The organism is Micromonospora sp. DT53 (genome assembly GCF_049841535.1).
Taxonomy (GTDB): Bacteria; Actinomycetota; Actinomycetes; order Mycobacteriales; family Micromonosporaceae; genus Micromonospora.
In genome coordinates this window covers 420160-477077 of the sequence record NZ_JBNCKM010000004.1, presented here as the reverse complement: position 1 = coordinate 477077, position 56918 = coordinate 420160, and the positions used below count along the sequence as shown (strand labels likewise).

49 protein-coding genes and 2 pseudogenes (2 of these 51 only partly in view) are annotated in these 56918 nt (G+C 72.0%); 16 read left to right on the top strand and 35 right to left on the bottom strand.

Annotated elements, in window-relative coordinates; translation table 11 throughout:
- Together ACLQ3B_RS16425 and ACLQ3B_RS16420 are read right to left on the bottom strand one after the other, a co-directional pair.
- Positions 1-313: the 5' portion of a NuoI/complex I 23 kDa subunit family protein gene (locus ACLQ3B_RS16425; protein ID WP_425781575.1), read on the bottom strand. 293 nt of this gene lie to the left of the window's left edge; the window shows 313 of its 606 coding nt (coding positions 1-313); the start codon lies at positions 311-313; the stop codon falls past the left edge of the window.
- Positions 314-383: 70 nt separating this feature from the next.
- Positions 384-812, bottom strand: a complete 429-nt coding sequence (locus ACLQ3B_RS16420; protein ID WP_425781573.1) for an ester cyclase — start codon at positions 810-812, stop codon at positions 384-386.
- 81 nt (positions 813-893) lie between these two features.
- On the opposite strand from ACLQ3B_RS16420, the gene ACLQ3B_RS16415 reads away from it, so the two are divergent.
- Complete coding sequence (locus ACLQ3B_RS16415) at positions 894-1913, top strand: glutathione S-transferase family protein (protein WP_425781572.1); 1020 nt, start codon at positions 894-896, stop codon at positions 1911-1913.
- A 136-nt stretch (positions 1914-2049) separates the two neighbouring features.
- Here the strand turns inward: ACLQ3B_RS16415 and ACLQ3B_RS16410 are convergent, their stop codons facing one another.
- Both ACLQ3B_RS16410 and ACLQ3B_RS16405 read right to left on the bottom strand, forming a co-directional pair.
- A complete protein-coding gene (locus tag ACLQ3B_RS16410) occupies positions 2050-3012 on the bottom strand; it encodes a complex I subunit 1/NuoH family protein (RefSeq protein WP_425781570.1) in 963 nt (320 codons plus the stop codon).
- A 476-nt stretch (positions 3013-3488) separates the two neighbouring features.
- Positions 3489-4085, bottom strand: a pseudogene (locus ACLQ3B_RS16405) (NADH-quinone oxidoreductase subunit C); the annotation flags it as partial.
- A 105-nt stretch (positions 4086-4190) separates the two neighbouring features.
- Between ACLQ3B_RS16405 and ACLQ3B_RS16400 the strand changes: the two are divergent.
- Positions 4191-5237 carry a glucose 1-dehydrogenase gene (locus tag ACLQ3B_RS16400; protein ID WP_425781568.1) on the top strand — a complete coding sequence of 349 codons (1047 nt, stop codon included), beginning with the start codon at positions 4191-4193 and terminating at the stop codon, positions 5235-5237.
- Positions 5238-5253: 16 nt separating this feature from the next.
- Here the strand turns inward: ACLQ3B_RS16400 and ACLQ3B_RS16395 are convergent, their stop codons facing one another.
- Both ACLQ3B_RS16395 and ACLQ3B_RS16390 read right to left on the bottom strand, forming a co-directional pair.
- Positions 5254-6570, bottom strand: coding sequence for a DUF2252 domain-containing protein (locus ACLQ3B_RS16395; protein ID WP_425781566.1), 1317 nt, complete (start codon positions 6568-6570; stop codon positions 5254-5256).
- A 51-nt stretch (positions 6571-6621) separates the two neighbouring features.
- Positions 6622-7203, bottom strand: a complete 582-nt coding sequence (locus ACLQ3B_RS16390; RefSeq protein ID WP_196929437.1) for an NADH-quinone oxidoreductase subunit B — start codon at positions 7201-7203, stop codon at positions 6622-6624.
- 560 nt (positions 7204-7763) lie between these two features.
- Between ACLQ3B_RS16390 and ACLQ3B_RS16385 the strand changes: the two genes are divergently transcribed.
- The 3 genes from ACLQ3B_RS16385 to ACLQ3B_RS16375 all read left to right on the top strand — a co-directional run bounded on the left by ACLQ3B_RS16385 (position 7764) and on the right by ACLQ3B_RS16375 (position 9990).
- Positions 7764-8048 carry a hypothetical protein gene (locus ACLQ3B_RS16385; RefSeq protein ID WP_425781565.1) on the top strand — a complete coding sequence of 95 codons (285 nt, stop codon included), beginning with the start codon at positions 7764-7766 and terminating at the stop codon, positions 8046-8048.
- A 186-nt stretch (positions 8049-8234) separates the two neighbouring features.
- A complete protein-coding gene (locus ACLQ3B_RS16380; RefSeq protein WP_425781563.1) occupies positions 8235-8795 on the top strand; it encodes an RNA polymerase sigma factor in 561 nt (186 codons plus the stop codon).
- Complete coding sequence (locus tag ACLQ3B_RS16375) at positions 8788-9990, top strand: hypothetical protein (protein ID WP_425781561.1); 1203 nt, start codon at positions 8788-8790, stop codon at positions 9988-9990. The genes ACLQ3B_RS16380 and ACLQ3B_RS16375 overlap by 8 nt, the downstream gene beginning before the upstream one ends.
- 60 nt (positions 9991-10050) lie before the next feature.
- On the opposite strand, the gene ACLQ3B_RS16370 is transcribed toward ACLQ3B_RS16375, so the two are convergent.
- From ACLQ3B_RS16370 to ACLQ3B_RS16360, 3 genes are read right to left on the bottom strand one after another with little or no spacing between them, the layout of a single operon-like run.
- Positions 10051-11544, bottom strand: a complete 1494-nt coding sequence (locus ACLQ3B_RS16370) for a pyridoxal phosphate-dependent decarboxylase family protein (RefSeq protein WP_425781559.1) — start codon at positions 11542-11544, stop codon at positions 10051-10053.
- 27 nt (positions 11545-11571) lie between these two features.
- A complete protein-coding gene (locus tag ACLQ3B_RS16365; RefSeq protein ID WP_425781557.1) occupies positions 11572-12957 on the bottom strand; it encodes an MFS transporter in 1386 nt (461 codons plus the stop codon).
- 32 nt (positions 12958-12989) lie between these two features.
- Complete coding sequence (locus ACLQ3B_RS16360; RefSeq protein ID WP_425781555.1) at positions 12990-13304, bottom strand: MGMT family protein; 315 nt, start codon at positions 13302-13304, stop codon at positions 12990-12992.
- Positions 13305-13317: 13 nt separating this feature from the next.
- Between ACLQ3B_RS16360 and proB the strand changes: the two genes are divergently transcribed.
- Together proB and ACLQ3B_RS16350 are read left to right on the top strand one after the other, a co-directional pair.
- Complete coding sequence (gene proB / locus ACLQ3B_RS16355; protein ID WP_425781553.1) at positions 13318-14475, top strand: glutamate 5-kinase; 1158 nt, start codon at positions 13318-13320, stop codon at positions 14473-14475.
- Positions 14476-14485: 10 nt separating this feature from the next.
- A complete protein-coding gene (locus ACLQ3B_RS16350; RefSeq protein ID WP_425781551.1) occupies positions 14486-15727 on the top strand; it encodes a glutamate-5-semialdehyde dehydrogenase in 1242 nt (413 codons plus the stop codon).
- Here ACLQ3B_RS16350 and ACLQ3B_RS16345 read toward each other — a convergent pair.
- The 6 genes and pseudogenes from ACLQ3B_RS16345 to ACLQ3B_RS16320 form a co-directional block, all read right to left on the bottom strand.
- Entirely contained in the window at positions 15724-16560 is an 837-nt protein-coding gene (locus tag ACLQ3B_RS16345; RefSeq protein ID WP_425781549.1) for a squalene--hopene cyclase, read from the bottom strand. The genes ACLQ3B_RS16350 and ACLQ3B_RS16345 overlap by 4 nt on opposite strands.
- Positions 16561-16706: 146 nt before the next feature.
- Entirely contained in the window at positions 16707-17888 is a 1182-nt protein-coding gene (gene moeZ / locus ACLQ3B_RS16340; protein WP_425781547.1) for an adenylyltransferase/sulfurtransferase MoeZ, read from the bottom strand.
- 123 nt (positions 17889-18011) lie between these two features.
- Positions 18012-18749: a DUF3152 domain-containing protein gene (locus tag ACLQ3B_RS16335; RefSeq protein WP_425781546.1), complete on the bottom strand. Its 738-nt coding sequence runs from the start codon at positions 18747-18749 to the stop codon at positions 18012-18014.
- 189 nt (positions 18750-18938) lie between these two features.
- On the bottom strand, positions 18939-19793 hold the full coding sequence (locus ACLQ3B_RS16330; RefSeq protein ID WP_425781544.1) for a DUF3152 domain-containing protein: 855 nt from the start codon (positions 19791-19793) through the stop codon (positions 18939-18941).
- Between the two features lie 5 nt (positions 19794-19798).
- Entirely contained in the window at positions 19799-20773 is a 975-nt protein-coding gene (locus ACLQ3B_RS16325; protein ID WP_425781542.1) for an alpha/beta fold hydrolase, read from the bottom strand.
- Positions 20774-20796: 23 nt separating this feature from the next.
- Positions 20797-22419 (bottom strand): annotated as a pseudogene (locus tag ACLQ3B_RS16320) (hypothetical protein); the annotation flags it as partial.
- A gap of 1988 nt (positions 22420-24407) precedes the next feature.
- Here ACLQ3B_RS16320 and ACLQ3B_RS16315 point away from each other — a divergent pair.
- Positions 24408-25046, top strand: coding sequence for a TetR/AcrR family transcriptional regulator (locus ACLQ3B_RS16315; protein ID WP_110563158.1), 639 nt, complete (start codon positions 24408-24410; stop codon positions 25044-25046).
- A 64-nt stretch (positions 25047-25110) separates the two neighbouring features.
- Positions 25111-25338 (top strand): DUF3107 domain-containing protein, encoded by a 228-nt coding sequence (locus ACLQ3B_RS16310; RefSeq protein WP_088950288.1) that lies wholly within the window; start codon positions 25111-25113, stop codon positions 25336-25338.
- A 75-nt stretch (positions 25339-25413) separates the two neighbouring features.
- On the opposite strand, the gene ACLQ3B_RS16305 is transcribed toward ACLQ3B_RS16310, so the two are convergent.
- On the bottom strand, positions 25414-26049 hold the full coding sequence (locus ACLQ3B_RS16305; protein ID WP_425781540.1) for a ferritin-like fold-containing protein: 636 nt from the start codon (positions 26047-26049) through the stop codon (positions 25414-25416).
- Between the two features lie 528 nt (positions 26050-26577).
- Between ACLQ3B_RS16305 and ACLQ3B_RS16300 the strand changes: the two genes are divergently transcribed.
- Together ACLQ3B_RS16300 and ACLQ3B_RS16295 are read left to right on the top strand one after the other, a co-directional pair.
- Entirely contained in the window at positions 26578-28278 is a 1701-nt protein-coding gene (locus tag ACLQ3B_RS16300) for a DEAD/DEAH box helicase (protein ID WP_425781538.1), read from the top strand.
- Positions 28279-28366: 88 nt separating this feature from the next.
- Entirely contained in the window at positions 28367-29527 is a 1161-nt protein-coding gene (locus ACLQ3B_RS16295) for a class I SAM-dependent methyltransferase (protein ID WP_425781536.1), read from the top strand.
- A gap of 23 nt (positions 29528-29550) precedes the next feature.
- On the opposite strand, the gene ACLQ3B_RS16290 is transcribed toward ACLQ3B_RS16295, so the two are convergent.
- Entirely contained in the window at positions 29551-29991 is a 441-nt protein-coding gene (locus ACLQ3B_RS16290; RefSeq protein WP_425781534.1) for a hypothetical protein, read from the bottom strand.
- 247 nt (positions 29992-30238) lie between these two features.
- Here ACLQ3B_RS16290 and ACLQ3B_RS16285 point away from each other — a divergent pair, with 247 nt between their 5' ends.
- Positions 30239-30655 (top strand): helix-turn-helix domain-containing protein, encoded by a 417-nt coding sequence (locus tag ACLQ3B_RS16285; RefSeq protein ID WP_425781533.1) that lies wholly within the window; start codon positions 30239-30241, stop codon positions 30653-30655.
- A gap of 161 nt (positions 30656-30816) precedes the next feature.
- On the opposite strand, the gene ACLQ3B_RS16280 is transcribed toward ACLQ3B_RS16285, so the two are convergent.
- From ACLQ3B_RS16280 to ACLQ3B_RS16270, 3 genes are all read right to left on the bottom strand, one after another.
- Entirely contained in the window at positions 30817-31743 is a 927-nt protein-coding gene (locus ACLQ3B_RS16280; protein ID WP_425781531.1) for a hypothetical protein, read from the bottom strand.
- Between the two features lie 389 nt (positions 31744-32132).
- Entirely contained in the window at positions 32133-34265 is a 2133-nt protein-coding gene (locus tag ACLQ3B_RS16275; protein WP_425781529.1) for a DEAD/DEAH box helicase, read from the bottom strand.
- A gap of 56 nt (positions 34266-34321) precedes the next feature.
- Positions 34322-36157 carry a BTAD domain-containing putative transcriptional regulator gene (locus ACLQ3B_RS16270; RefSeq protein WP_425781527.1) on the bottom strand — a complete coding sequence of 612 codons (1836 nt, stop codon included), beginning with the start codon at positions 36155-36157 and terminating at the stop codon, positions 34322-34324.
- 147 nt (positions 36158-36304) lie between these two features.
- Between ACLQ3B_RS16270 and ACLQ3B_RS16265 the strand changes: the two genes are divergently transcribed.
- Positions 36305-37126, top strand: coding sequence for a hypothetical protein (locus ACLQ3B_RS16265; RefSeq protein ID WP_425781525.1), 822 nt, complete (start codon positions 36305-36307; stop codon positions 37124-37126).
- A 156-nt stretch (positions 37127-37282) separates the two neighbouring features.
- Here the strand turns inward: ACLQ3B_RS16265 and ACLQ3B_RS16260 are convergent, their stop codons facing one another.
- From ACLQ3B_RS16260 to ACLQ3B_RS16235, 6 genes are all read right to left on the bottom strand, one after another.
- On the bottom strand, positions 37283-38386 hold the full coding sequence (locus ACLQ3B_RS16260) for a branched-chain amino acid ABC transporter permease (protein WP_425781523.1): 1104 nt from the start codon (positions 38384-38386) through the stop codon (positions 37283-37285).
- Complete coding sequence (locus ACLQ3B_RS16255) at positions 38383-39273, bottom strand: branched-chain amino acid ABC transporter permease (RefSeq protein WP_425781521.1); 891 nt, start codon at positions 39271-39273, stop codon at positions 38383-38385. The genes ACLQ3B_RS16260 and ACLQ3B_RS16255 overlap by 4 nt, the downstream gene beginning before the upstream one ends.
- Positions 39273-40001 carry an ABC transporter ATP-binding protein gene (locus ACLQ3B_RS16250; RefSeq protein WP_425781519.1) on the bottom strand — a complete coding sequence of 243 codons (729 nt, stop codon included), beginning with the start codon at positions 39999-40001 and terminating at the stop codon, positions 39273-39275. Before ACLQ3B_RS16250 ends, ACLQ3B_RS16255 begins: the two co-directional genes overlap by 1 nt.
- Complete coding sequence (locus ACLQ3B_RS16245; RefSeq protein WP_425781517.1) at positions 39998-40741, bottom strand: ABC transporter ATP-binding protein; 744 nt, start codon at positions 40739-40741, stop codon at positions 39998-40000. Before ACLQ3B_RS16245 ends, ACLQ3B_RS16250 begins: the two co-directional genes overlap by 4 nt.
- A gap of 2 nt (positions 40742-40743) precedes the next feature.
- Complete coding sequence (locus ACLQ3B_RS16240) at positions 40744-41943, bottom strand: substrate-binding domain-containing protein (RefSeq protein ID WP_425781515.1); 1200 nt, start codon at positions 41941-41943, stop codon at positions 40744-40746.
- A gap of 219 nt (positions 41944-42162) precedes the next feature.
- Entirely contained in the window at positions 42163-42393 is a 231-nt protein-coding gene (locus ACLQ3B_RS16235) for a hypothetical protein (RefSeq protein ID WP_425781513.1), read from the bottom strand.
- Between the two features lie 292 nt (positions 42394-42685).
- On the opposite strand from ACLQ3B_RS16235, the gene tcmP reads away from it, so the two are divergent.
- A complete protein-coding gene (gene tcmP, locus ACLQ3B_RS16230; protein ID WP_425781511.1) occupies positions 42686-43861 on the top strand; it encodes a three-Cys-motif partner protein TcmP in 1176 nt (391 codons plus the stop codon).
- Between the two features lie 25 nt (positions 43862-43886).
- Here the strand turns inward: tcmP and ACLQ3B_RS16225 are convergent, their stop codons facing one another.
- Both ACLQ3B_RS16225 and ACLQ3B_RS16220 read right to left on the bottom strand, forming a co-directional pair.
- The gene (locus ACLQ3B_RS16225) at positions 43887-44642 is read right to left on the bottom strand and encodes a DUF5131 family protein (protein WP_425781510.1); all 756 of its coding nucleotides are present in this window, start codon (positions 44640-44642) and stop codon (positions 43887-43889) included.
- Positions 44643-45209: 567 nt separating this feature from the next.
- Entirely contained in the window at positions 45210-46331 is a 1122-nt protein-coding gene (locus ACLQ3B_RS16220; RefSeq protein ID WP_425781508.1) for a glycerophosphodiester phosphodiesterase, read from the bottom strand.
- Between the two features lie 139 nt (positions 46332-46470).
- On the opposite strand from ACLQ3B_RS16220, the gene ACLQ3B_RS16215 reads away from it, so the two are divergent.
- Entirely contained in the window at positions 46471-47805 is a 1335-nt protein-coding gene (locus tag ACLQ3B_RS16215; RefSeq protein WP_425781506.1) for a TrkH family potassium uptake protein, read from the top strand.
- A 68-nt stretch (positions 47806-47873) separates the two neighbouring features.
- Positions 47874-48542, top strand: a complete 669-nt coding sequence (locus ACLQ3B_RS16210) for a potassium channel family protein (RefSeq protein WP_425781504.1) — start codon at positions 47874-47876, stop codon at positions 48540-48542.
- Between the two features lie 73 nt (positions 48543-48615).
- On the opposite strand, the gene ACLQ3B_RS16205 is transcribed toward ACLQ3B_RS16210, so the two are convergent.
- The 7 genes from ACLQ3B_RS16205 to ACLQ3B_RS16175 all read right to left on the bottom strand — a co-directional run.
- Positions 48616-50268 (bottom strand): protein kinase domain-containing protein, encoded by a 1653-nt coding sequence (locus ACLQ3B_RS16205; RefSeq protein ID WP_425781502.1) that lies wholly within the window; start codon positions 50266-50268, stop codon positions 48616-48618.
- Positions 50269-50339: 71 nt separating this feature from the next.
- Positions 50340-51902, bottom strand: coding sequence for a fused MFS/spermidine synthase (locus ACLQ3B_RS16200; protein ID WP_425781500.1), 1563 nt, complete (start codon positions 51900-51902; stop codon positions 50340-50342).
- Between the two features lie 36 nt (positions 51903-51938).
- Positions 51939-52955, bottom strand: a complete 1017-nt coding sequence (locus ACLQ3B_RS16195) for a coiled-coil domain-containing protein (protein ID WP_425781498.1) — start codon at positions 52953-52955, stop codon at positions 51939-51941.
- A 181-nt stretch (positions 52956-53136) separates the two neighbouring features.
- The gene (locus tag ACLQ3B_RS16190; RefSeq protein ID WP_425781496.1) at positions 53137-53946 is read right to left on the bottom strand and encodes an inositol monophosphatase family protein; all 810 of its coding nucleotides are present in this window, start codon (positions 53944-53946) and stop codon (positions 53137-53139) included.
- Positions 53939-54391, bottom strand: a complete 453-nt coding sequence (locus ACLQ3B_RS16185) for a response regulator (RefSeq protein ID WP_357305351.1) — start codon at positions 54389-54391, stop codon at positions 53939-53941. The genes ACLQ3B_RS16190 and ACLQ3B_RS16185 overlap by 8 nt, the downstream gene beginning before the upstream one ends.
- Positions 54388-56121 carry a sensor histidine kinase gene (locus ACLQ3B_RS16180; protein ID WP_425781494.1) on the bottom strand — a complete coding sequence of 578 codons (1734 nt, stop codon included), beginning with the start codon at positions 56119-56121 and terminating at the stop codon, positions 54388-54390. Before ACLQ3B_RS16180 ends, ACLQ3B_RS16185 begins: the two co-directional genes overlap by 4 nt.
- A protein-coding gene (locus tag ACLQ3B_RS16175) for a PP2C family protein-serine/threonine phosphatase (protein WP_425781710.1) crosses the window boundary here: on the bottom strand, positions 56118-56918 show its 3' portion. Its footprint extends 399 nt past the window's final position; only the last 801 of its 1200 coding nucleotides appear in the window; its start codon lies beyond the right edge, outside the window — the gene reads right to left on this strand; the stop codon is at positions 56118-56120. The genes ACLQ3B_RS16180 and ACLQ3B_RS16175 overlap by 4 nt, the downstream gene beginning before the upstream one ends.

Sequence of the window (56918 nt, the reverse complement as noted above, 5' to 3'; positions counted from 1 at the left end):
TGTCGAGCACGTTGCGCTGGCGGGGGCGGGCGGCGCCGGGCACCGCCACCTCCTCCTTGTGCGAGTCGATGTAGATGCACCAGTCCGGACATTCACGGGCGCAGAGCATGCAGACCGTGCAGTTCTCCTCGGACAGGGCGATCACGCCACGCGAGCGGGGCGGCAGGTCGGGAGCCACATCTGGGTACTGCTGCGTGGTCGAACGGCTGGTCATCGTCTTGAGGGTGACCGCCAGCCCTTTCACCAGGCCCGCGCCGGGAAGGCCGCGTCCGCTGGCGTCATCGCGCTCGCTGGGGTCACTCATGTCGACCATCCTGCCCTGTGGCCACGGCGCGCGCGACCACCACCCACAGGTCGACGGCGGTACCGTGGTCGCGGGGGGATCACGCCCCGGGTCCGTTGACGACTGCCGGTGGGAGCATCTCGACGCCGAGCTGTTGCAGCAACTGGAACAGCTCGTTGCAGCTCCACACCTCGACGATCCGGCCCGCCACGTCGAAGCGCAGGAACGTCGCCCCCGAGTAGCTGACCACCTGCCCGGTCGGCGGCACCGGCCCGAACTGCCCGGCGTGGGTGCCGGCGGCCCGCCAGTGCACGGCCACCCGCTCGCCGGCCGCGACCACGTCGACGATCTTGTAGCGCAGGTCCGGGAAGGCCGCCCGGCGCTCACGGTGCCACGCCAGCGTCGCCTCCGGCCCGGTGCCGCCCAGCCCAGGGCACTCCTCGGCGACCAACTCGTACGCCGACTCCTCCCGGCGGGCATTCCACACATCGGCGATGAACCGCCGGGCCACCGCCTCCACATCCGTCATGCCGGCAGGGTATCCGGGACCACGGCGCGCCGTAGATCCGCGAGGATTGGGTAGAGACACTGACCAGACCGGGAGGGTGACGTGGGCGAGGAAAAAGGCGGCAAGTACGTCGAGCCGGGCAGCGAGTTCACCCGCGACCAGCGGTACATCGCCACCCGGATCACCGAGGACGGGCGCGACGGGTACCCGGTGGAGCCGGGCCGGTACCGGCTGGCGGTCAGCCGGGCCTGCCCGTGGGCCAACCGACTGATCATCGTGCGGCGGTTGCTCGGGCTGGAGGACGCCATCTCGATGGCGGTGGCCGGCCCGACCCACGACGCCCGGAGCTGGACCTTCGACCTCGACCCGGACGGCCGGGACCCGGTGCTCGGCATCGAGCGCATCCAGGAGGCGTACTTCAAGCGTTTCCCCGGCTACGAGCGCGGCATCACCGTGCCGGCGATCGTGGACGTGCCGACCGGGCAGGTGGTGACCAACGACTACGCGCAGATGAGCCTGGACCTGTCCACGCAGTGGAGGGCGTACCACCGCGAGGGCGCCCCGCAGCTCTACCCCGAGCACCTGCGGGAGCAGATCGACGAGGTCAACGCCGTGGTGTTCCGGGACGTCAACAACGGCGTCTACCGGTGCGGGTTCGCGGGCCACCAGGAGGCGTACGACAAGGCGTACCACCAGCTCTTCGACCGGCTGGACTGGCTCACCGAGCGGTTGACCGACCAGCGCTACCTGGTCGGCGACACCATCACCGAGGCCGACGTGCGGCTGTTCACCACGCTGGTCCGCTTCGATCCGGTCTACCACGGCCACTTCAAGTGCAACAGGCAGAAGCTGAGCGAGATGCCGGTGCTGTGGGCGTACGCCCGGGACCTGTTCCAGACTCCCGGTTTCGGCGACACCATCGACTTCGACCACATCAAGCGGCACTACTACGAGGTGCACCGCGACATCAACCCGACCGGGATCGTTCCGCTCGGCCCCGACCTGTCCAACTGGCTCACCCCGCACGGCCGGGAAGCGCTCGGTGGCCGCCCCTTCGGCGACGGCACCCCGCCCCCACCCCCAGCCGAGCCGGTAGACCCCGCCCACACCCCACTGCGCTGACCGGGCCGCCCTCGCCCAGCCCGTCGATCATGGAGTTGTGGTGGGTGACAAATCGGTGTTGTCCGCTACATTCCGGGCACCACAACTCCATGATCGACGCGAAGCAGGCGGGGCGGGGCCGGGTGGGGTGGGGCTGCTACAGGGCGATGCGGACGGCTGCGGTGAGGACCAGTTGCGCCAGGGACGCGGGCACGAGGACGAGCCAGCAGAGGCGTTGCAGTTGGTCCTCGCGGAGCCGGGGGTAGGACACCCGAAGCCAGATGATCACGAAGGAGACCGCGAAGATCTTGAGCAGCGTCCAGAGCCAGCCCAGCTGGTCGTCGGCGAACGGGCCCTGCCAACCACCCAGGAACAGCACAGTGGTCAACGCGGCGATCACCACGATGCCGACGTACTCGGCGAGCAGGAAGAACGCGAACCGCAGACCGGTGTACTCGGTCATGTAGCCGAAGACCAGCTCCGAGTCGGCCACCGGCATGTCGAACGGCGGCCGCCGGATCTCCGCCAGCCCGGCGACGAAGAAGATGATCATCGCGGGCGCCTGCCAGAGCAGCCACCACGGCTGCCACGCCTCGACGATGCCCGACAGGCTGAGCGTGCCGGCCGCCATCGCCACCGACGCGGCGGCCAGCACCAGCGGCAGCTCGTAACCGAGCAACTGGGCCGCCCCGCGCAGCCCGCCCAGCAGGCTGTACTTGTTGGCCGACGCCCACGCCGACATCAGCACCGCCACCACGCCGACGCCGACCACGGCCAGCACGAAGAAGAGGCCGATGTCCAACGGTTGCCCGACCAGGTCGTTCGGGCCGAGCGGGATCACCAGCAGCACCAGCAGGTAGGGCACCAGTGCCACCGCGGGCGCCAGCCGGAACACCGCCCGGTCCGCCTCGCGCGGCGTGATGTCCTCCTTCTGCACGAACTTGACCCCGTCGGCCACGAGTTGCGCCCAGCCGTGGAAGCCACCCGCGTACATCGGGCCGAGCCGGCCCTGCATGTGCGCCATCACCTTGTGCTCGGCCTGCCCGACAAGCAACGGCAGGGTGAGGAAGGCGACCAACACGCCGCCGATCCGGAGCAGCAGCTCCACCCAGAGCGGCATCAGGCCGTACCCCCGTCGTGGTCGCGCCGGCCATCGCGGCCCGGCGGGTCCGCGATCGGCTCGACGCCCGGTGCGGCCGGGTCGGCCGAGCCCGCACCGGGCCGGTCAGATGCGGTCGCGCCGGGCGCAGACTGATCGGCCGGGCCCGCGCCGGACGCAGGCTGGCCGGCCGGACCAACGCCGGGCGCAGGCTGATCGGCCGGACCAACGCCGGACGCAGGCTGATCGGCCGGACCAACGCCGGACGCAGGCTGATCGGCCGGACCAACGCCGGACGCAGGCTGGCCGGCCGGGCCCGCGCCGGGCGCAGGCTGGTCGGCCGGGCCAACGCCGGGCGTGGGCTGGTCGGCCGGGGTCGGGTCGTCGGCGGTGCCGGCAGGCCGGGGAGTACGCGCCGGACGGGCCCCCGGGGCGGGCCGCGCCGGACGCTCACGGGCCGGTCTGGCCGGGGTGCCGCCACGCGGGCCCTCCCCCACGCCACCGGCGCCGGCCGGGGTGGGCGTGGTCCCCCACTCGCCCGGAGCGGGAACGCCGGGCGGGCGGATCGGTCGACGCCCGCCGCCGGCCTCGGACTCGCCCGGCTCCTTCGCACCCGGCCAGGGCTTCGCCACCCGGGAAGCGAGCACGAACTCCTTACGCAGCGGGTGGCCCTCGAACTCCGGGGGCAGCAGCAGCGGCAGCAGTTCCCCGTGGCCGGCGAAGTCGATGCCGAACATCTCGTGCGTCTCCCGCTCGTGCCAGGCGGCACCGGGGTAGACGTCGACGACCGAGGCGACCGTGGGCGCGTCGCGCGGCAACCGGGTGCGCAGCAGCAGGCCGTGGCGCAGTCGCGTCGACCAGAGGTGCGCCACCACGTCGAAGCCCTCGGCCAACTCGTCGACGGCGGAGAGCCAGTCGAAGAAGTCGCAGGCCAACTCGGCGTCGTCACGGGCGGCGGACACCGCGGTCAGCCAACTCGTGGGCGGCACGTCGATGGTGGCCCGGGCGAACCGTTGCCCGCCGGAGACCGACGGGGTCGCCTCAACCGGCGCGAGCAGCGCGACCAGTCGAGCGCCGACCTCTTCGGGAGTCATGCCGCTGATCCTAGTGCCGGCCGGGCCCGCGCCTGGCCGCCGCCGATCACCGGCGATCTGCCGGCTTCGGGAGCGGCGTACGGCTCGGCGGGGAAAGATGAGGGCGTGCGCGCTGTGACGGTGAGACCCGGGGTCGCCAACTCGCTGAACCTCGTCGAGGATCAGCCGGAGCCGGCTGCCGAGGAGGGTTCTGTCCTGGTCGAGGCGCTGGCGGTGGGGATCTGCGGCACCGACCACGAGATCATCGCCGGGGATTACGGCGAGGCGCCGCCGGGTGCGGACCGCCTGGTCATCGGTCACGAGTCACTGGGTCGGGTGATCGAGGACTCCAGCGGCACCCTGCGACCCGGTGACCTGGTGGCCGGGATCGTCAGGTATCCCGACCCGGTGCCCTGCTCGAACTGCGCGGTCGGCGAGTGGGACATGTGCCGCAACGGCCAGTACACCGAACACGGCATCAAGGGACTGGCCGGGTTCGCCCGGGACCGCTGGCGGGTCGAGCCGCAGTTCGCGGTCGGGCTCGACCCGACGCTGGCCCAGGTCGGTGTGCTGCTGGAGCCGACGAGTGTGGTGGCGAAGGCGTGGGACCACATCGAACGGATCGGGCATCGGGGCGAGTGGCAGCCGCAGACCGTCCTGGTCACCGGGGCCGGGCCGATCGGGCTGCTGGCCGCGTTGCTCGGCACCCAGCGTGGGCTCACCGTCCACGTCCTGGACCGGAACACCGAGGGGCCGAAGCCGGAGCTGGTCGCCGGGCTCGGCGCCACCTACCACACGGTGCCGGTCAACGACCTGCCCTTCGAGCCGGACGTGGTGATCGAGTGCACCGGCGCGCCCACGGTGGTCCTCGACGTCATGTGCAAGGCCGCCCCGACCGGGATCGTCTGCCTGGCCGGGGTGTCCAGCGGTGGCCGGAGCATCGACTTCGACGCCGGGGCCCTCAACCGGGAGCTGGTGCTGGAGAACAACGTGGTGTTCGGCTCGGTGAACGCCAACCGCCGGCACTGGAACATGGCTGCGCAGGCGCTCGCCCGCGCCGACCAGGTCTGGCTCGAGTCGCTGATCACCCGACGGGTGCCGGTGAACCGGTACGCCGACGCGTACACCCCCGGGCCGGACGACATCAAGGTGGTGCTGGAGTTCGCGTCCTGAGCGACGCCGCACCCGATCAGATGCCCGGCAGTCGACCGTTGCGGAACAGGTCGACGAAGAGCTGATGGTCCTGGCGGGCGCGCACCCCGTACGCGTGCGCGAAGTCCACCAGGTGGGTGACGAAACCCGGCGCGTCGGTGTCCACCACCGCGACGATCGCCTCCTCGGTGGAGTAGTCCACCAGGTCGTGACTGGATTCGTCGTCGGCCACCGAGTGCATCCGGGCCACCGCCCGGCCAAGGTCGACGAGAACCCCGGTCAGTTCCTCCGGCTCGTTCACGTCCGACCAGTCCAGGTCGGCGGCGTACGGGGAGACCTCGGCGACCAGCTGACCGGCCCCGTTCAGCTCGGTGTAGCCCAACCACGGGTCGGCGTGCGCCTGCAACGCCCGCTGCGACTCGGCGGTCCGGTGCCCCTGGTGCTGGAAGTAGCCACGGACCGACTCGTCGGTGACGTACCGCGCCACGGCCGGCACCTGCGCCTGCTTCATGTAGATGACGACGTCGTTCTCCAGTGCCTGGGTGTGCCCCTCCAGCAGCAGGTTGTACGACGGCAGCCCGGCCGAGCCGATGCCCACCCCCTTGCGCAGCACCACGTCCTTGATCCGCGCCGCCACCGGCCGGAGCTGCGTCGACGCGGTTGGCAGGGTGCCCAGGTAGTCCAGGAAGGCGGCGCTGACCTGGCCCCGGGTGGCGTCGTCGATCTCGAAGACCCCGTCGCCGATGGAGAAGCGTCGCTCGTAGTTGTCGATGGTGGTCTGCGTCGCGAGCAGGTCGACGCGGGTGTTGAGCCGGGCCCGCTGGAGCACCCGGCGCAGCACCCCGTCGGCGTTTTCCAGGGTGATCGAGCCGATCGCGTCGTCACCGCCGGCGGCGATGGCCCGCAGCTCGGTCAGGTACGACCGGGCGAACCCGGCCACGAGTTCCCCGATCGCCGTGTCGGAGAGCGCCTTGCCGTAGCCGAGCAGCGCCACGCTGGCCGCGAGCCGGCGCAGGTCCCAGGTGAACGGCCCGACGTACGCCTCGTCGAAGTCGTTGACGTTGAACACCAGCTGCCCCGAGGCGTTCATGTAGGTGCCGAAGTTCTCCGCGTGCAGGTCACCGTGGATCCACACCCGGCTGGTCTGCTCGTTCAGGAACCGGTCGTCGGCGAAGTCGCCGAGCTGGTCGGCGTAGAACAGCGCGGCACTGCCCCGGTAGAAGGCGAACGGGGAAGCCGCCATCTTGCGGAACTTGCGGCGGAAGGCGGCCGGGTCGATCGCCATCGACGCGCCGAACTCCTCGGTGAGCACGTCGACGATGTGGGCGGACCGCTGGTCCGCTGAGCTGCTCATAGTGCGCAGGCTAGTGCGGCCGGTCCACAACGGGGTGGCGGCCCACCGCCATCAGTTCGCGGCGGGTGGGCGTACCGGTGGGGCGGTGAGCGAGTCCACCGAGCGTGGCGCGGCGGCCTCGCGGGGCGGGGCGTCCAGCGGCGCGGCCAGCACGTCCCGTTGCGGCACACCGCCGATGCCGGACTGCTCGGCGGCGATCTTCTCCTGAAGGCGCAGAATGCCGTGCAGCAGCGCCTCCGGCCGGGGCGGGCAGCCGGGCACGTACACGTCGACCGGGATGAGCTGGTCGACACCCTTGGTCACCGAGTACGAGTCCCAGTAGGGGCCGCCGCAGTTGGAGCAGGCGCCGAACGAGATGACGTACTTCGGCTCGGGCATCTGGTCGTAGAGCCGCTTGATCGCCGGGGCCATCTTGTCGGTCACCGTGCCGGAGACCACCATCAGGTCGGCCTGGCGGGGGCCGTGGGCGAACGGGATCACGCCGAGTCGGATGAAGTCGTGCCGACCCATGCTGGTGGCGATGAACTCGATGGCACAGCAGGCCAGCCCGAAGTTGAACACCCAGAGCGAGTAGCGGCGCCCCCAGTTCAGCACGAACCGGATCGGCTCGCCTAGCACTGCCGGCAGCTGCACGACCGTCTCCCTCCTGCCCCCGTCGAACAGTCAATCACAGCTGGGGCGGGTCCCCGTTGGGGCCGGTCACGATCCCGCTGGCGCGCAGAGCCCCGCCGCCTGTCACGCACCTGACAACCCGACCGGCGCAATGCCTGCAACCGTCCTCGGGCCCAACGAGTGTTCCTATTCGCAGCACCGCCACCGAAGCAGCGGTGGCGGCACTACGGGGAACGGGGAAACACAGATGACCAGAACCATCACCCGCCGGCTGGTGGCCGGTGTGCTGGGCGCGGGGATTGCGCTGACCGGTATGTCGGGGCCGGCGATCGCCGCCCCTGGCGACACGGCGGTCTCCGTCGGTCGGCTGGTGCTCGAGCCGACCGACCGGGGGTACGCGGGCAGCCTCTCGGTGACAGTCAACTACCGCGGCCACGACGCGTCGCACCTCAACCTGGCGGTCACCGAGCCGGTCCCTGGCGCCTTCGATGGGCTCGACCCCGCCGATCCCTGCATGTTCGGCGGGGCGCAGCCGGCGCGGACGATCTACTGCGGCGTGCCGGGCGGCGCGTTGCAACCGGGTGAGCGGCGGAAGGTGGATCACTCCGACGCTGCCGAGCGGGGTCGAGATCGGCGGCACCGAACCCGCAGACATCTGCACGGCGAGCTGCCCGGTGGCCGGCGGCAAGTTCATGCCCGGCGAGGAGCGGACGATAGCCCTGCTGATCTCGGCACCCGCCGAGGTGTCCCCCGGTGACCTCGGCACCGGTTCGGTGCAGCTGGGCGCCACCTTCGCCTGGGGCGGTCTGCTTCCCGACGTCGACCCGGCCGACAACGTCGCCACCTTCGCCATCACCGCCGGCTGACGAACGTTCTCGATCCAGGCGCGGCCGCAGGTGTTCCTGCGGCCGCGCACGCCCACCTCACCCGCCCGGCCTGGTGTCCCGGACCCGACAAGGGTCGGCATCGACTGAAGCGCAACCTGCCGGCGCGCCCGCTTGTGTGACCGGTGCCGGCGAACACAACGCCCGCAGCCGCCACGGGGAGGACGAGTGCTTGTGACACCAGATGTGCGGGTGGGCGGACGCCCGCCGGACCCACCGGGAACCGCTACCTCCACGCCGGCGGAGCTGGTCTTCGACGACTTCTACCACGCCCACTTTCGCGGCCTGGTGGTGCAGCTGACCGCCTACACGGGTGACCGTGGGCAGGCACAGGAGCTGGTTCAGGAGGCGTTCTGTCGAGCGTACGCCCGCTGGGACCGACTCGCCGGATACCAGGATCCCCTGGCCTGGGTCCGGAAGGTCGCCTGGAACCTCGGCCACAACCGTTGGCGGCGGCTGCGGACCGCCCAGCTGTGGCTGCTGCGGCAGCGGGAGACACACGTTGCGGAGCCGAGCCCGGATCGGGTCGCCGTCGACGCCGCGTTGGCGAAGTTGCCGCCGAAGCAGCGGCGGGCCGTCGTGCTGCACTACCTCGCCGACCTGACTGTCGCGGAGATCGCCGCCCAGGAACAGGTCGCCGAGGGGACTGTGAAGTCCTGGCTGCACCGGGGCCGGACCGCACTCGCCACCCACCTGCGCGACACCTTTGAGGAGGTGCGGGATGTCTGAGCAGGAGACCCTTGACTTCGCTGAAGACTTCGCCCGTTACCGCCGTACCGTGCTGGCGGAGGTCGAGGCGCCGGGACCCGCCGCCGTTCGACGGACGGTACGAGCCCGCAGCCGACGTCGGCTGGCTGCCAGCGCCACGACGGCGCTCGCCCTGTTCGGCGGGTCGGCCGTCGGGTACGCGGCGTTGAGCGGCCCGGACCACCGGCCCGGTCCGGTCGACCCGACGCCGAGCATCTCGGTGTCACCGACGCCGACGCCGCCGAGTCCAACCCCCAGCCCTTCCGCGACCAGCGCCAGCCCGACCGCAGCCGTGCCGGACGGCCGGTTCAGCCGGGCCCAACTGCTGGGGGTGCCGGTGACCGTGCCGGCGTGGCGGGCCGGACCGGACTGCCCGACGTCGCCGACGCGGCTCACCGCCGAGGGCCGGGAGGGCCAGAACTGGCTCGTGGCGCTCGACCACGGCGACCTCGACGGCGACGGTGCGGTGGAGACGGTGGCGCTCGTGCAGTGCGTGCTCGGCACCCGCGGGCCGATGCAGGTGGTCGCCTTCGACCGCGACGGCGAAGGCAAGGTGGTGACGCTCGGCCGGGTGGTCGCGACCACCATCGACAAGCCGCAGTGGCTGTTCGCGCTGGATGTCGTGAGCGACGGCACGGTCCGCGTACAGGTGGGTGACATCGCTCCCGGCGGTGGCTGGCCCGGCGAGTGGTCCCAGCGGCAGTGGCGGGGCTACCGCTGGAAGGGCGAATCCTTCGCCCAGGTCTCCGGGCCGACGGCCTTCGGCCAGAATCCGCACTCGGCGGACGTCTCGGTCACCGCCACCGACCTCGTGCTGACCACTGCTGACGACGGCTCCCGAACGGGTACGACCACCGTGCGGATACGTAACCGGGGCACCAAGCCGGTCGAGTACGTGGACCTGCAGCTGGACGTACCCGCGGCGGTGCGTCCGGACGTCGACGGATGGGCCCCGTGTCGAGGCGAGCCCCAGCACTCACGCCAGCCGGTGGCCTGCAACCTTGGTCGGCTGGCAGCGGGGGCGGAGGTGCGGCTGGACCTCAGCTTCCGGGTGGCCGAGGGGGTCGCGCTGGGCACGGGGAAGGCCGACGTGAGTGTCTGGCCGGTGGGCGCCGGATTCCGCAATTTGTTGGAGACGAACGAAGCCGACAACCGTGTGCTGATGACCTACCGCTGAGGATCCGGTCGCCGGCCGCGACGTACGCCACGGGGGCGTACGTCGCGGCCGGCGCTCCGGTCACCAGGTGGGACGTTGCAGCAGGCCGACGAACTCGACAAGCAGGCGTTCCCGCAGCGCCGGCGGCGCGGCGTCGAGCAGCGTGTTCACCACCGCCATCCGCTCCGGCAGCGGCGCGCCATCGGGCTCGCCACCCATGCCCAGCCCGGCGGCCAGGCCCGCGACCAGCTCCGGGGTCAGCGCGTCCGGGGTCAGGGACGTGGCCAGCGCCGTCAACTCGGGCGGAAGGGCGACCGGACCGGCCGCGTGGGCCGCGGTCACCGCGTCGGCCAGGTCCGGCCCGAACTCGGCGACCCGGGGCGCGACCGCGGCGGTCACCGTGAGGTGCACGCTGGCGGGCAGACCGGCGTACGAGAGCTGGGGTTGGGTGTGCCAGCCCCGGGCGGTCAGCTCGTCGACCAGGACGAACAGGTCGGGGCCACCCTCGGTGGCGGTGAAGCAGACCACAGTCGACTCCGGCTCGGCCATCAGCCGCAACCCGTCGACGGCACGGACCGCGTCGGCCAGGCCGGCGACCGCGTCCCGGGTGACGGCGGCGAGCCGCAGGTAACCGTCGTCGCCGATGTGCCGCACGGTGGCGTACGCGGCGGCGATCGGCCCGCCGGAGCGGGTGGACGCGATCACCGGGTTGATCATCGTGTAGCCGGGCCAGTCGGCGTACGCGAAGTACTGCGGGGCGCGCAGGGTGGCGTCGCGGTGCAGCAGCACCGACACCCCCTTCGGCGCGTACGCGTACTTGTGCAGGTCGACCGAGATGGAGGTGACCCCGGGCACCGCGAAGTCGAACGCCGGCACCGGCTCCCCGAGGCGGCGCAGGTACGGCAGGGTCCAGCCGCCGAAGCAGGCGTCCACGTGGCAGCGCACCCCGGCCTCGGCCGCGACGGCCGCGATCTCCGCGACCGGGTCCACCACCCCGTGCGCGTACGACGGCGCGGAGCAGGCGACCAGCACCGTCTCCGGGCGGATCGCGGCGGCCATCGCGGCCGGGTCGGGACGCAGCGTGTCCGGGGAGACCGGTACGACGTCCAGCACCACCCGCAGGTAGTGCGCCGCCTTGGCGAATGCCGCGTGTGCGCTCGACGGCACCAGGATCCGGGGTTCGGCGATCTCCGGGTGGGCGTCCCGGGCCGCCTTGACGGCGAGGATCAGCGACTCGGTGCCGCCGCTTGTGACACTGCCGACGACGTCCGGGGCGGTGGTGCCCGGGCCGGCGCCCAGCACCCGGCCGGCGGCGCCGACGAGCGCGTTCTCCATGGCCAGCAGGGACGGGAACGCGGTCGGGTCCAACCCGTTGACGTGCGCGCTCTCCCGGTGGGCGGCGGCGGCCAACTCGTCCAGCCCCGGCACCGCCGGGTCGTAGACGTACGCGAACAGCCGTCCCCCGTGGGTGGGCCGGTCCGCGCCCCGCAACTGCCGAACCTCGGCAAGAACCCGTTCGGCGGGAACCCCGGCGGCGGAAAGCGCCCCAGCCTCAACCCTGCTCTCGTCGATCATGGAGTCATGGTGCCCTTCTCGTGACGGTCAACGGCTTTCGTCCCCCAGCACAACTCCATGATCGACCCGGTCGCTGTGGGCGGTGAGGGTGTACTGGCGGAGCAGGAGGATCGGCGGGGCGATCAGCAGGGCCGGGATCAGCGTGAAGCCGAGCAGGACACCCAGCCTCGCCGTGTCGGACTGGGCCGCCGCCGAGCCGGTGTCGGAGGACACGTAGCCGGACAGCTGGAGCACCAGTCCGTAGATGCCCGGGCCGAGCGCCAGGCCGAAGGTCTCCCCGGCGGTCCACAGCCCGGTGAAGACGCCGGCCTGCCGTCGACCGGTGCGCGCCGTCTCGTGCGCGATGCAGTCCGGCAACATCGCCAGCGCGAAGACCTGCTGCCCGGCGTACCCCACGCCGATCAACGCGACCACGAGATAGACGGCGACGGGCGGCAGCAGCGGCGCGGCGACCAGGGCGAACGCGCCGACGGCGAGGATCAGTGAGGCGACCACCAGCGCGGTCCGCTTGCCCAGCCGGGCACCGACCCGGGTCCAGATCGGCATCACCAGCAGCGCCGGCCCGACGAAGCAGACGAAGAGCAGGGTCGGCCCGCTGTCCTGGTCGCGCAGGATCTGCCCCGCGAAGTAGTTGACCCCGGCCAGGATCGTGGCCACCCCGGCGGACTGCACCACGAAGCAGATCAGCAGCGCCCGGAACGGGCGGTTGGCGCCGGCCACTGCCAGTTGGGCGCGCAGGGTCGGCTCGCTCTCGCCCACCGTGCCGGTCGGCGCGGAACGGGTGCCCAGGAACGCGCCGAGGGCGCCGAGGGCGATCAGCACCGCCACGAACAGGCCCATCCAGCGGTGCCCGGCCACGCCGTCACCACCGGCGCTCACCACAAGCGGCGCGACCGCGCCGGAGACCAGGATGGCCAGCGCCAGCACCGCGATCCGCCAGGTCATCAACCGGGTGCGCTCGGCGTAGTCGCCGGTCAGCTCCGCCGGCATCGCCACGTACGGCACCTGGAAGAAGGCGAACGCGGTGGCGGTGGCGAGGAAGGCGAGGGCCACGTACGCCACGGCTGCCGGACCGTTACCGAAGGGCGCGGCGAAGATCGACGCGAACAGCACGGCGAGCGCGAGACCGGCGACGAGCAGGTACGGCCGGCGGGCGCCCCACCGCGACCGGGTGCGGTCGGAGATCCGCCCGGCGACCGGGTTGACCAACACGTCCCATGCCTTGGGCAGCAGCACCAGCAGGGCGGCCACCCCGGCGGCCACGCCCAGGGTGTCGGTCAGGTACGGCAACAGCAGCAGACCGGGCACCGTTCCGAACGCTCCGGTCGCCAGTGAGCCGAGCGCGTAGCCGGCGTGCACCGATCGGGGCAGCGAGCCGGTGGCTGACGTGCCGGCGCCCGGCGGCGTTTTCATGGGGCCGAATGTTACTCACGTTAGGGCGGCGGTCACATCCCCTCATCAGGCGACCAGCCCGCCGCCGCGACGTCCACACCCTCGCCCCGCAGCGGCACTCCCTCGGCCCGCAGTCGGGCCCGCGCCTCCCGCTCGTGCCCCGGCGGCAGTCGACCACTCGCCGTCACCACCCGATGCCACGGCACCGAGCCTCCGTGCCGGGCCATGATGTTGCCGACCAACCGGGCCGAGGCACGTCCCGAACGCTCGGACAGCGCGTCGGCCACGCCGCCGTACGACATGACCCGGCCCTCCGGGATCCGCTCGACCAGATCGAGCACCGCCTCGACGTACTCGTCAGGAGTCACAATCCGCCACCATATGGGAACGCCGCCGGGAGGTGCGCCCGCGACCACGCAGAATGGTCGGGTGCGCGACGCAGTCACGACGGCCCGGCGGGTCGTCGTCAAGATCGGGTCCTCCTCGTTGACCACCGCCACCGGCGGGCTGGCCGACGAGCGCGTCGACACGCTCGTCGACACCCTCGGCCGACTCACCGCCGAAGGGCGCGAGGTCGTGCTGGTGTCCTCCGGCGCCATCGCCGCCGGGCTCGCCCCGCTCGGGCTGCCCCGACGCCCGCGCGACCTGGCCACCCAACAGGCCGCCGCCAGCGTCGGGCAGGGGCTACTGATCGGCCGGTACGCGTCCAGCTTCGCCCGGCACGGCCGCACCGTGGGGCAGGTGCTGCTCACCGTCGACGACGTGACCCGGCGAGCGCACTACCGCAACGCGTACCGGACGCTGCGCAAGCTGCTCGACCTGCGGGCGGTGCCGATCGTCAACGAGAACGACACGGTGGCCACCCAGGAGATCCGGTTCGGCGACAACGATCGGCTGGCCGCCCTGGTGGCCGCGCTTGTGCACGCCGACCTGCTGGTGCTCCTCTCCGACGTGGACGCGCTCTGGACCGGCGACCCCACCAATCCGCACTCGACCCGGATCACCGAGGTTCGCGACGACGCGGACCTCGCCGGCATCACCATCGGCGGGGCCGGCCGTTCCGGCGTCGGCACCGGCGGCATGGTCACCAAGGTCGAGGCCGCCCGGATCGCCACCGGCTTCGGGATCCCGGTGGTGCTCACCGCCGCCGACCTGGCCGCGCCCGCGCTGGCCGGCGAACCGGTCGGCACGCTCTTCCACCCGCAGCGGCAACGCCCGACGGCCCGGCTGTTCTGGCTGGCCCACGCCACCTCGCCCCGGGGGCGGCTGCACCTCGACCCGGGCGCGGTCGCCGCAGTCGTCGGGCGGCGCAAGTCGCTGCTCCCGGCCGGCATCACCGCCGTGGACGGCACGTTCACCGCCGGCGACCCGGTGGACCTGGTGGACACCGCCGGCGCATCGGTCGCCCGAGGGCTTGTCAACTACGACGCGGTGGAGCTGCCTGGGCTGCTCGGCCGCTCCACGTCCGAACTCGCCGCGGCGCTCGGCCCGGCGTACGAACGAGAGGTCGTCCACCGCGACGACCTGGTGCTGCTCTAAGGAGTTAATGATGAGCGTGACCGAGCAGGCGCGACGGGCGCGGGACGCCGCAGCGGAGTTGGCAGTGGCCACGCGTACGGTCAAGGACGCCGCGCTTGTGGCGATGGCCGACGCGCTTGTGACGCGTACCCCGGAGATCCTGGCCGCGAACGAGACGGACCTGGCGGCCGGCCGCGAGGCCGGACTGAGCGCGGCCGTGCTGGACCGGCTCGCGCTCGACGCGGGTCGGGTGGCCGGCATCGCCGACGCGCTGCGCGAGATGGCCGCGTTGCCCGACCCGGTCGGCGAGGTGGTCCGCGGGTCCACCCTGCCCAATGGCCTGGAGCTGCGTCAGATCCGGGTGCCGTTCGGGGTGGTCGGCATCATCTACGAGGCGCGGCCCAACGTGACGGTGGACGCCGCCGGCATCTGCCTCAAGTCCGGCAACGCGGCGCTGCTGCGCGGGTCGTCGTCGGCCACGCACTCGAACGCCGCGCTGGTCGCGGTGCTGCGCGACGCGATCGCCGGCGCCGGTCTGCCCGCCGACGCGGTGCAGTTGCTCGACGCCAGCTCCCGTGACTCGGTCAAGGAGCTGATGCGCGCCCGGGGTCTCGTCGACGTGCTCATTCCGCGCGGCGGCGCGTCGCTGATCCGCACAGTGGTCGAGGAGTCGACAGTGCCGGTGATCGAGACCGGGGTGGGCAACTGCCACGTGTACGTCGACGCCGCCGCCGACCTGGCGAAGGCCCTCGCGGTGACGCTGAACGCCAAGACGCAACGCCTCTCCACCTGCAACACGGCCGAGTCGCTGCTGGTGCACGCGGGCATCGCCGACGCGTTCCTGCCGCCGGTGCTGGCCGCGTTCGCCGAGGCGGGGGTGACCGTGCACGGCTCGCCCGAGGTGGCCGCCCACTCCGCCGCCGTGGTCCCGGCCACCGAGGAGGACTACGCCACCGAGTACCTGTCCGCCGACATCTCGGTGGCGGTGGTCGACTCGCTGGACGCGGCGGTCGCGCACATCCGCCGCTTCGGCACCGGGCACACCGAGGCGATCCTCACCGACTCGGCGAGCGCGGCCCGCGACTTCGTCGCGAGGGTCGACGCGGCGGCGGTGATGGTGAACGCGTCGACCCGGTTCACCGACGGGGGCGAGTTCGGCTTCGGCGCGGAGATCGGCATCTCCACCCAGAAACTGCACGCCCGTGGCCCGATGGGCCTGCCCGAGCTGACCAGCACCAAGTACGTGGTGACCGGCGACGGCCACCTGCGCTAAGCGGGCGGGGCGGGGCGGGCCGCCCGGATCGCGGCCAGCGTGGCGTGCACGTCGAACTGGTGGCCGTCGTCGCTCTCCCAGCCGCCGTCGCTGCGCTGGGTCTCGGTCAGCCGGCGCAGAGCCCGCACCATGATCCAGTCCTGCGGGTCGACACCGGCGCGGCGCAGCGTGGCCGCCAGCCACGCCACGTCCCCCGGTGACATCTTCGGCATCCGCTCGGCGAGCACCACCTGGATCCGCGCCGACTCCTGGAACATCTCCTGCCGGTGCAGCACGGCCGCGCTCAGCCAGCCCGCGGCGAGGAACGACGGCCAGCTACCGTCCGGGCGCAGCCGCGCGGCGAGCGAGTGAGCCGCCGCCTGCACCACCCCGGCGTACGCCCCGCCGACCCGATGGTCGAGCGGACCCGAGGCCCGGGCGTCCAGGCCGGCGACGGTGAGCCAGAAGGCGGCGTTGGCCGACACGAGGAACGCGGCCTCCGGGTCGCCGGGCCGGGCCCATTCCGGTGCCGACTCGGCGAGCGACGCGTCCTCTTCCCAACCGCCGTCGGCCTGCTGCCGGGACGCCAGCCAGTCCAGTGCGCGGCGGGCGGCGGGACGGCCGAGCCCGCCCAGGTCGTCCAACTCGACGAGCCGGAAGCAGGTGGCGTCGATCGAGGCGACCTCGCCGCCCCAGGTGGCCGGCCAACCGCCGTCGGGTGACTGGCCGACCTCGGCCATCTCCAGCAACTCGGCGGGCACGGCGGTGCCGTTGCGGAGCCAGGAGAGGCGGGCGCGCTCCACCGCATCCCCATGCGCCACGACGAACCCGATCGCGGCTTCCAAGTCGACCACGGCGGAGACGCTACCTGCGCAGACGCGATGCCGCCTCGGAGAATCGGCCAGCCCGAAATGGCTGCGTCGCTCCGGCCGGAGGGCCGCACGGCGTCATCTGCGTCGATTTGCCGGGGCGGCCGTGTGGGCCACCCCGGCGCGATCGGTCAGTACGCGGGCAGCGACGGGTCGATCTGCTTGATCCAGGACAGCACGCCGCCCTGCACGTGCACGGCATCCTTGAATCCGGCCGCCTTGAGCGCGGCGAGCGCCTCCGCCGAGCGGACGCCGGACTTGCAGTGCAGCACGATCTGCCGGTCCTGCGGCAGCTTCGCGAGGGCCTCACCGGAGATGATGTCGCCCTTGGGGATCAGGGTGGCGCCGGGGATCCGGACGATCTCGTACTCGGCCGGCTCGCGTACGTCGACGAGGAAGATGTCCTTGCCGGCGTCCTGCCACTCCTTGAGCTCCAGTGCGGTGATGGTCGAGTCGAGCGTCGCCTCCTGGGCCTCCTCGGAGACCGCGCCGCAGAAGTCCTCGTAGTCTTCCAGCAGGTCGGTGACCGTCGGGTTGTCGCCGCAGAGCGCGCAGTTCGGGTCCTTGCGGACCTTGATCTTGCGGTATTCCATCTCCAGGGCGTCGTAGACCATCAGGCGGCCGACCAACGGCTCCCCGATGCCGGTGAGCAGCTTGATCGCCTCGTTCACCTGGATCGACCCGATGGACGCGCAGAGCACACCGAGCACGCCACCCTCGGCGCAGGAGGGGACCATGCCGGGCGGCGGCGGCTCCGGGTAGAGGCAGCGGTAGCAGGGGCCGTGCTCGGCCCAGAACACCGACGCCTGGCCGTCGAAGCGGTAGATCGAGCCCCAGACGTACGGCTTACCCAGCAGCACCGCAGCGTCGTTCACCATGTAGCGGGTGGCGAAGTTGTCGGTGCCGTCGACGATCAGGTCGTACTGGGCGAAGATCTCACGGACGTTCTCGCGGTCCAGCGCGGTGTTGTGGATCTCCACGTTGACCAGGGGGTTGATCTCGCGGATCGACGCGGCGGCGGACTCGGCCTTGGACCGGCCGATGTCGGAGACGCCGTGGATGACCTGGCGCTGGAGGTTCGACTCGTCGACGGTGTCGAAATCGATGATGCCGAGCGTGCCGACACCGGCCGCGGCGAGGTACAACAGGGCGGGCGACCCGAGGCCACCGGCACCGACACAGAGCACCCGGGCGTTCTTCAGCCGCTTCTGGCCGGTCACCCCGACGTCCGGAATGATCAGGTGACGTGAGTAGCGGCGGATCTCGTCTACGGTCAGCTCGGCGGCGGGCTCGACGAGCGGGGGCAACGACACGGTGGACTCCCCGGGATCGGCGGTGTGAACCGCGCCATTGTTGCTCGCGGGAGCCCCGCTCGGCCATGAGGGATGACACGTGGTCCGGTATGCGGGAGCGGGAATAACCGACGACCCGGCCGATCAGGGGACGATGTCCCCCGCGTAGCGACGGCCGTCGAGGTAGGGCCAGGCGTTGGCGACGCAGCCGTGCAGGCCGTACGTCTGCTGTTGCATCACCGGGGCGGGCTCCCCCGGGCCGGGGCACGCCTCGTGTTCCTCGCCGAACTCGTGACCCACCTCGTGGTTGACGACGTAGGTCCGGTAGGTGTCCAGCGAAGCGCCGTAGTCGGGGACCGCCTCCATCCAGCGGGCCAGGTTGATGATCACCTGGCCGGGCAGGCGGCAGGAGGTGTAGCGCTCGGTGGTCAACCCGCCCTCGGCGCACATCCGCTCGGACGTGACCGGGGTGGCCAGGTAGATGGTGAAGTCGGCGGCGCCGGCGTCGGCCACCCGTTGCACCCGCAGCTCGTCGGACGCGATCCAACTGCGCGGGTCGGCCAGCACCTCGTCCACCGTGGCGGCGAACACGGCGGCATCCTGGCCGGCGCCGCGCTCGACGACGACCCGGTAACGGCGCAGCGGCCCGTCCGTGCCGTGCACGGGTGTCTCGCCGTCGGCCGCGGTGAAGCGTCCCGCTCCGACCGACGGGTAGCTGGTGGGCGCCGGGTGCGCGGCCACCCCACCTCCGTAGCCCATTCCGCCCTGGGTGGTGGCCGGCGGCTCGGCTGACGGCTCGTCGCCCCGGCTCACCGTCACGCCGATGCCGGCGGCGAGCACGAGCAGGCCGAGCAGCATGCTGCGGCGACGACGCCTGTGCATCCGAACGAACGCGGGACGCGCACCCCGGAAGGCCGACCGGTGGCCGGGCGGCCGGGGCGGGCCGTAAGGGGACGACGGCGTCATGGCAGCAAGCCTGCCAGATTATTCGGGCATTTCTCCGTTTTTATCGCTATTGCCGCAAGACGCCTGATGGAGGGGTCGACGATCGACGTGTCGGGCCGATCGGCTTCAGAGGGCAGGGCCGGCGTAACGACGCCCGTTGACGTACGGCCACGGGTTGACGAGGCACCCGTCGAGGAAGAGCGTCTGCTGCATCATCACCGGCGCCGGCCGGCCCGCACCGGGACAGCGCTCGTGTCGATGCCCAAGCTGGTGGCCCACCTCGTGATTGACCACGTACGTCCGGTAGACCGTCAGCGGCACACCGGCCGAGACCAAGTGCGGCACCGACAACCGCCACCGGTCCAGGTTGATGATCACCCGGCCGGGCGCCCGACAGGACGTGTACGGCCGGCCACCCACCCGAATGTCCACCCCACCCTCGGCGCACATCCGACCCGCGGTGCGGGCGGTGGCCAGGTAGACGGTGAAGTCGCGAGGCGCAGCCCCGGACACCTGCTGTAGCCGTAGCCGACCGCTGTCGACCCAACTGCCCGGCCCGGCGAGCGCCGCCTGAACCGCCTGGGCGAAGCCGACGGTGTCCTCGGCACTACCCGACTCCACCGCGACCCGGTAACGCCGCAGCTCACCCGCCCGACCCAGCACCGGGCCGGAGCGGGCGTCATAGCCGAACCTGCCCGTGCCGGCGCTCGGAACCGCGCCGGGCACCCGCAACACCGCGGGCGGACTGGACGGGACCGCGTCGGAGGGCGAGGGGTCGGCCGGCGGCGGCAACGGCCCGGCGACCAGCGGCGGCGACACGCCGATCCGCTCGACAGCCAACCGGTCGGCGCCGCGGTGCCCACCCGACCCCTCGGCGATCACGGTCACCGCCGCGCCGACGGCCACCACCACCGCCACCAGTTGGGCGAGCAGCGCGAGCCGTCGCCGACGGCGAACGGGATGGCGCTCTGAGCTGGGCATCCACGTCAGCCTGCCAGATCAGACCGCCCCGCGGCGTCCTCCGTTTCGGCGAGCAGACCGACCACCGCGCGGGCAACCAGCCGGGGAACCTCCAACTGCGCCACATGACCGACACCGTCGAGCATCATCAACCGGCTGTCCGGAATGACCCGGGCGGTCTGCGGCGCGACCCGCACGTCCACCAGGCGGTCCTGCCGGCCACCCACCACCAGCGTCGGTGCGCGTACCGCCTCGGCGAGGCGCCACAGCGACCCCGACCCCGGCAGGTACGCCCGCAGGAAACTGGAGACCAGCCCCCGGAACGTCCGGACATACGCGGCGGCGTAGTGCTCGGCCTCGTAACGCACCCGGATCTCCTCCAGCGCCTCGGCCCGGCGCTGATCGCAGATCCGGCTGAGGTCGGCGACACACGCCTCCAGCACCTGCTGGGCCATCACCTCGGGCGCGAGCTGGGTGAGCCGTTTGGCGACCAGCCGCTCGCCCAGCGGAATGGCGAGCACCGGCAACATCCGCCCCTGCAACGAGCGCCGGAAATCCAGGAACGGCAGCGCCGGAGAGATCAGGGTGAGGGTACGGACCAGGTCCGGCCGGAGCCCGGCGACCTGCACCGCGACCGCGCCGCCCAGCGAGTTGCCGAACAGGTGCACCGGACCCCGACCGGAATGCTCGATCCAGCGGACGACCAGATCCGCGAAGGCCGGGATCGTGTAGCGCGGCCCCGGCTCGCTCCGGCCGAAGCCGGGCAGGTCGATGGCCTGACCGTCCAGTCGGTCGGAGAGCAGCCCGGCCAGGTCCGTCCAGTTCTGCGACGACCCGCCCAGCCCGTGCACGTACAGCGCCGGCTGTGCGCCCGCGGCGGTGGCCGGGGTGTCCCGCACGTAGGTGACCAGACCGTCGAGGCGTACCTCCCGGCCGGGCCACGGTGGCGGAACGCGGTCGTCGGGGAGCAAATGGTCCGGCCAGAGGGTGGCGCTTCTCATTGCTCCAGTCTGCCCTGGACCACTCAGGACAGCAGCGCCTCCAGCCGCCGGTTGACCGCCGCCAGCGTCGCCCGGACCACAGCCTGCCGCGGATCACCCGCGACCAGGGCCGACCCGGCGAGCTGCTCGACCCAGCCCTCACAGACCAGCAGCGCCACCACGGTGGCCACTTCACAGTTGCCGAACGGCACCACCGCCGCGTGTTCGACGAAGCAGCGCCCCCGCTCGGCGTTCTCGGCGCCACGCAGCAACTCGTCCACCGCGGCGGCCGCCGCCACCGCGCACAGCCGCAGCACGTAGCCGTCCACCGCCGGCCCGGTGGCGTACCCGGAGGCGCTGTCTTCCCCGGCCAGCAGCCGGACCTCCACGTTCGCGTCCAGGCCGAACGTGCTGACCTGCACGTGGTCGATCACCACCCGGGGCCCCGGCTCGCCGCCGGTCTCCAGCGGCCGGGACGGCGCCGACTCCGTCGTGGTCACCTGACCACCGGAGTACGACGTGCCCAGCGTCGCCGGGCTACCGGTCGCGGCGCCGGCCGGCGCGGCCGAGACCGATCCGGGTTCCTCCACCGTGGCGCGACCCCGGTGCGGAGCGTTCGACCGGCGGCGACGCGTCGGGTCCGTGGTGGTCCGCTGCTCCGGGCCTGCCGGCGCGGCCTCGACCCGACCGCCGGACGGGCGGACGACCGTCGGTGGCTCGGCCGCCCGAACCTCGCCGGGATCGCGCGAAGCCGCGTTTCGAGTCTCCGGGGTACGCCGCTCGGCGGGCTCGGCCGCGCGACGGCGAACCGGCGGAGGTGCCGTGGTGGGCAGGCCGGGCACGTTCTGCGGGGCCGCGGCCAACCCCATCCGCTCCTGGAGAAGCCGGGCGACCTGCCGGCTCACCTCGGCCGGGTCGGCGCCGTCGGCCAGGTCCAGTCGCAGGCTGTGCGCCCCGGCCGGCGTACGGCGCAGGGCCGCGTCGCGGACACCCGCCACCTCCCGGACGGCGTCCAGGATGGCGTTGACGTCGAACCCCTCGGGGCGTTCCCGCAGTGGGGCTGGTTCGTCCTCCCGACGCAGGTGGGTGGCGATGCGGGCGAGTTCCGGGGTTTCGGCGGGTGGCTCCACGGCTGGCGGCTCCGGCACGACGGGCACGTCCGGTTCCGCGGGGACGCGCTGCGGCAGCACCACCGCGCTCGGGGCCGACTGCTGGCCAGCGCCGGCCGGGGCCGACTGGTGGCCAGCGCCGGCCGGCAACGTCGGGTCGGCTGCGGATCGGCGCGCCGCGTAGGGAGAGACAGACGCCGGTGCGGGCTGATCGCGACGGCCGGGACCGTTCGTGGCGGCGGGCGGGACCGCTGCGAGGGAGGACGGGGTGGCCTCGGTCGACGACGGGTCGCTGGCCGGCGCGGCCGACTGGGGCGACTCGACGGACGACGGACCGGGCTCGGGCGCCGCCGGCCGGAGCCGGAACGGTGCGGTCGGCCGGATCTGGGGCCGGGCCTGGCCGGGCGTCTCGCCGCCGTCTCCCCCACCGGTGCTGGCCGATCGACTGGTCGGCCAGGACGGTCGCTCGACCGGGGTCGCGGGGAGCCGGCCCTCGGACCAGTCCGGCCGCTCGGACCGGGAACTGCTGGCCGTCGGCGAACCCCTGGTCCAGGACGGACGCTCCGCCACCAGCGACGGGCCCGCCGGAGCCGGCGGCGCCTCGGTCAGCGAGGGAGGTGGCCCGGCTGGTGCCGGAGGCGGCCCGGCGGGTGCCGGAGGTGCCGGCTCGGCCACTGCGGCCTGGTCGGCCGGTGACGGACTGGAGGCCCAGGAGGGCCGCGTCGGCGAGGCGCTGGCCGGTGCCGGATCGGACCCGCCGGCCCAGGCCGGCCGCGTCGACGCCGCGCCGGTCGCGGGCGGTTCAGACCCGCCAGCCCAGGACGGCCGCACCGGCGGCACGCTTGTCGCAGCCTCGGACCCGCCAGCCCAGGACGGCCGCACCGGAGGCACGCTGGTCGGCGTCGGATCGGACCCCCCGGCCCAGGACGGCCGCGCGGGTGACGCGCTGGTGGGGTCTGGTTCTGTCCCGCCAGCCCAGGACGGCCGCGCCGGAGACGCGCTCGCGGGATCCGGCTCTACCCCACCCGCCCAAGACGGCCGCGCCGGAGACGCGCTCGCGGGATCCGGCTCTACCCCACCCGCCCAAGACGGCCGCGCCGGAGACGCACTCGCGGGATCCGGCTCTACCCCACCCGCCCAGGACGGACGGTCGGGCCGTGGTCCGCCGGTCGCTCCAGACCCCGGCCAGGACGGACGGTCTGCGGGCGGGCCACTGGTCGGCGTCGCACCACCGGCCCAGGACGGACGGTCGACCGGTGGCGCGCTGGTCGGTTCCGCGGCGCGCTCCGGCGCGGACTCGGATTCACTCCGGCCGGGTTCGTACGCGCGGGGCTGATCGGCGCGGACCGGCTCGTACGGGCGAGGCACCTCGGCGCGCACCGGCTCGTACGGCTGGTTGGGCTCGGCGACCCAGCCCGGCGCCGACTCGTCAGGTGCTGCCGGGCCGACCGGCTCGTCGTCCTGGCGGGACCAGGGCGGGGCCCACCCGCCGCCCCAACTCGGACGGTTCCAGCTCGGGCCCGACCAGTCGGGCTCGATGGCCGACGACTCCCCGGCCCGGTGCGCGTCGCCGGGACGGTGCACGTCCCCGACGCGGGGTGTCTCTGCGGGCCGGGGACCGTCGGCAGCGCGACCGGGCTCGCCCTCGTCGGAGCGCCCGGCCGGCCCCGGGGTGCGTCCCGAGGTCGCCGCGTGCTCCGGTGCGAGCGGGTCCCGCCAGTCGCGTGGCGCGGTCGGATTCTCGTCGGCGGCCAACCGCTCGCCGGTCGGCGCGTGGAAGCCGGGCGGCACCTCGAAACCCGACGCGGAGGTGCCGACGGGCGGCACCTGGACGGCCGGCGGGGCCGAGGTGGGCAACCCGGGCTCGGCCCAGCGGGCACGGTGCGCGGCAGCCGGATCGACGGTGGAGTGTGGGGCGGGGCCCGGGTCGGACTCGGCGGCGTCCCGCTCCCCCGGCGGTGCGGGACGTTGGGCGGGCACCACGAGCCGATCGCCGGCCGCCCCGGGGCGGCCCTCGCCGGGCGGTGCGCTTACCGGTGTGGGGCGTCCCGCCTGCGGTTCGAGACCCGGGTTGTGGACGCCGTTGACGTCGTCCGGCGGGTGCGCGCCGTTGACGCGGTGGCCGTTGGTACGGCCCGGCGACTCGGGGTCACCCGACCGCCCGACCAGCGGCGCCGGGAGGTCACCGTGTCGTGTCGAGGAGGTGCGCCAGCCCGACCCGGGGTCGGTCTGCCAGCGCGGCGCCTCGTCCCGGGCGTCCTCGCGGTCGGCGGCTCGGGGCCACCCACCCGCCGGAGGCGCCCACCCGCTGACGGAACGGCTCGGGTCGTCGTGCTGACCCGCTCCGTCACCGTGCTCTCCCGGGGTGGCGGCTCCGGGTTGCCCTGTTTCACTCACCGCGCGCTCCTTGGTCGCCCCCGCTGAGGCTACCGTGTGCCGAGAGTGGCGATAAGTTACAGCGGCGGGCCATTTCCACGACGGAGGTCACGGGCCTCGCCCGGTCTGGGGGGAAAATGCCGGCTCGTACGGAGAACTCGGAGGATCCCATGACCGCTGCGGGGAACGGTGCACAGACCGCTGGCCGGCCAACCCGCCTGCCCCGCTCCGCGCGTCGAAAGCAGCTTCTCGCTGCGGCGCAGGAGGTGTTCGTCGCGCAGGGCTACCACGCCGCCGCGATGGACGACATCGCCGAGCGGGCCGGAGTGTCGAAGCCGGTGCTCTACCAACACTTTCCCGGAAAGATGGATCTCTACCTGGCGCTGCTCGACACGCACTGTGACGCCATCGTCGCTCAGGTGCAAGATGCGATGCGCGGCACCAGCGACAACAAGGAGCGGGTCGGCGCGTCGGTACGGGCGTACTTCGACTTCGTCGACCACGAGAGCGAGGCGTTCCGTCTCGTCTTCGAGTCGGATCTGCGCAACGACCCGGCGGTACGGCAGCGGGTGGAGCGGGTCGAGCAGGGCTGCATCGCGGCGATCACCGACACCATCATCTCCGACACCGGGGTGAGCCGGGCACACGCCGAGTTGCTCGCCTCCGGGCTGGTCGGCGCGGCGGAGACGGCCGCGCAGTTCTGGCTGGCCGGTGGCCGGCAGGTGCCGAAGGCCGAGGCCGAGGCGTTGGTGGCCGCACTGTCGTGGCGGGGCATCGCGAGCTTCCCGCTGCAAGGTGAGTCAGCCTGACCGCCGACCCCGTGATCGGATAGCCTTCGCAGGGCGGTTCTTTCGCCCCAGTTGAGGAGGCACAGTGGAGGTCAAGATCGGCGTGCAGTACGCGCCGCGCGAGCTGGTAGTGGACAGCGCGCAGTCGCCGGCCGAGATCGAGCAGATCGTGACCGACGCCTTCGCCGGCAACGGCGGCACGCTCTCCCTGACCGACGAGAAGGGCCGGCGGGTCATCGTTCCGGTCGAGAAGGTCGCCTACGTCGAGATCGCCGAGGCGTCGTCCCGGGCGGTCGGGTTCACCGTTCGCTGACCGGTCCGGCCATCGCGGCAGGTCGGCACTCGGCCCACCTGCCGCAGGCCGGCACCGGCCCGACCAGCCGGGCGATCAGTTGTTCAGCCCGGCGGCGGTCATCCGCGCGGTGTGCGCGGTGGTGAGTCTGCCGAACAGCCCAGGCACGTCGACCCGGCCGTCCCGCGCGATCAGCGCGGTGAGTGTGGCCCGCTCGGCGGCGACGCGCCCGGCCTGGGACAACGCCTCGCCGACCAGCCGCCGGGCCCACATCGAGAGTCGACCAGCCACTCGGGGGTCGTCGGCGACGGCCACCCGGATCTCCGCCGCCGCGAAGTCCGCGTACCGGGAGTCGTGCAGGACGTCCAGCACCAACGCCCGGTCCGGTTCCTCCAGCGCGTCGGCGATCTCGCGAACGAAGTCGTCGGTGATCGCGTCGCCGACGTACGCCTTGGTGACCACTTCCGCCCAGTCCCGCGGCTCCGTCGAGTCGTGGTACGCCTGCACCGCCTCGACATAGGGCGCCATCGCGACCTCCGGTGGTACGCCCAGCGCGGTGAGCCGGTCGGCGAGACGCCGGTAGTTGGCGATCTCGGCTGCGGCCATCTCACTCAGTGCGGCCCGGCGGCGCAGGTCAGGAGCGAGCCGGGCGTCGCCGGCCATCCGCTCGAAGGCGAGCAGCTCACCGAAGGCGACGAGTCCCAAAAGGTCAGCGACGGCGAAACCAGACACGAGCGGCAGGCTACCGCGCCCGCGGCCCGCGCCCGTGTCCCGCCCCGGCCCGCGCCGGCCCGAACCCCCGGCCGCGTCGATCATGGAGTCGTGGTGCCTGCCTTCTTGCGCTTTACGACCTTCGTCCCCCACCACAACTCCATGATCGACGCGGCCGGGGGCGCGGGTGGGGCGAGTCGGGGGCGGGGCGCGGGGCAGAGCGGGGCGCGGGGCGGGGGCAGGGCGGGGCGCGGGGCAGGGCGGGGCGCGGGGCGGGGGCAGGACGGGGGCGGGGCAGGTTATGTGGCGTAGGTCACATTTTGTTGCCCCGCGTGGCTGGTGGCGGACCGGGAATCGGGACGTGGGTGTGCCTGTTCAGGTAACATGGAGCAGTTGCCGTGGGCGCCGATCTGATCGAAGCTCAGCCCGCGGCGCGCGTGCGGCCCGGTCCGGCTCGGCTATCTGCCGCCGACCGTGTGGCCCGCGTCATACCGAACGCGCCCTGAGGACATGACGGGCGCACCCACGAGAGGGCACCCCCACATCCACATGAGCGACCTGACTCAAGATTTGCTGGACGGCCAGGAACTGGCCCCCACCGCCCCGGTTCGACCGGAGGCCCCCACATTCGCCGCACTCGGCGCCCGCGCCGAGACCGTCGAGGCCCTGGCCTCGGCCGGCATCACCCGCGCCTTCGCCATCCAGGAGTACGCGATCCCGATCGCGCTGCGCGGCGTCGACCTGATCGGTCAGGCGCCCACCGGCACCGGCAAGACCCTCGGCTTCGGCGTACCGCTGCTCGATCGGGTCTTCGCCCCGGGCGAGGGCAGCGACGGCGTCCCCCAGGCGCTGGTCGTCGTCCCCACCCGTGAGCTGGGCATCCAGGTCGCCAAGGATCTGGCCGCCGCCGGCCGGACGCGCGGCGTCCGGGTGCTGCCGATCTACGGCGGCGTGGCGTACGAGCCGCAGATCGACGCGCTGCGCAAGGGCGTCGAGATCCTGGTCGGCACCCCCGGTCGACTGATGGACCTGCAGAAGCAGAAGCACCTCCGTCTGGACCGGGTGCACGCACTCGTCCTCGACGAGGCCGACCGGATGCTCGACCTGGGCTTCCTCGACGACGTCGAGAAGATCCTGGCGATGCTTCCGGAAGACCGGCAGACGATGCTCTTCTCGGCCACCATGCCGGACCCGATCGTCACCCTGTCGCGGCGCTTCCTGCGCCAGCCGATGACGATCCACGCCGGGCACACCGCCGAGACCGGCCCGTCGCCGCAGACCCAGCAGCTGGTCTACCGCACCCACTCGATGAACAAGGTCGAGGTGGTGGCGCGCATCCTCCAGGCGGAGGGGCGTGGGCTGACCATGATCTTCACGCGTACCAAGCGGGCCGCCGACCGGGTCGCCGAGGACCTCGACTTCCGCGGGTTCGCGGTCGCCGCGGTGCATGGTGACCTTGGTCAGGGCGCTCGCGAGCGGGCCCTGCGGGCCTTCCGGGCCGGCAAGATCGACATTCTGGTCGCCACCGACGTGGCGGCCCGAGGGCTGGACGTCACAGGCGTCACCCACGTCATCAACTACGACTGCCCGGAAGATCAGGACACCTACACCCACCGGATCGGTCGTACCGGCCGGGCCGGCGCGACGGGTGTCGCGGTGACCTTCGTCGACTGGGACGACATGCCGCGCTGGCGGATCATCGACAAGACCCTCGGTCTGGAGATGCCGGAGCCGCCGGAGACGTACCACACGTCGCCGCACCTCTACACCGACCTGCACATCTCCACCGAGGTCAGCGGCACGCTGCCCACGGCCGAGCGCACCCGGGCCGGGCTGTCCGCCGAGATCGAAGAGGATCTGGGTGGGACGACCCGCTCCCGCCGGGGCGACAGCGGTGGTCGAGGCCCGCGACGCGGTGAGAGCCGTGGCGAGGGTCGCGGCGAGGGTCGCGGCGAGCGCCGTGGTCGGGGCGACGGCCGCCGTGACCGCTCCGACGCCGACACCCCGGCCGTCGCCGAGGCGCCTGCGTCCGACAGCGCCGACGACAGCACCCGTACCCCTCGCCGCCGGCGTCGCCGCCGTGCCGGCGAGGTGGTCGCGGCCGAGACGACCGCGGTGATCTCCGCCGACGCCGGCCCCGCAGAGCCGGCCGCCGCGTCCGACGGTGAGGCGTCCAAGCCGCGCCGCCGCCGGCGCCGCCGTGGTGGCGGTTCCGGCGCGGGTACGCCGGCCGAGGCGACCGCGGACTGACCACCAGCCACATCTGACATCCCCCGCACCGCCTCGCGCGGTGCGGGGGATGTTCCCTTCTCCCACCCCACCTGCCGAAGATGGAACGATGCCGCAATCACTGGACGCCGCCCTGACCGAGGTTCGGGCGCTGCTGCTCGACCCCGCGCTGACCCGGGCGGTCGCCGCCGGACGCCGCCGCGGACGCCGCCCCACAGTCGAGCGGGCCGAACTGCGGCCGGTGACGCTCAAGGCCGGGCCCCGGATGCAGATCACCACGTCCGACGGCGCTCGCCCGTACACCCGCAACATCGCCCCCGGTCCGGAGGCCGCCCTGGCGGTGGACGAGTTGTTGGCCGAGCCGTTCGGCAACTGGCACGTCGAGACGGCCGAAGCGACCCTCCAGCTGCGGGTGACCAAGTCCGGCGAAGCGCAGGTGCACAGGGCCGCGACGTCCCGCCCGGCGGCGACGCCGGCCGGAAACGACAGGGCCAAGGAGTACCTGCTCGACCCCGGTGACCCGATCTTCACCGAGATCGGCGGTTCGGCGGCCAAGCGCCGCCAGGTGGACGCGTTTCTGCGCGCCCTGGCCGCGACCCTGCCCGACGACCTGACCGGCCCGCTACGGGTGGTCGACCTGGGCTGCGGCAACGCCTACCTGACATTCGCCGCGTACCGCTACCTGACGAGTCGAGGGCTCGACGTCCAGTTGGTCGGCGTGGACGTCCGGGAGGACCAGCGGCGGCGCAACACCGAGCTGGCGCAGCGGCTGGGCTGGGCCGACCAGGTCAGCTTCGTGGCCGGGACGATCGCCGACGCCGTCGTCGACCCCGCCCCCGACCTGGTGTTGGCGTTGCACGCCTGCGACACCGCCACCGACGAGGCGCTGGCCCGCGCTGTGCGCTGGGAGGCCCGCTGGGTGTTGGCCGCGCCGTGTTGCCACCACGATCTGGCGAAGCAGCTCCGCGCCCACCCCGCCCCGGCCCCGTACGAGCTGCTGACCCGGCAGGGCATCCTGCGCGAGCGGTTCGCCGACGTGCTCACCGACGCCCTGCGTGCCGGGTTGCTGCGGGCGCACGGGTACCGGGCCGAGGTGGTGGAGTTCGTGGCGTCACAGCACACGCCACGTAACCTGCTGATCCGCGCACGTCGTACCGGTGCTGAGGCGACCGAGCCGCAGCACGCGGAGTACCGCGAGCTCGTGGACCAGTGGCAGGTCGTCCCCCGGCTGCAGACCCTGCTGGCCGTCGGAGAGACGCCCGGCGCCTAGCCCCTGGGTGCGCTCCTGGGTGCCTAGCGCCGGCGGTCCCGGCCACCGTTGCGCTCGCTGACGCCACGGTCGAGGACGGACACCCGATCGGCACCGGGTCGCTGGGCGGTCCACTCACCGTCGCCCGGGGCGATCGGGAATGGTAAGACCTTGCCTCCGGTCTCGGCGTTGCCGGCTGCCGCGAAGGCGTTCCAGGAGATGTCCACCAGCAGCTTCTTCACCTCGGCGTGCCGGATGGCGGCGTTGTGTTGCAACGCCATCCGGGCGCCGAGCAGGACCGCGACCAGCGTGGTGGTGATGGCGCCGGTGGCAGCCAGCACCTGGAGGCCGGTCGCGGAGTCGGTGTGGAGCACCAGGACCAGCAACCAGACCCAGAACGCGGCGGCGAAGACGCCGGCCTTGGCGACGAAGAAGAGGCTCACCGCACCGGGCTGGTGCGGCTGGGGGCGGCACGATTCGGCCATGGTGCTCCTCGGCGGTGGTCCGGTCGGGCGCGGCAGGCGAGAGATGCCATGTCGGGACGGGCACCGAGCCTAATCGAAGAACAACGATGATCGCTCGGTGCAATTTTCGTTCTGCACACACGCTTCCAGAGAAAAGTCTCGTCCACGGGACAGTTTGTGCGGTCAGTCAATTGCTTCCGACTCCAGGCGTACTACCCTCGGAAGGCGCATCGTCCCAGTGCTCCGGCGGGAGGGAAGACACACAGGGATGGGATCAGCCGACCTGTCACCGCAGATGGCCTTCGCCCGCTTCGTCCGGCGTGCCATCGATGACGCTCGCGACGAACGTGGCTGGACCGTGACTGATCTTGCCTCACACACGGGCGTCGGTCGCTCCACCGTGTTCCGCTGGCTCGCCGGTGACTGGCAGGATTATCCCGAGTTGGCCAAGGTGCGCGGCTTCTGCGCCGCACTGGATCTGCCGGTGGCCGCCGCGTTCCGCGCGCTCGGGTTGCCCGACGCGGGCCCCGCACCCCGCCGACGCCATGACGACGGCCCGGTCGAGGCCGACGTCCGGGCCATCCTGGACCGGCTGGCCGACCCGGCGGTCCCCGCCGAGGAGAAGCACCACATCCGGGACCTGCTCCGCTACCTGGCCCGCCGCCCCATCCGCCGAGCCGGCTAATCCCCCAGCCCCCAACCCCCCACCCCCAACCCCACCCCCACCCCCACCTTCGTCGGCGTTGATCATGAAGTTATTGCCACGACACGCCGCCCCGAGGGGCAATAACTTCATGATCACCGGGGGCGGGCCGGGGGGCGAGAGACCGGGGGGCGGGGGCACTGTTAGGGGACGGTCAGGGTGAACTCGGCGGTTCGGACTTCGGCGTCTACCTGGAAGTCGAGGTAGAGGCGGTAGCGGCCGGGGCCGGGGGTGGTCAACCAGAACTTGATCTGACCGTCCACCAGCTCGGTCTCCGGGTGCACGTGCAGGTAGCCGAGGTCGCCCTCGCGCAACGCCACCAGGTGCCCGTACGCCCCGAGGTACCGCTCCAACGGGGCGGTGCCGCCAGCGCCGTCGACCCGGAAGGTCAACGGCACGGTCGTCCCGGCCTGCGGGGTGCCCTGGTAGCCGACGGTGAAGTCGTCCACGGTGGTCGAGGTGGCCGGCCCCGGCAGTGGACGGGGCTGGTAGTCGCCGGGCGCGACCAGGTCCGTGCCGAGGGTCACCGCAGTCTGGGTGCCGTTGTCGGCAACGACTGTGAAGTCGGCGTACGCGCGCCAGAGGCCGGCTTGCGCGAGGGTCAACGGCACCGACCAGGTGCCGTCCGCCGCCATGGTCGGGTGCAGGTGCTGGTAACCGGTCAGGTCCCGCCGGACGACGATGAGGTGCATCGGCTTGTCGTGCACGATGGCGAACCGGGTGACTGGCCGGCGCTGCGCGTCGCGCACCTGGAAGCGGAGCTGACCGGGGCGACCCGCCGCGAACTCGGTGGCCAGGGGGGCCAGGGTCAACCCGGCGGAGCTGACCGCCAGACCGCCCGGCTCGGTGGCCGCGCCCTGATCGACGGCCGTGGCGGAGCCGTGGCTGTGCGGCGCGACCCCGGGCGGATCGGTGTGCTCGGCGGCCAGCGACGGGCTGCCGGTGGCGGCGCCGTTGACGTTCAGCCGGCCGAGGCCGAAGCCGAGCAGCACCGCCAGCACCAGCCCGCCGACCACCAGCGCCAGTCGGAGAGTGCTGCGGTCCGGCCCGGCGGAGACGTCATCGGCCACGGCCGACGCCCAACGCCTGGCCGGCGGCGGTCAGGTCCGTGCCTGCGTGTGCGCGGCGGACGGGCTGCTGGTCGGTCATGCCGCCCACGGTACCGCCGCGTCCGGCCGGGTCAGGCCGACGCCCGGACGGCGTGGCGACTGTCGCACTCGACGCCGCCCGGGAACTTTCCCACCCGACCGACGCAGACCGCCCCGCAGCGCTGGGCAGCACCCCGACCTGGGCGATCCCGGCGAGGCCCACAACCAGGCAGAGAGCACGAACACCGACGCGGACCGAGCAACGCCCCGACCGAGCACGGACACCGACGCGAAACGAGCAACGCCCCGACCGAGCACGGACGACGGCGCGGACCCGTGCAGCGCCGAGGACCGGCCCCGGACGCAGGGCGTCAGCCGGCCACGGCGAGGGCGAGCGGGAGCACGTCGGTCGCGCCGGCCCGGCGAAGTGCCCGGGTCACCAGCGTCATGGTCCAGCCCGAGTCGATCAGGTCGTCGACGAGCAGCACCGGCCCGTCCAGCCCGGCCAGCGCGTCGGCCAGGTCGGTCGACACGGTGAAGGTGTCGTGCAGCGCGCGTACCCGTTGGGCGCTGTTGCCGCGCGGCCCGGCTGGCCCGCCGGGGCCGGCCGCGGTGACCTCGCCGAGCAGCGGCAGCCGGCCCACGGCGGCGATCCGCTCGGCGAGCGAGCCGAGCAGCCGGGGCCGCCGCCGGGAACCGACCGCGACCACCGCCACCGGTCGTCTGGGCCACGGGTTGTCGCCGTGCGCCCACGCCTTCAGCACCTCCACGACCGCAGCGGCGACGTCGTCGGGCACCGGCGCGTCCGGTGCTTCCGGGCCGACGAGATCACGCAGCCGGCCACCCCAGCCCAGGTCGGAGAGGCGCCCGACGGCCCGGCCCGGCAGCGCCTGGTCCGCGGGGGCGATCCGGCCCTTGAGGGGTACGCCGACCGCGTCGAGCCCGGTCGGCCAGAGCTTCTTCGGCGCGATCTCCACGCCGGGTCGGCCCAGGAAGGTCTGCGCGGCGGCGAGCGCGGACGTCGACACGTCGGCGGCGAAGAGTGGGTCGGCGCACCTGTCGCACCGGCCGCAGTCGGCCGCCGCGGTGTCGTCCAGGCGTTCCCGTAGATACCGCATCCGGCAGTCGGACGTGGTCGCGTACTCCCGCATGGCCTGTTGTTCGACGGTGCGCGCCTCGGCGACGCGGCGCAACCGGGCCTCGTCGTAGACCCACGGCTCGCCGGTGGCGAGCCAACCACCGCGCACCCGGCGGACCGCGCCGTCCACGTCGAGCACCTTGAGCATCAGTTCCAGCCGGGCCCGGCGCAGGTCGACGAGGGGTTCGAGGGCCTGGGTGGAGAGCGGGCGGTCGGTGTGCAGGGCGGCCAGCACGGCCCGGACCTGCTGCTCCGGTGGGAACGCCAGCGAGGCGAAGTAGCGCCAGATCGCGGCGTCCTCCACGCCGGGCAGCAGCAGCACCTCGGCGTGCTCGACGGCGCGGCCGGCGCGGCCGACCTGCTGGTAGTACGCGATCGGCGAGGGCGGTGCGCCGAGGTGGACGACGAAGCCCAGGTCGGGCTTGTCGAAGCCCATGCCGAGGGCGCTGGTGGCGACCAACGCCTTGATCTTGTTGTCGAGCAGGTCCTGCTCGGCGGCCCGCCGGTCGGCGTCGTCGGACTGCCCGCTGTACGAGGCGACCGGGTAGCCCCGGGAGCGCAGGAACTCGGCCGTCTCCCCCGCTGCCGCCACGGTCAGCGTGTAGACGATGCCCGAGCCGGGCAGCTGGTCCAGGTGGTCGGCGAGCCAGGCCAGCCGGTGCGCCGGGCTGGGCAGGTCGAGCACTCCGAGGCGCAGCGACTCGCGGTCCAGGGTGCCGCGCAGGATGAGGGCGTCGCCCAGTTGCTCGGCGACGTCCTGGGTGACCCGGGCGTTGGCGGTTGCGGTGGTCGCCAGCACGGGGGTGCGCTCGGGCAGCTCGGCGAGGAACGTCCGCAGCCGCCGGTAGTCCGGCCGGAAGTCGTGCCCCCAGTCGGAGACGCAGTGCGCCTCGTCGACCACCAGCAGGCCGGTGGTGGCGGCCAACTTCGGCAGTACCCCGTCGCGGAAGTCCGGGTTGTTGAGCCGTTCCGGGCTGATCAGCAGCACGTCGACGGCGCCGGTCTGGATCTCGGCGGTGATCTCGTCCCACTCGTCGAGGTTGGCCGAGTTGATCGTGCGGGCCCGGATGCCGGCCCGCGCGGCGGCCTCGACCTGGTTGCGCATCAACGCCAGCAGCGGCGAGACGATGACTGTCGGCCCGGCCTGGTGGCCCTGTTCGCGGTCCCGGAGCAGGGCGGTGGCCACGAAGTAGACAGCTGACTTGCCCCAACCGGTCCGCTGGACGCACAGCACCCGCCGCCGATCGACGACAAGCGCCTCGATGGCACGCCACTGATCCTCGCGCAGCCGGGCGTGGTCACCGGCAAGCCGGCGCAGCACCGCCTCGGCCCGCTCCCGTACCGCTGCCCGCTCGTCCGACTCCACCCGGCATTTCTACCAGCGCCGAGCGCCTACGCCCCGGTCCGCGCGGGAGGTTCCGGTCACGATCCGGCAGGTGGCGGCTGCTCCGCGACGGGCACCGACGTCGGAGGCAGGAAGATCAGCAGCTCACGGAGGGGTTCGGTGGTGTCCGGAGGCAGCAGACAACGGCCCGCGAACTCTTCCATCGAGGCGTACGGGCCGCGCATCCAACGGTCCACCACGATCTGGCGGCACTGGTGCTCGGTGAGGCCGGGCAGCGTGGCGAGCACCTGCTCCGGGACGGCGTTGACATCGATCAGGCCACCGTCGTCGAAGCTCCGGGCCAGGTCGGGTCGGCCGAGGCGCAGCTCGCCGCGCGCCGCCGGGTAGTGGTACAGCAGGTAACGGGCGTGCTCCCGACGGACGCGCCGCTCGACGTCGACCTGATCGGCCGGGTTCACCCGCTGACTCCCGGTGATCGCCGCCCAGAGACCTCGACTGAGCAGGATCACGTGCACCGCCCCGACGATCCAGGTGATCAACGCCAGGCCGAAGAAGGAGAACGCGGTGACGCCCGGGACCTCGGCCTCCGGGTCCTCCATGTTGAGCAGGTTCACCTCGACGGTGATCAGGGCCAGGTAGCCGACGCCGGCGACGGCGAGACGCCAGCTACGCCGCCAGACCGCGTACGCGAGGATCACGGCCCAGGTGAGGCAGCCGGCGGAGAGCAGGACGAGTGCCGTACCGACGATCGTGGCAGCCCTGCTCGCCCAGCGCGGCGGCGGTGTCCTGACGCGCTTTGCACCGTTCGGGGACGGCGGCGCGCCAATCAGGGTCGACAGGTTCGGCGGGGGCCCGTACATCGGGAACGGCTCCGGAGCGTGGGTCGACAGCGGCGGCGAGCTGACGGGTGGTGGGCCGGCCTGCGGCGGCACGACCGCAGCTTCCGCTGGCAGTGCTCTGGTCGACGGATCATCCGGTCGCGCCGGAACTGTCGTCGGCGACCCGGCTGGTGGCCCGGCGGCGGGCGGTGCGGCGGGCGGCGCGGCGGGCGGCGCGGCGGGCAGCTCGGCGGGGGCCGGTGGTCCGGAGCTGGGCCTGGCCGGTTCGACGATCGTCGACGGCAGTGACACGGCAGTGGGCGGCAGTAGCGCCGGATCGGCCCGCAGCACGCGGCGGTGCAGGTCCTGGAGCGCGTCACCCGGCTCGATGCCGTACTCGTCGCGCAACAGGCCGCGAAAGTCCCGGTACTCGGCCAGCGCCTCCGCCTGCCGCCCGCTGCGATGCAGTGCCAGCATCAACTGGTGTCGCAGCCGCTCCCGCAGTGGAAACTCGGCGGTCAACTCGCGCAGCTCACCGACCATCTCCCCGTGCCGGCCCAGGCGTAGCTCCAGGTCTGCCCAGCTCTCCAGCGCGGTGGCCCGCAACTCCAGCCAACGCTGGCGGGCGGAGTCGAAGAACGGCCCGGCGAAGCCGCTGAACGGCTCGCCCTGCCACAACTCCAGTGTGGTCTTCAGCTCGGCCACCGCCTCGGCCGCCCGGCCCTCCGCGCGGAGCCGCTCGGCCCGGCGGATCCCCCGCTCGAACCTGATGGCGTCGACCGCGTCCGGCCCGACCCGGAGCTGGTAACCGGCGTCGGTGAGCGTCAGCACCTGACCAGGGCTACGCGGAGTGCGCTCGGGCTCCAGCACCCGACGCAGCCCAGCGACATATTTCTGCACCACGTTCGCACCGTTGGCCGGCGGCTCCTCGGGCCACACGGCGTCCACGATCTGCGTGGTGGTGACCGGACGGCCACCGGAGAGCAGGAGCACGGCCAGCACGGCCCGTTGCTTGCCGGGCCCCAGGTCGAGATCACGGTCGCCGTGCCAGGCCCGCTGGGGCCCGAGAACCTCGAAGCGCAGCTCACCTGACATGCGAGTTTCCGCTCCTGACACCCCACTGCCGGCGCCCCGTGAGTGCACCGCCGTCGGACCGCAGCATATCGGCAGTGGTTCCGCCGTACCGCCCGGCAGCATCTCTCCCGGCACAAGCCAAGCACCGTCAAGGAAAGAGATTCTGTGATGACGAACGGAACCGGCCACACCGGCACCATCCGGCGGACCGTCAGCACCCTGGTTGGCGTCATCGCCGCGACCACGCTGCTGGCCGGCTGCGGCCCGGACGGATCCGGTCCCGCCGCTGGCGGCAGCCCGAGCCCAACCCCCACGCCGAAGGAGGCGCTGCTCGCCGCGGTGCCGGACGGCACCGAGGGAGCGTTCCGGTTCACCGGGAAGGACTCCAGCTCGGACATCTCGGGTGTGGTGGACCCGGCCGCGAAGGGCATGGACCTCACTGCCGCGTACAAGGACCCGGAGCACGGCTTCACCACCCGGATGTCGTTCCTCCTGGTGAAGGAGCAGCTGTGGCTGAAGGTCAAGTTCACCGGCACCGAGGGGCTGACCGGGCTACCGAAGCTGCCGAACCGCTGGATGGAACTGGACCGCGCCAAGCTGACCGACCGGGAGACCGCACCGACGTACGAGGGGGCTGACGTCGGCAACGCCGGCCCGATCATCGAGGCCGCCACCTCGGTCGAGGCGAAGGACGGCCAGACGTACACAGGTGTGGTCGACCTGACCAAGGGTCAGGCCGGCGAGGCCGTCGGCGAGGAGGAGGTGGCGGCCCTGGGTGCGGCGGCCGGGCAGGTGCCGTTCACGGCCGTCGTCGGCCCCGACGGCAACCTCGCCTCGCTCACCCTGGCCATCCCCGCCGCCGGCAAGGCGAAGGCCTGGACGTACCTGGTGAAGTACGCCGAGTACGGCAAGGCGCCGAAGCTCGCCGCGCCGACCGGAAGCGCGGCACAGAAGGCGCCAAAGGTGGCCTACGACATGCTCAACAGCTGACCACCGGGGAGTCGCGGCCACACGGGGAGCCGCGCCTCCCCCCACCTCCCCCACCCAACCCCCACCCCGTCGATCATGAAGTTATCGCCATCCGGCACGGCGTGTCGTGGCAACAACTTCATGATCGACGGGGGTGAGGGTTGGGGGTGGGGGGTCTTAGCGGTGGGGGCGGAGGGTTCGGGTTAGGTGGGATAGGCGGGGGGCCAGGCTGGTTAGGCCTCCTGGGAAGAAGTAGACGGCCAGGATGAAGACCGTGCCCAGGACAAACAGCGGCTGGCTCAGCGGACGGCTCAGAATGGCCGGCAGGTTGTCCACCCCGTCGCTCGTGCCGAAGGCGGTGAGCCGGTGGTCCAGGTACATGTAGAGGACACCGCCGAGCACCGGACCCCAGCGGGTGCCCGGCCCGCCGAGCACCACCATGACCAGCAGCGACAGGGTCAGCTCGGAGGACGTGATGTGCGGCGACGCGCCGCCGACGATCAGGACGTAGACCACCCCGCCCGCCGACGCCAACCCGCCGGCCAGGGTGAACGCCACAAGCTTGTAGCGGTACGGGTCCAGCCCGAGCACGCCGATCCGCCGCTCGTCGTCGCGCAGCCCGGCGAGCACCCGCCCGGTCGGCGACCCGCTCACCCGGTGCACCACGAACACCACAAGGGTCAGGTACGCCAGCGCCAACCAGTACAGGTTGACCGTGTTGGTCACCCCGACCAGCCCGGCGGGCAACCCGGACACGTCCAGCGGCAGGCCCTCCTCGCCACCGGTGAGCCCGCCGAAGTCCCGTGCCACCAGGATCGCGCCCACCTGGGCGAACGCCAACGTGACCATGGCGAACGCGATGCCCACGGTCCGCAGCGCCACCGCGCCGAGCAGCGCCGCGAGGATCGTGCCGCCGGTGATGGTCAGCAGCGCCGCCTGCCACAGCGGCAGACCGGCCCGGGTGACCAGGATGTCGGTGCCGTAGACACCGGCGGCGAAGTACAGCGCGTGCCCGAAGGAGAGCATCCCGGTCCGGCCGAAGAGCAGGTCGTACCCGGCCGCCAACCCGCCGAAGATCAGGCAGATGGCGAGCAACTGCAGGGTGCCGGGTGAGTTGACCGGCCCCTCGAAGATCCCCGGCAGGGAGATCGTCGAGTACGGCAGGATCGCCAACACGGCAAGCGCCACAAGCGGCAGGAACGGGCGGATCCGGTGCCACCGCCCCCGCCGCGGACTCAGTTCGTCGGGCACCTGCGCGCGAGGCGCGTCGATCACCGTCATGCCGTTGCCACCTTTCCGGCGATGCCCTGCGGGCGCAGCAGCAGCACCACGGCCAGCAGCCCGACCACGCAGATGTCGCCCAGCCCGGACGTGCCGTAGTAGTTGACGAACTGCTGCACGAGCCCGACCACGACCGCCGCGTACGCGGAGCCGACCACCGAGCCCATGCCGCCGATCACCACCACGATGAACGCGAAGATCAGCAGCGAGCCGCCCTGCCCGGGCGAGACGGTGCCGAAGTAGACCCCGCCGAGCGCGCCGGCGAGCGCGGCGGCCGCCCCACCGATCGCGAAGACCAGGGTGAACGCCTTGCGGACGTCGATGCCCAGCGCGGTGACCATCTCCCGGTTCTCCACCCCGGCCCGGATCACCAGGCCGTACCGGGTCCAGCGCAGGAACGACAGGATCGCACCAAGCACCAGCACCGCCGCGACGATCAGCAACAGGCCCCCGTTGGGCACCTGCGCGCCGAGGATCCCGGTCACCTCCCGGGTCCAGTCCGGGCGCGGAAATGGCCGGGCGTCCGCACCCCAGGTGGCCTGGAGCAACGCCACCCCGGCCAGCGACAGCCCGACGGTGACCAGCACCTGTTCGATGGTGCGGGAGTAGAGCGGGCGGATCAGCACCAGCTCGACCAGGATCGCCACAAGCGTGCCGGCGGCCACCCCGAAGGCGACGGCGAACACGAAGCCGAACCCGTCCGGGCCGGCGCCCGGCAGGTTGCCGGCCGCCCACCAGGTGCCGTAGGCGCCGACGCCGAGGAACAGCCCGTGCGCGAAGTTGAGCACGTCGGCCAGACCGAAGACCAGGGACAGGCCGGAGGCGACCAGGAAGTACAACGCCGCCAGGCCCAGCCCGGTCAACGCCAACAGAATCACGGTGCCCATCAGTGAGACACCTCCGCGGAGCCCACACCCAGCAGCGACTTCGTCAACGCGGTCTCCACCAGCAGCTCATGGGCGTCGCCGGTCCAGGCCACCTTGCCGGCGGCCAGCACCACCGCGTCGCGGGCCAGTCGGCGTACGACGGCCAGGTTCTGCTCGACGAGCAGCACCGGCACCGACTCCGCGACCCGTTCCAACACCTCGGCCACCTCGGTCACCACCTTCGGCGCCAACCCCTTGGTCGGCTCGTCGACCAGCAGCAGCCGGTTGTCGTTGAGCAGCACCCGCCCGATGGCGAGCATCTGCTGCTGCCCGCCGGACAGCGAACCGGCCCGTTGCCGTCCGCGCCGGTCCAGCTCCGGAAAGAGCGCGAAGACCTTGTCGTACGCCGGAGTGGTGCCGCGCCGCTCGGCGAGCCGCAGGTTCTCGGCGACGGTGAGCCCGGCGAACACGCAGCGGTCCTCGGGCACGTAGCCGAGCCCGCCCCGGACCAGCCGGTGCGTCGGCCGGGCCAGCAGGCTCTGCGCGCCCATCCGGATGGTGCCGCGGACCTCCCCGGCGGGCGGGGTGAGGCCGACGATCGCGCGCAGCGTGGTGGTCTTGCCGACGCCGTTGCGACCGAGCAGGACTGTCACGCCGGTCGGGGCGACCGTGAAGGACACGCCTTGGAGGATGTGCAGCCCGGAGATCCGGACCGACAGTTCCTCCACGGTGAGGATCGGCTCGGTCATAGCGCCTCCCCCAGGTAGGCCTCTTGCACGGTGGGGTTGGCCATCACCGTCTCCGGGGTGTCGCAGGCCAGCAGCGCGCCGTGGTGCATGACGGCGATGCGGTCGGCCAACTCCAGGATGACGTCCATGTGGTGTTCGACCATCAGCACCGCCCGGCCGCTGTCGCCGGTCAACGACTTGATGACGGCGACCAGTTCCGGTACGTCCTCGGCGCTGACCCCGGCCATCGGCTCGTCCAGCAGCATCACCCGCGGTTCACCGGCGAGCAGCAGGGCGATCTCCAGCTTGCGCTTCTCGCCGTGGGCCAGGGTGCCGGCGAGGGCCGTACCCCGGTGGGCGAGGCCGACCCGGTCGAGCGCCGCGTCGGCGGCGGCGGCGACCTCCCGGTCGGCCGCCGCCCGCCGCCACAGCGCCATCGAACCCCCACGGTGCGCCTGCACGGCGAGCCGGACGTTCTCCCGCACGCTGAGCGAGCCGAAGACCGAGGACGCCTGGAAGGTACGGCCCAGGCCGAGGCGGGCCCGCCGGTGCGGCGGCAGCGCCCCGATGTCCTGCCCGTCCAGGACGATCCGGCCCTCGGTGGCCCGGCGCAGGCCGGTGATCAGGTTGAACAGTGAGGTCTTGCCGGCGCCGTTCGGCCCGATGACGCCCAGGAACTCCCCGGGCGCCAGATCGAGGTAGACGCTGTCGACGATGGCGACCTCACCGATCCGCCAGGTCAGACCGCGGGTGGCGAGCATGGTCAGCCCTTCATGGCCACGGCCGGCGGCGCGGTCTCGTCACCGGTGAGGCTCTTCTGCGCGGTCGCGGTGAACGCGGTGCCGCTGCCGGTCAGCTTCGCCTGGAACATCGGCTGCAGCAGCGCGTGGTCGGCGGCCCGGATGGTCATCTTGCCCTTGACCCCGTCGAAGCTCCAGCCCTCCAGCGCGGTGACCATCTTGTCGACGTCGTCCCCACCGTCCTGGGCGGCGCGGACCACCATCTGCGCGGCGGCGAAACCGTCCGGGTGGAACAGGTCGATGGTGTTGACCTTGGCCTTCAGCGCCTTGCTGGCCTCGGTGTCGCTGGCGCCGTCGAAGTAGTGCGACAGGAAGGAGATCTTCGCGCCGGCCGCACCGAAGGTCGGCCACGAGGCGCGGATGTCCAGGCCGGTGACGACGGTGGTGGACGAGAGCACGCCCTGCTGGTCGAGGGTCTGCCACATGGCCGGGGCGGTCGTGCCCGCCCACGCCACGAAGAGCAGGTCCGGCTTGGCGGTCTTGATCTGGCTGGCGAACGGGGTGAACTCGGTGGCACTGGCCGGGGCCCGGACACTGCTCACGGTCGCGCCCGCGGCACCGATGACCGCCTTGACGGCCGCCTCGTTGGCGTCGCCGAACGCGCCGTCCTGGGCGAAGACCACTACCTTCTTTCCGGCCGGGTCACCGATGAACGACTTGGCGGTCACCACGTCCTGGTAGGACTGGCGGCCGGAGCGGAACGTGTACTTGTTCGCGCCGGTGACCGCGTCGGTGGCGGCCGGGCCGGAGATGAACAGGACCTTGTTCTGCGCCGCGATCGGGGCGACCTGGAGCGCCACGCCGGAGGCGGTGGAGCCGGCGATGATCTTCGTACCCTTGCCGATCAGGTCCTTCGCCGCGGAGACCGCCTTGGCCGGGTCGCCCGCATCGTCGACCTCGGTCAGTTCGATCTTCCGGTCACCGACCTTGCCGGTGCCCTTGGTGGCGAAGTCCAGCCCCGCCTTGAACCCCTCGATGTACTGCTTTCCGTAACTGGCCAGGGCTCCCGACTGGGAGTACACCAGGCCGACCTTGACCGGCGCGGCGCTGTCGCCGCCGCCGGTGGCGGTGTCCTGCGGGCTGCCACAGGCCGTGGCGGCCAGCGCCGCGGCCATCATCGTGGCGGCGGAGAGGAACACCCGCCGCGTCGTCCGGACCGTCATTGCGACTCCACATGAGGACTCGGAGGGAGAGAACTTCTTCGTGACGGCTCACGCTAGAAGTGACGTCACCCACGAGCTATGTGGCGGAAACACACAAGTAACAGGATTGAGGTGGCCAGAGGTTACAAACCCGGGTAGCTCCGGTCTGAAGTCCGGGTAGCAGATGGGCACCGTCCCTACCGCGCCGGCGGCCGCTGTGTCGGCACCCGCCACCGATGGTCACCCGCCGCCGCGCCGCGAGGTGGTCGGTGGACAGTCACCGTCGTGGCCGGCGGGCCGCCGGCAGCGCCGGCCACCGCCGAGCAACCGGTCGCGGAATACCCAGTGGCGTACGCCCTGCGCGTCCTCCGCCGAGACGGTAACGCCGCCGCCGTCCATGTCGGGCAGGAAGACCAGTGCCCGGGTAACCGCCTGGGCCAGCCGCAACGCGCACGACCGTGAGCTGATCACCGGCCAGCCGGGCCGGGGCACCTACGTGGCCGAACGACCTGCCCGATAACGCTCCGCCACCGCGCCCACCGACGACGAGGGTTCCCGCGCCGAAATTCCGCCTCAGGGCTGAGCCGGTGTCAGATCATGGACTGCGGGCCGCGCGACGATCAACCGCCAGACGGCCATAGGTGCTGCTCATCAAGCGTTGCCACCAGACGAATCCCCTCCGAGCAGACCTCTTGCGGCCAGCGAGCCCTGCAACGCAGCGCTACCTTCTCATGACCAAAAGTGAGCGACGCGGGGAGGACCGTTGTCCAGCAACGACGAATTTTTTCGGTCGAAGAAGGCTGCGGCCGTGCTGAAGCACGGCATCCTCAAGCGCTATCCCGTGGTGTTCGCCTCCAAGACGGGGCAGGGGAACCCGATCGTCTTCCTCGACGGCTACGCCGGCAGAGGCGAGTACGACGGCGGCGAGCCCGGATCTCCACTGCTGTTGTCCCGGTGCGCCGAGTTCGTCCAAGGCTTCCGCGACGTGCTCGCGTTCTTCGTCGAGCAGGATCCGGACAGCTACGCGAACCTGGAGCAGGTGCTCCACGACAAGGGTGGGGCAGTGCGGCGTGAACTTCGCCAGGGCACCCTCGACCAGCACTTGCCCGAGGTGCTGGCCCGAGCCAAGGGTGCCTCGCTCTTCGCCTTTCTCGATCCCTTCGGTCCCGCGCTCGACTTCGATCTGATCCAGACGCGGCTGCTCGGGCGCCCGAGCTGGCCGCCGACCGAAGTGCTGCTGCATTTCAGCGTCTCCACCGTGGCTCGGATGGGACGTGCCGTTCACGTCGCCGAGAATCGATCGGGTGGGCTGTCGGAGAGCGACCGGAGGACCGCCACGCGATTGGATCGGTTCCTGGGTGGCGGCTGGTGGCGCAGTTATTTCGCCGAGGTGTCGGATGCGGGCGATGACCAGCGCGCCACGGACGTCGCGCTCCGGGTTGCGGACAGGTACGCCCGAGATCTCACCCAGGGGTCCGACTACCAGGCGGTGCAGATGCCGGTGCGGCCACGCCCTGGTCTCGCGCCGAAGTACGTCCTTGCCCTGTTCACCACCCATGGCGAGGGTGCCTGGCATTTCGCCGACACCCTGGGAAAAGCTGGCGTCGAATGGGAGGAGGCGTGGGTCCGGGAACAGATCCGCCGGGGCGACCACGTGGCGGAGACGTTGTTCGGCGACGGTCCCGTCTTCGACGCCGAGCAGTACAAGGCCGAGAACGCCCCTCGCTGGTCAGGTGCGATCGAGCGGAACATCATCAAGCTGCTCGAACAAAACTCTACGATCAAGATCGTCGATCTCGTGCCGGAGATCTACGGTGACGTGCTCGGGCATGCATGGGCACCACATGTACGACAGGCCGTCAAGTCGCTGCATCGGCAGGGCCGGATCAGCAGCCCCGGCACGGGTGACTTCTGGAAGGAAGTCCTCTGGCGACCTTGAGCCGGCGCCGCACTCGCGGCAGCCCTTATGCCTGCACGAGTAGGCGCGGGGCCGGCATCTCGTCCCAGGTCCGACCGTCGAGGTGCCGGCCGCCAACCTTCGGCGTACGCCCGCCCCACTGCTTGAAGAAGAACGCGGTGCCCGCAGCCGCGCACTGATCCCGGAGGTCGCGCGCCCACGCCGGCTCCATCGGGCGGCAGCCCTGCCCCGACTCGCCCCCCGCGATCAGCCAGTCGATGCCGTCGAGATCCAAGTCGACCAGTGGCCCCAGCAGCGGCTCAGCCGATATGAACCGTACCGCAGCCGGCACCTCGCGGAGCTGGGCGACCCGCTCCCGCTGAGTGTGGTCTTCGACGCTCACGCCCATCCAGACGTTCGCTGGCCAGTCGATCTGATGGGCGACCTTCGCCAGCCTTGAGGCGCGCTTGGTGAGCACCTGGAAGGTGTGCCTCGGGGTCTCGCGCATGACGGCGAACACCTGTTGCACATAGGTGAGAGGAACCCGAGCGTGGAACAGATCCGACATGGAGTTGACGAAGACGGTCCGTGGGTCACGCCAGCGACGAGGAATATCGAGGGCATCAGGGTGCAGGGCGACGCCGAAACCCGGGCCAGAGGTGCGCGGGTCTCCGTCCGTCTGGTACTTGATCGAGCCCATCGCCTTGAGCCGCTTGGCCAGAGTCATCGCGTAGCAGTTGTCGCAGCCCGACGAGATGCGGTCACAACCGGTGGTGGGATTCCAGGTTGCTTCCGTCCACTCGATGGCGCTTTTGTCCGCCATGCGCCCTCCTTCCACTCGACGGGCCAATACTGTCGAACAACCGTACGCATGGGAAGGGTTGCGGGGCGTGTCGGCCCGCCATCTTCGCTGTCTACGCTGCCGCTGGCCTTGCGTCGGCATAGGCACATGCCACCAACACTCCCTGACAGACCGATCCGGACCTCTGCGGAAATTGTGCGGGTCGACGCGTCGGGGCGGTCGAAGATCGTCACAACAACCCTGATATGGCTGCCTCAACTCGCATCGAGGCAGCAACTTCCCCGAAGTTGCTGCCTCAAGGCCGTTTCGACGCAGGACCGAGCGCCCGGTTTCGGTGGAGGGTGGACGCAGGTAGCGGCGGGCGTGGGTGCCAGATTCGTTTACGGCATCAGCTCCAAAGCGTCTGTTTAGGTAACGCCGGGTGCCCGGGAGGGCGAGGTCGGATGTGCCGCTGGCCCGCCGTCCGGGTGGCGGACGACGGGCCAGCGTCTGGGCCGGGCGTGATCGGCCCGGCGGTCGGCTCGGAGCGGATCCGCTCCGAGCCGAGGTCAACCGGGGCGGGGACACCCGCCGAAGCGCGGATGGGTGTCAGCGCGTGGCAAGGCCGGCGCGGGCGGCGACCGCGGTGTCCGGGTGGTCGCTGAAGACACCGTCGAGGCCCAGGCCGAGGAAGAGTTCGTACTCGGCGGTGATGTCGCCGCGCGCGTTCGGGTCGGTGCCGATCCGGAAGTCGACCGGGAGGAACTGGTTCTCGGCGCGGAACGTCCAGGAGTGCACGAGCAGGTGCTCCCGGTGCGCGTCGCGTACCACGCTGGTCGGTTCGAGCAGGGCGCCGGCGGCGTTCCGGGGGATGATCAGATTCTTGTTCACGCCGATGCCGTCGGCGTACCCGGCGATCCACTTCAGCCCGGCCGGCGTGGCCAGGTCCTGGTAGGTGCGCGCGTCACCGGCGACGGTGAAGTCGTAGGGGCGACCTGTCGCGTCGAGTAGTTGGACGAGCTTCACGTCGGTCAGCCGGCTCAGGCGACGCAGGTTGGCCGTCTCGAACGACTGGATGAAGACCGGCGAGTTCTTCCGGTCCAGCTTGTTCTGCCGCAGCGCCCGGAGCAGCGGCTCCTCCAACGGCAGATTGATCGAGGCGAAGTAGCTCGGGTGCTTGGTCTCCGGGTAGATGCCGATGGTGCGGCCCCGTGCCCGCCCCTCGGTCCGGGCCAGGTCGATGACCTCCTGGAGGGTGGGCACCTCGAAGCGACCGTCGAAGGCGGTGTTCGCCACGCGTACCTGCGGCAGCCGCTCCTTGGCCCGCAGGGTCTTCAGCTCGGCGAGGGTGAAGTCCTCGGTGAACCAGCCGGTCACCGCGACGCCGTCGATGGTCTTCGTCGCCTTCCGGGCCGCGAACTCGGGGCGGGTCGACACGTCGGTGGTGCCGGAGATCTCGTTCTCGTGCCGGGCGACCAGCACGCCGTCGAAGGTGGAGACCAGGTCCGGCTCGATGTAGTCGGCACCCATCCGGATCGCCAACCGGTACGCCTCCAGCGTGTGCTCCGGCCGGTAGCCGCTGGCGCCACGGTGACCGATCACGATTGGTCGGTCGTCGGCCCGGGAGCGGTTGGCGTTCGCGGCCGGTTCGGCCACGGCCATTGTCGGCAGGGCCACGGCGGCAGCGAGCAGAGCGCCGGCCACGCCGAGGGTCGAGAGGGTACGTCGCAACGCCGTCTCCTGTCATCGGTGGTCCGGGTAAGCAGACCGCCCGCGATTTGCCAGGAGTTGGTCGATGGCTGACCGGCAGATGAATCTCCGGAATGCCCGTTCCCACTCCACGGTCGCGGGCGGCCAGGAAGATTGTCTGGTGCGCCGGTTTTTCCGCAATCCCGTGCGGCTGGTGCCGTTCGCGTTCCTGGTGCCGATCCTGTTCGGCACCGGGTTGCTCTTGGCGCGCTGGGCGACCGCCGAACACGAACGTCCTCCCGTGGTCACCGCCCTCTTCACCGCCACCTCGGCCGTGTCGGTCACCGGCATGGCGATCACCGACACGCCGAACTACTGGTCCGGCTGGGGACTGCTGGTGATCACCCTGCTCACCCAACTCGGCGGCCTCGGCATCCTCACCGTCGCGGCGTTGGTCATCCTGGTGGTCTCCAGCCAGCTCGGGCTGCGCAACCGGTTGCTGGTGCAGGCCGAGACCGCGGAGTTCGGCATCGGCGAGGTGGGCCGGTTGCTCCGGCGGATCGTGCTCACCGTCTTCGCCTGCGAGGCGGTGATGACCGTGCTGGTCACCGGTCGGCTCTGGCTGACCTACGACTACCCCTTCGGGCGGGCCCTCTGGTCGGGCGTCTTCCACGCCGTGCAGGCGTTCAACAACGGTGGCTTCGCGCTCTACACCGACGGCCTGCTGGCCTTCAGCCGTGACCCGTGGGTGTCGCTGCCCCTGGCGATCGGCGCGATCATCGGCGGTCTGGGGTTTCCCGCGTTGTTCGAGGCGGTCCGCGAGTGGCGTCAGCCGGCGCACTGGGCGGTGGCGACGAAGTTGACCATCTGGGGCAGCGCGGTGCTGCTGGCAGTTGGCTTCGTCGGCCTGCTCGCCGCCGAGTGGACCAACGCGGGCACGATCGGCCAGTACGACGTACCGGGCAAGCTCCTCGCGTCGTTCACCCAGATCGCCCTGAGCCGCACCGGCGGCTTCAGCGTCCTGGACATCACCGACCTTCAGGAGGAGAGCTACCCCCTGCTGATCGTGCTGATGTTCATCGGCGGCGGCAGTGCCAGCACGGCGGGTGGAATCAAGGTCTCCACGTTCTTCCTGCTGGCGTTCACCATCTGGGCCGAGTTGCGGGGTGAGCCGGACGTGACGATCGGGCACCGGCGGGTGGCCACCGCCAGCCAGCGGCAGGCGGTCACCGTGGCGCTGCTCAGCGTCGCGTTGGTGATGGCCGGAACCATGGCGTTGCTGCTGCTCACCGAGGGCGTCCGCTTCGTCGCTGCCCTGTTCGAGATCACCTCGGCGTTCAGCACCACCGGTCTGACCATCGGCCTGGCCGCCGAACTGCCGGCCGGCGGCCAACTCGCACTGACCGTACTCATGTTCATCGGCCGGGTCGGGACGCTCACCCTGGGGTCGGCGATCGCCCTGAACACCCGCCGCCGGCTCTACCGCTATCCCCAGGAGCAACCCATTGTCGGCTAGGGCGTGTTTCGGAAGTCTCGGCCGGCCAGCGCTTCGGAGACACACCTTTGGAAGCAGGGAGGGCCGAGGTGTCGGCTAGACGGGCGGACAGCGGCGGCATCGTGGTGATCGGGCTGGGTCGATTCGGTTGCCACCTGGCCGGGTCGCTGACCCGGATGAACCGCGAGGTGTTGGCCATCGACCGCAGTCCGGCGAAGGTGCAGCGCTGGTCGGCGCAGCTCGAGCGGGTGGTTCAGGCCGACTCGACCGAGGAGGGGGCGCTGCGGCAGCTGGGCGTCACCAGCTTCGAACGGGCGGTGGTGGCCATCGGGGCCTCGGTGGAGGCGAGCGTGCTCACCGTATTGGCGCTGGTCGAGCTGGGCGTACCCCAGATCTGGGCGCGGGCCACCTCGCAGAAGCACGCCAAGATCCTGGCGTCGGTGGGCGCCCACCACGTGATCTTTCCGGAGGCGGAGACGGGGGATCGGCTCGCCCACCTGATCGTGAGCCGGTTGCTCGACTTCATCGAGTTCGACGACGACTTCGCCATCGCCACCGTCCGGGTGCCGGAATCCCTGGTCGGGCGCACCCTGCTCGACCTGAAACCGGAGGAGCGTTACGGGGTACGCGTGGTCGGCGCCAAGCTGCCAGGCGAACGCTTCCGGTACACGGCCGACGACACGGCACTTCCGCAGGGTGGGGTGCTCATCGTCGAGGGTGGGATCGACCAGGTGCAGCGGTTCGCGGGCATGCGCTGACCCGCCGCACGCCGACCGGCCTCGGTGTGGCCTGTTCACTTCTTCCGGTGACCACCCGGCCCCTTGCCCTTGGTCACCTTCCCGCTTTTCCCGGACCACCACCCGCGGCCTTGGCCTTCACCGGACCCTTGGGAGGCTTCGGCTGCTTGGCCTTCGGCGCACCGCCGCCCGAACCGGAGCCGCTGCGCACCTTCGCGGCCTTGGGCGGAGCCTTCGTCGTGGCGGCCTTGCTCGGCGGGGCCGTGGACGGCGCACTCCCGGCGACCCCGGACACCCGAACCCCGCAGGTCGCCTCGCCGAGCCGGAACTCGACAGGCAACGGGTTCGCCCCGCTGTACTTGCCCGTGAGGGTCACCTTCTCGGCCCCACCAGGGGCCAGCGTGGTGCGCTGGGCCGTCGGCCGGATCAGCACCGTGCTCCCCTGCTGGTGCACCGGCGCGGGCTCCGCCTTCGTCACCTTCTGCTGCCCGGGGAAGGTGAAGCTCATCGTCCAGTCCCGCAGCTCACGGCCACCGGTGTTGGTCAGGGTCAGCTCGGCGGCGAACTCGGTGCCGGAGTCGGTGCGCAGGGCGTACGCCACCTCGCAGGGCGCCGCCGCCGGCAGGCCCATCCGAGCCTCGGTCGTCGGCCGGTCCCCGCCACTGGCCGGGCTGCGTGAGGTGAACCCCCACATCGCCCCGGTGACCGCGATCAGCCCGACGGCGGCCACGCCGGCCTCCACCCGCCGACGCCGGGTCACTCGTTGCCGCGTCCGACGATCCCGGCCACGGGTCCGCGACAACGGCAACGCGTCGGTCGCCGCCGACCAGGGCAGGATCGTGGTGCGCGCACTGCCGAGCATGGCCGCGTCGAGGGGCCCGGCGGCCGGGGAGACCGGCACCGCCGCGAGCATGCCGGCCGCGTCGGCGAGCGTCCGGGTCAGCTCGGCGGTGGCCGGTCGGTCGGCGGGCCGCTTGGCCAGGCAGCGCCCGACCAACTCGGCCACCCCGTCGGGCAGCCCCGGGACGGTGGGCATCGGCTCCGGGTCGTTGTACATGTGAGCGCGCAGCATCTGGGTGGTCGTGCTGGCCAGCCAGGGCAGTCGGCCGGTGAGCATCCGATAGAGCAGCAGCCCCACCGCGTACACGTCGGTGGCCGGGGAGACCTGGCCGTTGTCCAGCCGTTCCGGGGCGAGGTACGCGGGAGTGCCCAACAGCGCGCCGTCCGGCCCCTTCTCGCTCTCCCCGACGAGCGCGGAGATGCCGAAGTCGACAACCTTGACCCCGGTCGAGGTGAGCATGACGTTGCCCGGGGTGACGTCGCGGTGCACCACACCGCGGGCGTGCGCAGTGGCCAGCGCCGAGCTGACCTCGGCGCCGATGGTCACCGCCTCCCGCCACGGCAGCCGGCTCTCCCGGCCCAACCGGCTGGCCAGCGACGCGCCGTCGACCAGCTCCATCACCACGTACGGCACGGTCAGCCCGACCTGCTCGGACTCGCCGTAGTCGTACACGTTCGTGATGTTGGGGTGGCACAGCCGCGCGGCGGCCTGCGCCTCGATCCGGATGCGGTGGCGGAAGGCCCGGTCGCTGGCCAGCCGGGAGGCCAGCACCTTCACCGCGACCTGGCGGCCGAGCACCTCGTCGTAGCCACGCCAGACCACCGACATCCCACCCGCGCCGAGCTGCTCGATCAGCCGGTACCGCTCATCGAGCAACTGCGCGCCGTTTCGGTCCCCACCACCCATGGTGACCGTTGTTGCCCAGGATCAGTCCGCCTACACCTGGAGCATCGGAATCGGTCAGGATTGTCACCCGTTCAGGCGGTGGCCAGCAGTTGGTCCACCGGGGCGTAGTCGTCGGTCAACACCATCGCCCCGCCCACGAAGTCCGTCAGCGCCGCGCCGGACAGCAGGCTGGCCCTCGGGTCCACCTCGGCCAGCCGGGCACGGACGGCTTCCAGCGGCAGCGGAGCGTCGGACCCGACGATGAGGAAGTTGGCGCCCTGCTCCTCGGCGAGCGCCTCCGGCGGCGCGATCACCGCGACGTGCCCGAACTCGACGGCCACCGTGGCCAGCTCGGCGCGGATGAACCGCAGCGGCGGGTAGTCGATGACGTTCTGCACGTACACCCCGCCGGGACGGGCCACCCGTCGGACGTCGGCGGCCATCTCCCGGGTGGACAGGTGCCAGGGCACCACCAGGTGCCCGAACGCGTCACCGACCACCAGGTCACGGCTGTCGGTCGGCTCACCGGCGACGAGCATCCGAGCGTCACCCACCACCGCCCGCAGCTCCGGCCCCGGCCGTACGCCCAACTCCTGCTCGCCCAGCTCGACCAGCCCGCCGTCGATCTCGAACACCAGGTTGTCGGTGCCCGGTCGGGTGGCGGTCAGGTAACGCGGCACGGTGAACCCACCGCCGCCCAGGTGCAGCGCGTCCAGGCGCTGACCGGCCGGCGCGGCGACGTCGGCGACCGCGCCGATCCACTTCGTGTAGGCGTACTCCAGGTGTTTCGGGTCGGCGAGGTCCACGTACGAGTGCTGGGCGGAGTTGAGTAGCAGCGTCCGCCCGCTGGGCCGGGCGGGATCCGAGGTGACCCGGGCGCAGTGGTACGCCGTCTCGATGTCGCACGGGTTGGGCGCCACGGTGGTCAGCCCCGCCCCGGCCAGGCCGAGTACGGCCAGCGCGGCCCGGGCCCGGGCCGGACCGGGTAGCTCGGTGGGCTCCTGCCGGCGCAGGTACCACCCGAGGCCGATGCCGACCAACCCGAGCGCCAGCGCCAGGGTCAGCAGGATGACGGTGCTGCGCAGGGCGGCGACCAGCACGAACCCGGTCAGCAGGGTTGCGGTGATGCCACCCAGGGTGCCGATCCCGGAGAGTCGACCAACCACCTGGCCGGTGCGGCGCAGGTCGGCGAGCTGGAGTTTCACGACCAACGGGGTGACCGCGGCCAACAGCGCCGCTGGCACGAAGACCGCAAGCGCGACCAGCAGCAGGATGCCGCTGGCCGCTCCACCCCGCAGCACCTCGCCGGCGTACCGGACGACGGGCAGGGTGATCGCGGTGGCGATGCCGGCCAGCACCAACGCCGGCGCCAGCAGGCCCCGCGGGTTGCGCCGGTCGGCCAGCCAGCCGCCGGACCACGCCCCGTACGCGATCGCGGCCAGCGCGATGCCGATCACCGAGCTGGTCACCTGGAGGGTCACCCCGACGTACGGGCCGACCAGGCGCAGCGCGACGGTCTCCAGCACCAGCACGGCACCGCTGGAGAAGAAGACCAGGAAGGCGGCCAAGCCGTTGGGCAGCGCCCGGCCGGTGACCGGCCCGGGCAGGGCCGGGGAAACCGGCGGGGCCGCTACGTCGGACGGTGGGGAGCTCATCGTCGCGATGGTACGCAGCGAAGCTGGTGCTTCGGGTCAGTACATCGAGAGATGAACATGGTTCGTGTGGGAGGCCGCCGGACTGCCGCTACCACTGTACGAGCGCCACCCGGTGCCGGGATGCCAGATCTGCCGGTACCAGATCACGTAGAGCACGCCCAGACGGTCGGCGTTGCGCACGTGCCAGGCGGCCAGGCTGTCACCGTACGACTTGTCGCCGCCCGTCGCGTTCTTGTCCTCGAAGCCGTTCGTGGCGGCCGAGAAGTCGCAGGCCCGGCCCTTCGGGTGCTCGCCGCCGCCGCCGCTGCGCTTGCAGGAGACGTGCCGCTTGTAGCCGGCCGCCTGGGTCTGCTTGAGCGCGTTGAGGGTGCGCGGGGTGATGCATCCGGAGGTGGTCGGGTCCTTCACCGAGCAGGACTCCGACGGCCAGGACCCGTCGGAGTTGCGCGGCGCCGGCTTCGCCGAAGTGGAGCTGCCGCCGCTGAAACCGTTGCTGCCGCCGGAGCTGACCTCGGCGAGCGCCTCCTCGGCTTCCTTCTTCTTCTTCGCCATCACGGCGAGTTGCTTCTGCTGCTCGCGGACCTCGGCGTCGATGGCGACCTTGGCCTGCTGTGCCTGCTGCCGGGCTTCGGTGAGGTCACGAAGCCGCTTGCTGTCCCGTTGGGCCATCAGGTCGAGGTCGCCCGCGCGTTCCAGGAACGCCTCCGGCGTGGCGGTGTTGAGCAGCATCGAGACCGCGCTCAGCCGACCCACCCGGTACGACTGGGCGGCCACCTCGCCCACCTGGCTGCGGAGCCCGACCAGCCGACCCTCCAGCGCCGTCAGCTCACCGGTCAGCGCCGTCTGGCGACGCTTGGAGTTGTCCAGTTTGGCCTTGGCCTCGATGTGGCCCTTGGCGGTCAGCTCCAGCGCGTCCTGCAGCTTCTTGCTGCCGCCCTCGCCCGGCTCCGCGTAGGCGGGCACGGCAGCACCGCCGAGCACCAACGCGACGGCGGCGAGCACGGCGAACAGAGCGCGGCGACCGAGCCGCGGGCTGAGCCTGGTCCTGGGCACGAAAGCGTCCTTCCGTCGACCGCCGGCCTCCCGATGAACACTGCACGGCGGCGCCGGTCGGCGGCCTGCTGGCGGAGACCGCCGGTCACGATACCGGACTGTGGGCCGGTGACCAGCCCCCTGACCCGCAGGCTGCTCCGATCTCGACGGAGCGTCCCGACCCGGTCGCGCAGCGCGCGGATCAGGTGCTGAGGAGAGCGTCGTGCACCTCGGACCAGACCTGCTCGTTGGCCGCGACGAGCAGACCGTGGCCGTCGTCGGCGGGGTGGTAGTCGACGCCGTCGAACCGGCGGGCGACACCCCCGGCGGCACGGACCAGCAGGGTGCCCGGGGCGTGGTCCCACGGCAGGGTGCGCCAGAAGAGGACGAACTGCTGCTCGCCGGTGAGGATGTCCAGGTATTCCCGACCGGCGCAGTGCTGGCCGGGCAGCAGCTCACCGAGCCGCCGACCGCCGGCGCGGACCCGGTCGCGGGTCTCCGCCGGCAGGAACCGGGTCATCGCCGCGCCGCGCAGCTCACCGAGCGGCGGCACCGAGCCGGCGCTGTCCACCGGCCGACCGTTGAGCAGGGTGCCGTCGTCCGCCGAGCCGGCGGCGAGGGTGTCGGCGAGCGGGTCGAGGATCCAGCCGGCGGTCGGCCGCCCGTCGCTCAGCAGCGACACCATCAGGGCGAACGGCCGACGACCGGCGGCGAAGTTGGCGGTGCCGTCGACCGGGTCGACCAGCCAGACGTCGCCGCCGTCGCGCAGGTGCCGCAGCAACCCCGGATCGTCGGCGACACCCTCCTCCCCGACCACCATCGAGCCCGGCCGCAGTCGCCGCAACCCTGCCGAGAGCAGCTCCTCGGCCCGGCGGTCGGCGACGGTGACCACCTCGCCGGGCGCCTTCTCCGACACGTCATCGTCGTCGAGCTTGCGGAACAGTGGCAGCACGACCTGGTCGGCGGCCTCCCAGAGGAGGTCGCCAACGTCGTCCAGCAGGGTGTCAGCCACGCGGCGGCAGCTTGACCACGCTGACGAAGAACTCGTCGATCTGACGGACCACCGAGATGAAGCGCTCGAAGTCCACAGGCTTCGTCACGTAGGCGTTGGCGTGCAGCTGGTAGCTGCGCAGGATGTCCTCGTCGGCCTGGGAGGTGGTGAGCACCACCACCGGGATCCGACGCAGTTCCGGGTCGTTCTTGATCTCTTCCAGCACCTCCCGGCCGTCCCGCCGGGGAAGGTTGAGGTCGAGCAGGATCAGGTCGGGCGCCACCGCGTCCGCGTACTGGCCCTCACGCCGCAGGTAGGCGAGCGCCTCGGCCCCGTCGGAGACGACGGTCAGCCGATTACGCAGCTTGTGCTCCTCGAAAGCCTCCTGGGTCATCAGCACGTCACCCGGGTCGTCCTCCACGAGCAGGACCTCGATCGGGCTGTTGCCATCCGCCGGCGCGGTCATCCCACCGTCTCCCTCATGTCACCCGTTCTACCGCTTTCCGGCGCCTGGTCGGCCCGGTCCGGCTGGTCCGACTCGCCGGCCTGCTCGGTCAGCGCTGCCGGAGCCTCGGTCGAGGGCGGCATGTCGCCCACGATCGGGGCGTTCGGCTCCACCGCGGAATCGGCAGCGGCAGCCGCCGCGACGTCCCCGGGGAGCGCCGGCAGGGTGAACCGGATCGCGGTGCCCTCCGGCACGTCGGTGTCCACCCAGACGCGACCGCCGTGGTACTCGACGATCTTCTTGACGATCGCCAGCCCGATGCCGGTGCCCGGGTACGCGTCCTTGGAGTGCAACCGCTGGAAGATCACAAAGATCTTGTCGGCGAACTCCGGCTCGATCCCGATGCCGTTGTCCTGACAGCTGATCTCCCACTCGGCGCCCACCAACCGGGCCGACACGTGCACCTTCGACGGCACGTCCGGCCGGCGGAACTTGATCGAGTTGCTGACCAGGTTGGCCAGCAGGTTGGTGAGCAGCGGTTCCTCACCCGAGATCACCGGAAGCTCGGTCCAGGTCAGCTCGGCGTCCGCGTACTGCCGGGCAGCCTCGGTCTGGCCGGCCACGTCGCCCATCACCTTGTTGAGGTCGACCTCGACGAAGCCGGTGGTGAGCCGCCCGATCCGGGAGAACGCGAGCAGGTCGTTGATCAGCCGCTGCATCCGTTGCGCGCCGTCCACCGCGAAGGCGATGTACTGGTCGGCCCGCTCGTCGAGCTGCCCGGCGTAACGGCGCTGGAGCAGCTGGCAGAAGCTGGCGACCTTACGCAGCGGCTCCTGCAGATCGTGTGAGGCGACGTACGCGAACTGCTCCAGGTCACGGTTGGACCGGGTCAGCTCCTCGGCCTGCTTCTGGAGCTGACTGTTGACCCACTCGATCCGCTCGCGGGCGGCCCGGACCTCGGCCAGGTCGGCGGCGATCTTCTGCCGCATCGCGTCCACGTCCTCGCCGAGCCGGATGAACTCCGGCGGGCCGACGGTGGCGATGCGGTGCTGGTAGTCGCCCTCGGCGACCTCGCGCACCTGGGTGGCCAGGCCGGTCAGCGGCCGGACCACCATCCGGTCCAGTGAGAGCAGCAGCACAGCACCGGCCACGACCACCACCAGGGCGGCGACGATCAGCAGGACGACCAGCACGTTGCTGCTGGTACGCACGTCGTTGGCGGTCTGCTCCCGGGCGGCCAGGACCTCCTCCTGGAGGTCGTTCACCGCCGAGCGCACCTCGTCGAACTGTTGCCGGGCCGCTTCGGTGACCAACGCCTGGCCGGCGCTTGTGCCATTCTGCTCGGTGGTGGTGATCACCGGCTCCGCGACCGACTGCCGCCACCCCGTGACTCGCTCCTCGACGGTCCGCAGCTCCTGGTCGATCTGTGGGTAGTTGTCGAGCAGCGTCCGCATCGAGACGACGACGCTCTTCTCCTGCTCCAGCCCCTCCCGGTAAGGGTTCAGGTCGTCCGGGTCGCCGCTGACCGCGTACCCACGGATCGCCGTCTCCTGGTCGAGCAGCGCGTTGAGCAGCTCCTGCGACTGCACCCGCAGCGGGCCGGTCTCGTTCAGGACGGCGTCGATCTGGGTGCGGTTGCGGGCGGCCATCGCCGCCTCCGCGGCGGCCAGGCCGATCAGCAACACGCCCACGACGGCGAGCAGGGTGATCACCCGGCGGCGCAGACTCCAGCCGCCGATAACCGGCTTCACCGGCCACCACCCCGGCTCACCAGCAGCATGGCCACGTCGTCGGCGAGCGGGCCACCGTTGAGCCGCTCGGCCCGGCCGACCAGCCAGGCCGGCAGCTCGGGCAGCGACACCGAACGGTTGGCCGGCTCGCCCAGCAACCCACTGAGGCCCGGCACGTCGAGCCGTTCGTTGCCGGCACCCACCCGACCCTCGATCAGGCCGTCGGTGTACATCAGCAGGGACCAGTCATCGGTGTCGAACTCCAGGTCGTAGGCGATCGGCCGGCGCGGGCGTACGCCCAGCAGCAGGCCGCCGGGCGCGGGCACCGGGACGACCCGGCCGCCGGAGAGCAGCAGCGGTGGCGGGTGCCCGGCCAGTCGGACGGTGGCCCGGTTGGCGTCCAGGTCCAGTCTGACGGTGGCCACCGTCGCGAAGATCTCCTGGAGGCGGCGCTCACTCATCAGCACCTGCTCCAGGGCGGGCAGCACCTCGTCGTCCGGCACTCGGGCGAGCACCAGGGCGCGCCAGGCCACCCGCAGCTCGACCCCGAGCGCGGCCTCGTCCACCCCGTGCCCGCAGACGTCGCCGACGATCAGGTCGAGGCGGTCCGGGTGGGTCTGCACCACGTCGAAGAAGTCCCCGCCGATCAACGCGGCGTGCCGGCCGGGCCGGTAGAAGGTGTGCACCGCCACCTGGTCGGTCGTCATCAACGGTTGGGGCAGCAGGCCGCGTTCGAGCCGGGCCGACTCGGCCTGGCGCAGCTCGACCTCGCGCAACCGGCGGGCGTTCTCGTCGGCGCGCTTACGCTCCACGGCGTA

What these genes read in the sequence shown, in the direction of transcription:
- ACLQ3B_RS16185 (WP_357305351.1), bottom strand. Translation starts at nt 54,391, where the DNA reads ATGACCGCGCCGGCGGATGGCAACAGCCCGATCGAGGTCCTGCTCGTG.
- ACLQ3B_RS16365 (WP_425781557.1), bottom strand. Translation starts at nt 12,957, where the DNA reads ATGAAAACGCCGCCGGGCGCCGGCACGTCAGCCACCGGCTCGCTGCCC.
- ACLQ3B_RS16300 (WP_425781538.1), top strand. Translation starts at nt 26,578, where the DNA reads ATGAGCGACCTGACTCAAGATTTGCTGGACGGCCAGGAACTGGCCCCC.
- proB (WP_425781553.1), top strand. Translation starts at nt 13,318, where the DNA reads ATGGGAACGCCGCCGGGAGGTGCGCCCGCGACCACGCAGAATGGTCGG.
- ACLQ3B_RS16410 (WP_425781570.1), bottom strand. Translation starts at nt 3,012, where the DNA reads ATGCCGCTCTGGGTGGAGCTGCTGCTCCGGATCGGCGGCGTGTTGGTC.
- ACLQ3B_RS16245 (WP_425781517.1), bottom strand. Translation starts at nt 40,741, where the DNA reads ATGCTCGCCACCCGCGGTCTGACCTGGCGGATCGGTGAGGTCGCCATC.
- ACLQ3B_RS16315 (WP_110563158.1), top strand. Translation starts at nt 24,408, where the DNA reads ATGACCGCTGCGGGGAACGGTGCACAGACCGCTGGCCGGCCAACCCGC.
- ACLQ3B_RS16375 (WP_425781561.1), top strand. Translation starts at nt 8,788, where the DNA reads ATGTCTGAGCAGGAGACCCTTGACTTCGCTGAAGACTTCGCCCGTTAC.
- ACLQ3B_RS16200 (WP_425781500.1), bottom strand. Translation starts at nt 51,902, where the DNA reads ATGAGCTCCCCACCGTCCGACGTAGCGGCCCCGCCGGTTTCCCCGGCC.
- ACLQ3B_RS16330 (WP_425781544.1), bottom strand. Translation starts at nt 19,793, where the DNA reads ATGCCCAGCTCAGAGCGCCATCCCGTTCGCCGTCGGCGACGGCTCGCG.
- ACLQ3B_RS16270 (WP_425781527.1), bottom strand. Translation starts at nt 36,157, where the DNA reads ATGTCAGGTGAGCTGCGCTTCGAGGTTCTCGGGCCCCAGCGGGCCTGG.
- ACLQ3B_RS16265 (WP_425781525.1), top strand. Translation starts at nt 36,305, where the DNA reads ATGACGAACGGAACCGGCCACACCGGCACCATCCGGCGGACCGTCAGC.
- ACLQ3B_RS16295 (WP_425781536.1), top strand. Translation starts at nt 28,367, where the DNA reads ATGCCGCAATCACTGGACGCCGCCCTGACCGAGGTTCGGGCGCTGCTG.
- ACLQ3B_RS16325 (WP_425781542.1), bottom strand. Translation starts at nt 20,773, where the DNA reads ATGAGAAGCGCCACCCTCTGGCCGGACCATTTGCTCCCCGACGACCGC.
- ACLQ3B_RS16395 (WP_425781566.1), bottom strand. Translation starts at nt 6,570, where the DNA reads ATGAGCAGCTCAGCGGACCAGCGGTCCGCCCACATCGTCGACGTGCTC.
- ACLQ3B_RS16240 (WP_425781515.1), bottom strand. Translation starts at nt 41,943, where the DNA reads ATGACGGTCCGGACGACGCGGCGGGTGTTCCTCTCCGCCGCCACGATG.
- ACLQ3B_RS16420 (WP_425781573.1), bottom strand. Translation starts at nt 812, where the DNA reads ATGACGGATGTGGAGGCGGTGGCCCGGCGGTTCATCGCCGATGTGTGG.
- ACLQ3B_RS16335 (WP_425781546.1), bottom strand. Translation starts at nt 18,749, where the DNA reads ATGCACAGGCGTCGTCGCCGCAGCATGCTGCTCGGCCTGCTCGTGCTC.
- ACLQ3B_RS16205 (WP_425781502.1), bottom strand. Translation starts at nt 50,268, where the DNA reads ATGGGTGGTGGGGACCGAAACGGCGCGCAGTTGCTCGATGAGCGGTAC.
- ACLQ3B_RS16225 (WP_425781510.1), bottom strand. Translation starts at nt 44,642, where the DNA reads ATGGCGGACAAAAGCGCCATCGAGTGGACGGAAGCAACCTGGAATCCC.
- ACLQ3B_RS16255 (WP_425781521.1), bottom strand. Translation starts at nt 39,273, where the DNA reads ATGGGCACCGTGATTCTGTTGGCGTTGACCGGGCTGGGCCTGGCGGCG.
- ACLQ3B_RS16260 (WP_425781523.1), bottom strand. Translation starts at nt 38,386, where the DNA reads ATGACGGTGATCGACGCGCCTCGCGCGCAGGTGCCCGACGAACTGAGT.
- ACLQ3B_RS16285 (WP_425781533.1), top strand. Translation starts at nt 30,239, where the DNA reads ATGGGATCAGCCGACCTGTCACCGCAGATGGCCTTCGCCCGCTTCGTC.
- ACLQ3B_RS16290 (WP_425781534.1), bottom strand. Translation starts at nt 29,991, where the DNA reads ATGGCCGAATCGTGCCGCCCCCAGCCGCACCAGCCCGGTGCGGTGAGC.
- ACLQ3B_RS16350 (WP_425781551.1), top strand. Translation starts at nt 14,486, where the DNA reads ATGAGCGTGACCGAGCAGGCGCGACGGGCGCGGGACGCCGCAGCGGAG.
- ACLQ3B_RS16370 (WP_425781559.1), bottom strand. Translation starts at nt 11,544, where the DNA reads ATGATCGACGAGAGCAGGGTTGAGGCTGGGGCGCTTTCCGCCGCCGGG.
- ACLQ3B_RS16250 (WP_425781519.1), bottom strand. Translation starts at nt 40,001, where the DNA reads ATGACCGAGCCGATCCTCACCGTGGAGGAACTGTCGGTCCGGATCTCC.